This is a genomic window from Salinisphaera sp. T5B8, assembly GCF_040361255.1.
Taxonomy (GTDB): Bacteria; Pseudomonadota; Gammaproteobacteria; order Nevskiales; family Salinisphaeraceae; genus Salinisphaera.
In genome coordinates this window covers 115343-169055 of the sequence record NZ_APNG01000009.1, presented here as the reverse complement: position 1 = coordinate 169055, position 53713 = coordinate 115343, and the positions used below count along the sequence as shown (strand labels likewise).

Annotated in this window: 52 protein-coding genes and 1 riboswitch (1 of these 53 only partly in view); of the genes, 35 read left to right on the top strand and 17 right to left on the bottom strand. The window is 62.5% G+C overall.

Going from position 1 to position 53713, the window contains the following annotated elements:
• Window positions 1-77: 77 nt before the first annotated feature.
• Window positions 78-623 (bottom strand): YdcF family protein, encoded by a 546-nt coding sequence (locus T5B8_RS10210; RefSeq protein WP_353178441.1) that lies wholly within the window; start codon window positions 621-623, stop codon window positions 78-80.
• 148 nt (window positions 624-771) lie between these two features.
• Here T5B8_RS10210 and T5B8_RS10205 point away from each other — a divergent pair, with 148 nt between their 5' ends.
• Entirely contained in the window at window positions 772-1278 is a 507-nt protein-coding gene (locus tag T5B8_RS10205; protein ID WP_353178440.1) for an invasion associated locus B family protein, read from the top strand.
• A gap of 46 nt (window positions 1279-1324) precedes the next feature.
• Window positions 1325-1927, top strand: coding sequence for an ATP-binding protein (locus tag T5B8_RS10200; protein WP_353178439.1), 603 nt, complete (start codon window positions 1325-1327; stop codon window positions 1925-1927).
• Between the two features lie 10 nt (window positions 1928-1937).
• Here the strand turns inward: T5B8_RS10200 and T5B8_RS10195 are convergent, their stop codons facing one another.
• Window positions 1938-2528, bottom strand: coding sequence for an acyl carrier protein phosphodiesterase (locus tag T5B8_RS10195; protein WP_353178438.1), 591 nt, complete (start codon window positions 2526-2528; stop codon window positions 1938-1940).
• A gap of 138 nt (window positions 2529-2666) precedes the next feature.
• Here T5B8_RS10195 and T5B8_RS10190 point away from each other — a divergent pair, with 138 nt between their 5' ends.
• Window positions 2667-3797: an aminotransferase class V-fold PLP-dependent enzyme gene (locus tag T5B8_RS10190; RefSeq protein WP_353178436.1), complete on the top strand. Its 1131-nt coding sequence runs from the start codon at window positions 2667-2669 to the stop codon at window positions 3795-3797.
• A gap of 58 nt (window positions 3798-3855) precedes the next feature.
• Here T5B8_RS10190 and T5B8_RS10185 read toward each other — a convergent pair whose 3' ends face one another.
• A complete protein-coding gene (locus T5B8_RS10185) occupies window positions 3856-4482 on the bottom strand; it encodes a carbonic anhydrase (RefSeq protein ID WP_353178434.1) in 627 nt (208 codons plus the stop codon).
• 492 nt (window positions 4483-4974) lie between these two features.
• Between T5B8_RS10185 and T5B8_RS10180 the strand changes: the two genes are divergently transcribed.
• Entirely contained in the window at window positions 4975-6006 is a 1032-nt protein-coding gene (locus tag T5B8_RS10180) for a GGDEF domain-containing protein (protein WP_353178433.1), read from the top strand.
• Between the two features lie 24 nt (window positions 6007-6030).
• Here the strand turns inward: T5B8_RS10180 and T5B8_RS10175 are convergent, their stop codons facing one another.
• Window positions 6031-6399, bottom strand: coding sequence for a cupin domain-containing protein (locus tag T5B8_RS10175; protein ID WP_353178431.1), 369 nt, complete (start codon window positions 6397-6399; stop codon window positions 6031-6033).
• A 101-nt stretch (window positions 6400-6500) separates the two neighbouring features.
• Window positions 6501-6590, top strand: a riboswitch (glycine riboswitch).
• Between the two features lie 160 nt (window positions 6591-6750).
• Between T5B8_RS10175 and T5B8_RS10170 the strand changes: the two genes are divergently transcribed.
• From T5B8_RS10170 to eat, 6 genes are all read left to right on the top strand, one after another.
• Entirely contained in the window at window positions 6751-8013 is a 1263-nt protein-coding gene (locus tag T5B8_RS10170; protein WP_353178430.1) for a D-amino acid dehydrogenase, read from the top strand.
• Between the two features lie 73 nt (window positions 8014-8086).
• Window positions 8087-9898, top strand: coding sequence for a DEAD/DEAH box helicase (locus T5B8_RS10165; RefSeq protein ID WP_353178428.1), 1812 nt, complete (start codon window positions 8087-8089; stop codon window positions 9896-9898).
• A gap of 76 nt (window positions 9899-9974) precedes the next feature.
• Window positions 9975-10262, top strand: a complete 288-nt coding sequence (locus tag T5B8_RS10160) for a hypothetical protein (protein WP_353178426.1) — start codon at window positions 9975-9977, stop codon at window positions 10260-10262.
• Between the two features lie 339 nt (window positions 10263-10601).
• On the top strand, window positions 10602-12008 hold the full coding sequence (locus T5B8_RS10155; RefSeq protein ID WP_353178424.1) for an ethanolamine ammonia-lyase subunit EutB: 1407 nt from the start codon (window positions 10602-10604) through the stop codon (window positions 12006-12008).
• On the top strand, window positions 12005-12868 hold the full coding sequence (gene eutC, locus T5B8_RS10150; RefSeq protein ID WP_353178423.1) for an ethanolamine ammonia-lyase subunit EutC: 864 nt from the start codon (window positions 12005-12007) through the stop codon (window positions 12866-12868). Before T5B8_RS10155 ends, eutC begins: the two co-directional genes overlap by 4 nt.
• A gap of 27 nt (window positions 12869-12895) precedes the next feature.
• A complete protein-coding gene (gene eat / locus T5B8_RS10145) occupies window positions 12896-14314 on the top strand; it encodes an ethanolamine permease (protein ID WP_353178421.1) in 1419 nt (472 codons plus the stop codon).
• A 15-nt stretch (window positions 14315-14329) separates the two neighbouring features.
• Here eat and T5B8_RS10140 read toward each other — a convergent pair whose 3' ends face one another.
• On the bottom strand, window positions 14330-14785 hold the full coding sequence (locus T5B8_RS10140) for a YaiI/YqxD family protein (protein ID WP_353178419.1): 456 nt from the start codon (window positions 14783-14785) through the stop codon (window positions 14330-14332).
• Window positions 14786-15044: 259 nt separating this feature from the next.
• Window positions 15045-15251 (bottom strand): cold-shock protein, encoded by a 207-nt coding sequence (locus T5B8_RS10135; protein ID WP_006912776.1) that lies wholly within the window; start codon window positions 15249-15251, stop codon window positions 15045-15047.
• A 407-nt stretch (window positions 15252-15658) separates the two neighbouring features.
• Here T5B8_RS10135 and T5B8_RS10130 point away from each other — a divergent pair, with 407 nt between their 5' ends.
• Window positions 15659-16441 (top strand): flagellar brake protein, encoded by a 783-nt coding sequence (locus T5B8_RS10130; RefSeq protein WP_353178417.1) that lies wholly within the window; start codon window positions 15659-15661, stop codon window positions 16439-16441.
• Between the two features lie 276 nt (window positions 16442-16717).
• On the opposite strand, the gene acnA is transcribed toward T5B8_RS10130, so the two are convergent.
• The 4 genes from acnA to T5B8_RS10110 all read right to left on the bottom strand — a co-directional run bounded on the left by acnA (window position 16718) and on the right by T5B8_RS10110 (window position 21849).
• The gene (acnA, locus tag T5B8_RS10125; RefSeq protein ID WP_353178415.1) at window positions 16718-19465 is read right to left on the bottom strand and encodes an aconitate hydratase AcnA; all 2748 of its coding nucleotides are present in this window, start codon (window positions 19463-19465) and stop codon (window positions 16718-16720) included.
• A 164-nt stretch (window positions 19466-19629) separates the two neighbouring features.
• A complete protein-coding gene (locus T5B8_RS10120; protein WP_353178413.1) occupies window positions 19630-20259 on the bottom strand; it encodes a DUF489 family protein in 630 nt (209 codons plus the stop codon).
• A complete protein-coding gene (mnmA, locus tag T5B8_RS10115) occupies window positions 20256-21404 on the bottom strand; it encodes a tRNA 2-thiouridine(34) synthase MnmA (protein ID WP_353178412.1) in 1149 nt (382 codons plus the stop codon). The genes T5B8_RS10120 and mnmA overlap by 4 nt, the downstream gene beginning before the upstream one ends.
• 1 nt (window position 21405) lies before the next feature.
• Complete coding sequence (locus T5B8_RS10110) at window positions 21406-21849, bottom strand: NUDIX hydrolase (protein ID WP_353178410.1); 444 nt, start codon at window positions 21847-21849, stop codon at window positions 21406-21408.
• Between the two features lie 120 nt (window positions 21850-21969).
• On the opposite strand from T5B8_RS10110, the gene fabD reads away from it, so the two are divergent.
• The 10 genes from fabD to T5B8_RS10060 all read left to right on the top strand — a co-directional run bounded on the left by fabD (window position 21970) and on the right by T5B8_RS10060 (window position 30719).
• Window positions 21970-22926: an ACP S-malonyltransferase gene (gene fabD / locus T5B8_RS10105; RefSeq protein ID WP_353178408.1), complete on the top strand. Its 957-nt coding sequence runs from the start codon at window positions 21970-21972 to the stop codon at window positions 22924-22926.
• Window positions 22927-22954: 28 nt separating this feature from the next.
• Window positions 22955-23710, top strand: coding sequence for a 3-oxoacyl-ACP reductase FabG (fabG, locus tag T5B8_RS10100; RefSeq protein WP_353178406.1), 756 nt, complete (start codon window positions 22955-22957; stop codon window positions 23708-23710).
• A 126-nt stretch (window positions 23711-23836) separates the two neighbouring features.
• Window positions 23837-24076 (top strand): acyl carrier protein, encoded by a 240-nt coding sequence (gene acpP, locus T5B8_RS10095; protein ID WP_006912784.1) that lies wholly within the window; start codon window positions 23837-23839, stop codon window positions 24074-24076.
• 98 nt (window positions 24077-24174) lie between these two features.
• On the top strand, window positions 24175-25416 hold the full coding sequence (fabF, locus tag T5B8_RS10090; RefSeq protein WP_353178405.1) for a beta-ketoacyl-ACP synthase II: 1242 nt from the start codon (window positions 24175-24177) through the stop codon (window positions 25414-25416).
• A gap of 64 nt (window positions 25417-25480) precedes the next feature.
• On the top strand, window positions 25481-26845 hold the full coding sequence (locus T5B8_RS10085) for an aminodeoxychorismate synthase component I (RefSeq protein WP_353178403.1): 1365 nt from the start codon (window positions 25481-25483) through the stop codon (window positions 26843-26845).
• A complete protein-coding gene (gene pabC, locus T5B8_RS10080) occupies window positions 26838-27689 on the top strand; it encodes an aminodeoxychorismate lyase (protein ID WP_353178401.1) in 852 nt (283 codons plus the stop codon). The genes T5B8_RS10085 and pabC overlap by 8 nt, the downstream gene beginning before the upstream one ends.
• A 13-nt stretch (window positions 27690-27702) precedes the next feature.
• Window positions 27703-28704: an endolytic transglycosylase MltG gene (gene mltG / locus T5B8_RS10075; protein WP_353178399.1), complete on the top strand. Its 1002-nt coding sequence runs from the start codon at window positions 27703-27705 to the stop codon at window positions 28702-28704.
• Window positions 28701-29336 (top strand): dTMP kinase, encoded by a 636-nt coding sequence (tmk, locus tag T5B8_RS10070; RefSeq protein WP_353178397.1) that lies wholly within the window; start codon window positions 28701-28703, stop codon window positions 29334-29336. The genes mltG and tmk overlap by 4 nt, the downstream gene beginning before the upstream one ends.
• A complete protein-coding gene (gene holB, locus T5B8_RS10065) occupies window positions 29336-30346 on the top strand; it encodes a DNA polymerase III subunit delta' (RefSeq protein WP_353178396.1) in 1011 nt (336 codons plus the stop codon). The genes tmk and holB overlap by 1 nt, the downstream gene beginning before the upstream one ends.
• A 4-nt stretch (window positions 30347-30350) precedes the next feature.
• Window positions 30351-30719, top strand: a complete 369-nt coding sequence (locus T5B8_RS10060; RefSeq protein WP_353178394.1) for a PilZ domain-containing protein — start codon at window positions 30351-30353, stop codon at window positions 30717-30719.
• A gap of 41 nt (window positions 30720-30760) precedes the next feature.
• Here T5B8_RS10060 and T5B8_RS10055 read toward each other — a convergent pair whose 3' ends face one another.
• Window positions 30761-31462 carry a TetR/AcrR family transcriptional regulator gene (locus T5B8_RS10055; RefSeq protein ID WP_353178393.1) on the bottom strand — a complete coding sequence of 234 codons (702 nt, stop codon included), beginning with the start codon at window positions 31460-31462 and terminating at the stop codon, window positions 30761-30763.
• Window positions 31463-31735: 273 nt separating this feature from the next.
• Here T5B8_RS10055 and T5B8_RS10050 point away from each other — a divergent pair, with 273 nt between their 5' ends.
• The 3 genes from T5B8_RS10050 to recQ all read left to right on the top strand — a co-directional run bounded on the left by T5B8_RS10050 (window position 31736) and on the right by recQ (window position 36718).
• A complete protein-coding gene (locus T5B8_RS10050) occupies window positions 31736-33988 on the top strand; it encodes an acyl-CoA dehydrogenase (protein WP_353178392.1) in 2253 nt (750 codons plus the stop codon).
• 205 nt (window positions 33989-34193) lie between these two features.
• On the top strand, window positions 34194-34901 hold the full coding sequence (gene trhA, locus T5B8_RS10045) for a PAQR family membrane homeostasis protein TrhA (RefSeq protein ID WP_353178390.1): 708 nt from the start codon (window positions 34194-34196) through the stop codon (window positions 34899-34901).
• Between the two features lie 2 nt (window positions 34902-34903).
• A complete protein-coding gene (gene recQ, locus T5B8_RS10040) occupies window positions 34904-36718 on the top strand; it encodes a DNA helicase RecQ (RefSeq protein ID WP_353178388.1) in 1815 nt (604 codons plus the stop codon).
• Window positions 36719-36752: 34 nt separating this feature from the next.
• Here the strand turns inward: recQ and T5B8_RS10035 are convergent, their stop codons facing one another.
• The 3 genes from T5B8_RS10035 to T5B8_RS10025 all read right to left on the bottom strand — a co-directional run bounded on the left by T5B8_RS10035 (window position 36753) and on the right by T5B8_RS10025 (window position 41127).
• Window positions 36753-37463: a M15 family metallopeptidase gene (locus T5B8_RS10035; protein ID WP_353178386.1), complete on the bottom strand. Its 711-nt coding sequence runs from the start codon at window positions 37461-37463 to the stop codon at window positions 36753-36755.
• Window positions 37460-38896, bottom strand: coding sequence for an APC family permease (locus T5B8_RS10030; protein WP_353178384.1), 1437 nt, complete (start codon window positions 38894-38896; stop codon window positions 37460-37462). The genes T5B8_RS10035 and T5B8_RS10030 overlap by 4 nt, the downstream gene beginning before the upstream one ends.
• A 212-nt stretch (window positions 38897-39108) precedes the next feature.
• On the bottom strand, window positions 39109-41127 hold the full coding sequence (locus tag T5B8_RS10025; RefSeq protein ID WP_353178452.1) for an oxidoreductase: 2019 nt from the start codon (window positions 41125-41127) through the stop codon (window positions 39109-39111).
• Between the two features lie 158 nt (window positions 41128-41285).
• Between T5B8_RS10025 and T5B8_RS10020 the strand changes: the two genes are divergently transcribed.
• The 8 genes from T5B8_RS10020 (at window position 41286) to T5B8_RS09985 (ending at window position 50030) form a co-directional block, all read left to right on the top strand.
• Window positions 41286-43151: a sigma-54-dependent Fis family transcriptional regulator gene (locus tag T5B8_RS10020; RefSeq protein ID WP_353178383.1), complete on the top strand. Its 1866-nt coding sequence runs from the start codon at window positions 41286-41288 to the stop codon at window positions 43149-43151.
• A gap of 208 nt (window positions 43152-43359) precedes the next feature.
• The gene (locus tag T5B8_RS10015; protein ID WP_353178382.1) at window positions 43360-44136 is read left to right on the top strand and encodes an SDR family NAD(P)-dependent oxidoreductase; all 777 of its coding nucleotides are present in this window, start codon (window positions 43360-43362) and stop codon (window positions 44134-44136) included.
• A gap of 67 nt (window positions 44137-44203) precedes the next feature.
• Window positions 44204-46009 (top strand): NAD(P)-binding domain-containing protein, encoded by a 1806-nt coding sequence (locus T5B8_RS10010; protein ID WP_353178380.1) that lies wholly within the window; start codon window positions 44204-44206, stop codon window positions 46007-46009.
• Between the two features lie 215 nt (window positions 46010-46224).
• The gene (locus T5B8_RS10005; protein WP_353178378.1) at window positions 46225-46893 is read left to right on the top strand and encodes a DNA-3-methyladenine glycosylase I; all 669 of its coding nucleotides are present in this window, start codon (window positions 46225-46227) and stop codon (window positions 46891-46893) included.
• 12 nt (window positions 46894-46905) lie between these two features.
• The gene (locus tag T5B8_RS10000; protein ID WP_353178377.1) at window positions 46906-47697 is read left to right on the top strand and encodes a YbaY family lipoprotein; all 792 of its coding nucleotides are present in this window, start codon (window positions 46906-46908) and stop codon (window positions 47695-47697) included.
• A 261-nt stretch (window positions 47698-47958) separates the two neighbouring features.
• The gene (locus T5B8_RS09995; RefSeq protein WP_353178375.1) at window positions 47959-49086 is read left to right on the top strand and encodes an efflux RND transporter periplasmic adaptor subunit; all 1128 of its coding nucleotides are present in this window, start codon (window positions 47959-47961) and stop codon (window positions 49084-49086) included.
• A gap of 57 nt (window positions 49087-49143) precedes the next feature.
• The gene (locus tag T5B8_RS09990; RefSeq protein WP_353178450.1) at window positions 49144-49842 is read left to right on the top strand and encodes an efflux RND transporter permease subunit; all 699 of its coding nucleotides are present in this window, start codon (window positions 49144-49146) and stop codon (window positions 49840-49842) included.
• Window positions 49839-50030, top strand: a complete 192-nt coding sequence (locus T5B8_RS09985) for a metal-sensing transcriptional repressor (RefSeq protein WP_353178373.1) — start codon at window positions 49839-49841, stop codon at window positions 50028-50030. Before T5B8_RS09990 ends, T5B8_RS09985 begins: the two co-directional genes overlap by 4 nt.
• Window positions 50031-50049: 19 nt before the next feature.
• On the opposite strand, the gene T5B8_RS09980 is transcribed toward T5B8_RS09985, so the two are convergent.
• On the bottom strand, window positions 50050-50457 hold the full coding sequence (locus tag T5B8_RS09980) for a DUF6691 family protein (protein WP_353178372.1): 408 nt from the start codon (window positions 50455-50457) through the stop codon (window positions 50050-50052).
• 4 nt (window positions 50458-50461) lie between these two features.
• Window positions 50462-50899 carry a YeeE/YedE family protein gene (locus tag T5B8_RS09975; RefSeq protein ID WP_502950727.1) on the bottom strand — a complete coding sequence of 146 codons (438 nt, stop codon included), beginning with the start codon at window positions 50897-50899 and terminating at the stop codon, window positions 50462-50464.
• Window positions 50900-51114: 215 nt separating this feature from the next.
• On the opposite strand from T5B8_RS09975, the gene T5B8_RS09970 reads away from it, so the two are divergent.
• The 3 genes from T5B8_RS09970 to T5B8_RS09960 all read left to right on the top strand — a co-directional run bounded on the left by T5B8_RS09970 (window position 51115) and on the right by T5B8_RS09960 (window position 53498).
• A complete protein-coding gene (locus T5B8_RS09970; RefSeq protein WP_353178370.1) occupies window positions 51115-51981 on the top strand; it encodes an MBL fold metallo-hydrolase in 867 nt (288 codons plus the stop codon).
• Window positions 51982-52209: 228 nt separating this feature from the next.
• Entirely contained in the window at window positions 52210-52617 is a 408-nt protein-coding gene (locus T5B8_RS09965; protein ID WP_353178368.1) for a hypothetical protein, read from the top strand.
• 686 nt (window positions 52618-53303) lie between these two features.
• Complete coding sequence (locus tag T5B8_RS09960) at window positions 53304-53498, top strand: hypothetical protein (protein WP_021031954.1); 195 nt, start codon at window positions 53304-53306, stop codon at window positions 53496-53498.
• Window positions 53499-53597: 99 nt separating this feature from the next.
• On the opposite strand, the gene T5B8_RS09955 is transcribed toward T5B8_RS09960, so the two are convergent.
• Window positions 53598-53713, bottom strand: partial view of a hypothetical protein gene (locus T5B8_RS09955; RefSeq protein WP_006912605.1) — the end only. It continues 145 nt past the right edge of the window; the window shows 116 of its 261 coding nt (coding positions 146-261); the start codon falls outside the window, past its right edge; its stop codon occupies window positions 53598-53600.

Genomic DNA, 53713 nt, shown 5'->3' with positions numbered 1-53713 from the left:
CAGCACACTCGGCATCGGCGTGAACAACCTGGTGGGTTTACACAGCTAGGCCCGCATAACGCGGTCGTCGCTGGCTGTCACCACCAGGCGGCGCGGCCGAGCAGCTGATAGGCGAACAGTTTCATCGCTTCGCTGCGCCGGCGTTGCGCAGTCAGCGGCACGGGTGCGGCGGCCGAGCAGATCTCGGGCTGGGCGCATTGGGCACGGGCGGTCAGATAGGCGCGATAACTATGGTGCTGGTCGGTCACGATCGCCAGCCGCTGGGCATCGCGCACAGCGGCCAGGGCACAGCTGTTGGCCAGATTTTCATAGGTCGAACGCGCCGCGCGCTCCACGAGGATGCGTTTTTGCGGCACGCCAAGTCGCGCCGCTTCGCGGGCCAGACGGACCGCCGAATCACCCCCGTGCCCGGCGCCCGAGAACACGATGCGATCCACCTGTCCGGCCTTGAACAGGCCCACCGCGCGGCGAGTGCGGCGATAGTCCGGCCCGCCGCTAAGCACGATCGCCGTGGTCGCGGGCGTTTTCACGCGCTCGCAGGGTGCCGGCACGCTACCGATCCAGACATAGTCCAGTGTCGCGCGGGTAAGCAGCACGATAACGAGCGCCAGCGCGAGTGCCATGCCCAGGTGTCGAGGTCGCAGAATGCCGATTGCTCTGTCTCTTTAGCCAGCTAAATGAAAGCGCTTGTGCTACCGAATCATGGTGGCATGTCACGGTCGCTGTATTGTCTAGTAAAGTACCGATAAATACATGCCCCGGGGCCTATCTATGTCGTCACGTTTGCTTATGCCCATGCGCGCCGTTGTGTTGGCGCTTGTGCTGTCGTTCATCGCCACCGCGGCTTTCGCCCAGGATTCGGGCAAGGTGGAGACCTTCCAGGATTGGGAAGTGCGCTGTCCGGAGCAGGGCGACGGGGCCTGTGAAATGACCCAGCTGGTGAACAGCCCGGACAATGGCAAACCGATTCTGCGGGTCGTGATGGGCTATCCGCCGGAAGTCGATACGGCGGCGATGGTGTTCATTCTGCCGCTGGGTACGCGTCTGGCGCCCGGCGTACAGTTCCAGGTCGATGGCGATCAGCCCCGGCGTTTTCCGTTCCAGATCTGTCTGGAGCAGGGCTGCCGGGCCGACTTTCCTGTAGACGACGCACTACGCAACAAATTGCGTAGCGGCAGCAAGGCCACCGTGAGCCTGATCGGCCCGCGCGGCGACCGGATCGATCTGAAGGTGTCACTGCAGGGCTTTACCAACGCGGACAACCGTATCCGCAAGTAGTCTGAGTCGTTTCGCGCCTAACCAAAAAAAACAAGAAGGTCTCGATATGGCGGAGCATTCGAATTCCAGCGCGCAAACACGCGAGGACTATTCCTACGAAGCCTTCGGGCGAGACTTCTTCGAACATGCGGTCACGGTCGAACGCGTCGAACAGGCGTTGTCGAATCTGACCGGCAACGCCGTGGATTTCGGCCCGCGCAACGTGGGTCCGGGCGGACTGGCGCGTATCCAGGCCGAGGGAAATATCGGCGAACCGTCGGTGATGCGACGCGAGGGTGAACTCATCGAGTTCGCCTTGATGATTCCGATCGATCTCGATCTGACGGTACGCCTGGCCGGCCACGATCACCGCTTCGAAACCGAGCTGCGCGCGCATCTCAAGCTTACGGCCCGTGCCCAGGCGCCGCTGCATATCTTCATCGATATCCCCGCGCCCGGCGAGAAGGATATCGATGTCGAACTCAACGCCCGTGGCCTGCGGGCATCCGTGCTGGATGTGGTGGCCGACGTCGAAGGCGAGCTCAAGCGCTATGTGGTGCGCTATGTGGCCAAGCAGATCGACAAACCCGAAATCCGGCGTATGCGCGAAATCGACGTACGTCGGCGCCTGGAAAAGAACGCGCCGGAACAACAGCTCGAAGACGTTTGAGCGGCGTCTGTTACGCGTCGGTCCGCGGCGTGCGGTCGATACAGCTGATCACATCGTAAAGATCGCGCATGATTAGCGCGATTTCCTGGTCGAAGGCTGATTGCTGAGCTTCTAACGCCGGCAGTGCCGCAGCTACGGGATTGTCACGGCGCAGCCGCCGGGCCACCGAGTCGAGCGCGCGTTGAATGCCCTGTGGTGCGCGATAGCCCACCAGGATCGTTTCCAGGCCCTGTAGCCGAGTCGCTGCGAATGGCGCCTGCGCGGGCCATTCGTCGATCACGCGGCGCTGCGCGTCGCGGGCGAAGGCCTCGAGGGGGCGGTCGTGGAATTGCGGCCAGGCACGGGCGAGTGCGTGATCGAGGCCGATATCCACTAGGATACCGGCATAGCGGCGCAGGGGCGCATCGAAACGGTTGCGTAGCCGTCGATGCGCGCTGTGTGCATCGCTGTGGCCGTCGATCGCACGATGCAGGCGGATGCCATGGCGAATGGTCGGGGCAAAGCGATCGTCCAGGCGGCCCTTGATCTCGTCGCCGAGAATCTGGCCGGCAAAAGAGGTATGCGTATATTCGGCAATCAGCAGATGAGCCAGCAGGTTCACAACGATATCCAGCACGCATGCCGCAGCGCATGCGTTCGGCAAATGAGTGTGCCTAGAATACCCTTCGATCGGCCGGTTTTTGCGGTTCGTTTTATGCGACAGTAGCGGCCACAAGGCAGTAAAAACAGGATATTCGCCATGACGCAGGCGCGCTCAACCGTCGACCCCGATGGCTTGCTGGAATATTCGGTCGTGTATACCGACCGTGCCCTCAATCATATGTCGGCGCGCTTCAAGCAGGTGCTTACCGGCGTGTCCGGGGTGCTCAAGCAGGTATACAACGCCCATTCGGCGGTGATCGTGCCCGGCAGCGGTACCTTCGGTATGGAGGCCGTGGCACGCCAGTTTGCCCATGGCGCGCATTGTCTGGTCATCCGCAACGGCTGGTTCAGCTATCGCTGGAGCCAGATCCTGGATATGGGCGTGATTCCCGAATCCACGACCGTGCTCAGCGCGGTACGGGAATACGACGCGCCGCAGGCACCGTTTGCTCCCGCGGCGATCGCCGACGTGGTGGCGACCATCGAGGCCGAGCGCCCGGCCGTGGTCTTCGCGCCCCATGTCGAAACCTCGGCGGGCATGCTGTTGCCCGACGATTATCTGCAGGCCGTCGGCGAGGCGGTGCATGCCTACGGCGGGCTGTTCGTGCTCGATTGTATTGCCTCGGGTACGCACTGGGTCGATATGCAGGCCTGTGGTATAGATATTCTCATCAGCGCACCACAAAAAGGCTGGAGTGCCTCGCCGTGCTGCGCCATGGTCATGCTCAGTGAACATGCCCGCGAACGGATCGAGAACACGACCAGCAGCAGCTATGCCTGCGATTTGCGCAAGTGGCTCCAGATCATGGAAACCTACGAGGGCGGCGGTCATGCCTATCATGCAACCATGCCAACCGACGGTCTCACGCGTTTGTTAGCGATGATGGAAGAAACGCGGGCGCTGGGTTTCGAAACCGCGCGCGAGCGCCAGTTCGCGCTCGGCCGTGGCATACGCGATGCCTTGCAGACACATGGCTTCGACAGCGTCGCCGCGCCGGGTTTTCAGGCCTCCGGCGTCGTGGTGAGCTATACCCGCGATGCCCGGATCCAGTCCGGGGCGCGCTTCGCCGAAGCGGGCGTACAGATCGCGGCTGGGGTGCCGTTGATGTGCGGCGAGGGCGAGGATTTCCAGTCGTTTCGGATCGGCCTGTTCGGCCTCGACAAGCTCTACGACGTCGATGCCTGTGTTTCGCGCTTCGTAGCCGCGCTGGAAACGTTGAACGACTGATCGCTTGAGTGGCCCGCTCGTGGTCAGGCGCATCGCCGGCGCGGCGCCGTATGCCGCGCTAGGGCGACTCGACATCCTCCAGGAATCGAACTTCGCCGGTTTCGACGGCATATTCGGCGCCGACGATTTCCAGGCGCCTGTCCGCAATGAGTTGTTCGAGAATGTCCGAGCCATGCGACAGACGCTTAACCGAGCGCGCGACATTGGCCCGCACAGCCGCATGAATGAGCGCATGTCGGTCCTCGGCGAGCTCGCTGTCGAGCAGTTTTGCCACCGATGGCCGCACGCGATCGACGATCGAACGCAGGTTGCGCGACTGGTTTTCGGTGGGCCGCTGCAGTTCGTCGAGCGTGGCGGTGATCGCGCCGCACTGGGTGTGGCCGAGTACCACCACGAGCGGCGTGCCGAACTTTCCGGCCGCGAATTCGATACTGCCGATCTGTGAGGGCGCCACGATATTGCCGGCCACGCGAATCACGAACAGATCGCCCAGACCCTGGTTGAACACGATCTCGGCCGGCACACGCGCATCCGAACAGCCGAGCACGATCGCAAACGGGCTTTGCCTGAGCACGAGTTCGGCAGGCCGGGCGTGTCGGCTCAAGGTGTCCGAATTCTGGATGTTGTCGACGAATTGCCGGTTACCCAGTTTCAGTCGTTCACGGGCTTCGGCGGCGCTAATCATTAAGAGGACGAGGTCGTGCCTGGGCCGCTCACTGTACACCGTGCGGCGGGCGCCGGTGCCGGTACGCGCGCCTGGGCCGTGTCGATACCGTCGTTGGCGGCCCGCCATCGGTGAGCGCGTATTCGGTCTTGGGGCCCGGGCATGGCGAATATGACGCGCTATGCATGTTCGGGATTGGCACTAGGCAATTGCAGATATATTTGCGTGCGCCGATAGCCACCCCGAAAGGCCGTTCGAGACTTGCGCCGGGTCATCGACACGCGCCGGTTTTCAATTTATAACGAGAGCGGGCGGTTGATACGAAACGCGCACGATCGCGAAAGATCAAACACCGGAAATTTCCAAGCGAAGGGGCGTGCGCACATGCGGTGCGCGTAATTTCGTAGCGCCGCACGGCGGCTGGGTACACGACAAGCGTATGAATAACGGGTTCTCGGGGGAAGGCGCGCTGGCGGATGTGGGGTTGGCCATAGCGGGGCCGCGGCACATTCCATGAAAAGTCTTTTTCCCAAGCGCGATCATTTTCCCGATGTTCGCCCGTATCAGCAGACGGTGTTGACGGCGCTGCTGTGGTTTACCTGCACGGCGGTATTCGGCTATGCCTTGCTGCACTTCTATCTGGATGCGCGCTGGTTGGCCGTGGCCGAACTGTGCCTGGTGGCCTATGCCGCGTTGCTGCTTTATGTGATCCACGAAACCGGCCGCGCACCGATCAACAACCTGATCTTCGTGGTGCCGTTTTTCTTTGTCATGATGCTTTCGCTGCTGGCCAAGCAGAACGGCATCGCGGTTTTCGTATGGGTTTTTCTGGTACCGCTACTGTCGCATCTGCTGTTGGGCCGATGGCAGGGGCTCTGGGTGGCGTTGCTGTTTATCAGCTGCGCCGGGGGAATCTTTGTCTATCGTTACGGCTTGTGGGATGGCTGGCCGGGTTATCTGAGCGTCGTCAATATCGTGCTGTGTACCGCCTCCACGCTCGGGTTTTCGTATATCTACGAGGCCAGTCGCGAAAAGACGGAGTCCGAACTGCGTGCATTGGCGCTGGCCGATCCTTTGACCGGGCTGGCTAACCGCTCGCGTTTTCGTGATGTGTTCGCGCGCGAGCGCCAGCGCTATCTGCGCCAGAAAATACCGCTGGCGATGCTCGTCGTCGATCTCGACCATTTCAAGCGCGTCAACGACGACTACGGCCACGACGCGGGTGATATGGCGCTATGTTTCGTGGCAGAGCTGCTTGCCAGCCGTATTCGCCAGACCGATATCGCGGGCCGTCTTGGCGGCGAGGAATTCGGCATCCTGTTATCGGGGGCGGATATCGCGCACGCCCGACAGATCGCCCAGGACCTGTGCGATCTGGTTCATGACCGGCCGTTTCGCTATCGCGGCAAGGATATTCCGTTATCAGCCAGTATCGGCATTGCCGAACTCGGGCGCGATGGCATGGACTTCAGAAGCCTGTTCGCAAAGGCCGATCGGCGCCTCTATCAAGCCAAGGCCGAAGGCCGCAATCGGGTGGTCGGCTGAATCAGTACTCACGCGGTGGGCGCGCTAGAGTGCTTCGTAGCAGTCTGGCGTAAAACGCGGCGTACAGATGGCATAGAAGATCAGATCGCAATCGCCGTTGTTGTGAATCCGCTGGGCGGTGTCCGGCGCGATCGACACCACGTCGCCGGCCGCCACGGTTTCGCGCAGGCGCTCGCCGACTTCCACCACGCCCTGGCCGGAAACGATCAGATAGCGTTCGGCGGTGTCTCGCAGACGATGCCAGGCCGTGGTCACGCCGGGCGCCACCCGGGCCCGGGCGATGGAGAGGGCCGGATCATCCGGCGTATTGGAGATTTCGCGTATCGCGCAGCGCTCGGCGGTTTCGAATTCGACCGTATCGCGGGCGCGGCGCAGGGTCGACGGTATTGGCATGGCGATTGCTCATGGTATCTTGGACAAAACATCGGCATCGATCACGCACAGAGGCTGGGCGTTGGCGTGCCGATACCGGATTCGACACCTATTCATACATTCACGCAATAGCGGGAGAGACCGGCGTAAAGCCGGCGCCGAAGGAGCAACCGCCCCGGAAACTCTCAGGCATCAGGGACCGTTATCGCGCCCATATCCGAAGAGTCGCGCAGCCGTAACCGGCCGGCGTGCACCGAAGGAGCAAGCCCGCGGGCCATCGACGCGCGGGTGAATCTCTCAGGTTCAGTGACGGAAGGGGCGGCGCCTGCCACGCGGCAGGTTTTCACGCACGACGCTATCGGATAGACGCTCATGAATCATATTGCAATTATCGGCGGGGGCATCACCGGGGTCACCACGGCCTACGCACTCGTTCAGCGCGGTTACGAGGTCACGCTGTTCGACCGCAATCGCTATGCGGCGATGGAGACCTCCTTCGCCAATGGCGGTCAGCTTTCTGCTTCCAACGCCGAGGTCTGGAACCACTGGCCCATGGTCTTCAAGGGCATGAAGTGGATGTTTCGCAACGATGCCCCGTTGCTGGTCAACCCGAAACCGTCCTGGCACAAATTGTCGTGGTTTCTGGAGTTCATCGCCGCGATCCCGCAGTACGGCCGCAACACCACCGAAACCGCGCGCATGGCGATCGAGGCGCGTGAGTTTCTGTTTTCCTGGGCCGAGCGCGAGAACATCGATTTCGATGTCAAGCGCAAGGGCATTCTGCATATCTATCGCAATCGCGCCGGCTATCGCCATGCCGAGAAGGTGTCGCGCCTGCTCGCCGAAGGCGGCCTGGAGCGCCAGCCGGTCACCCCGGAAGAAATGCGGGCGATCGAACCCGCGCTGGCGGGCGAGTATTACGGCGGCTTCTTTACCGAAAGCGATTCCAGCGGCGATATTCACAAATTCACCCAGGGCCTGGCGCGGGCCGCACAGGCACAGGGCGTACGCTTTCACTACAACCACAGTGTCGAAAGCGTTCAATCCGATGGGCAGCAGGTCACCATCGCGGCCTGCGACAACGACACGCCCGAGGACCGGGTCACGCTCGAGTTCGACGGCGTGGTGGTGTGTGCGGGTACCGGCAGCCGCGACATTGCTGCGCAGCTGGGCGATCGCGTGAACGTGTATCCGGTCAAGGGCTATTCGATTACCGTCGATCTGGAAGACGAGGCCTCGCAACAGGCCGCGCCCGAAGTCAGTCTGCTCGACGATGAAACCAAGCTCGTGTGTGCGCGCCTGGGCGCAGATCGTCTGCGCGTGGCCGGCACCGCCGAGTTCAACGGGTTCAACCGCGATATCCGGGCGGATCGGATCGAGCCGCTGGTGGATTGGGTCAAGCAGTGCTTTCCCGACGTGAAAACGCGCCAGGTCATCCCCTGGGCCGGTCTGCGCCCGATGATGCCGAACATGATGCCGCGCGTGGGCGGCGGAAAGGCGCCGAACGTGTTCTACAACACCGGGCACGGCCATTTGGGCTGGACGCTGTCGGCGCTGACCGCGGACTCCGTTGCCGCCATCATCGACGATACCGCGTCGGAAAAACGGGGACCGACGACTGTGAATAACGGGTAGAATGAGCGTCCGCGCCATTCCGGCGCAGTGTTTTTTCGGGCGCAGCTGAGCGCCCGTGCCTGCCAGGCTGTGCATGTCCACCCCTAATGAAAACGAATCCGCCCAGGTCGCCTTCAGCGATCTGGCGCTCTCCGATGCCGTCATGGCGGCCCTCGCCGATGTCGGCTACGAGACGCCGTCGCCCATTCAGGCGGCGACCATTCCGCCGTTGCTGGCCGGCAAGGACGTGCTGGGCCAGGCTCAGACCGGCACCGGCAAGACGGCGGCCTTCGCGCTGCCCATTCTCTCCGGGCTGACCGGGCGGGCCGGCAAGGCACCGCAGGCGCTGGTACTCACGCCCACGCGTGAGCTCACCATCCAGGTGGCCGAGGCCTTTCAGCGCTATGCCGCGCATATCCCGGGTTTTCATGTGCTGCCGATCTATGGTGGCCAGGGCTATGGCCCACAGCTGGCTGCGCTCAAGCGCGGCGTGCATGTGGTGGTAGGCACGCCGGGTCGGGTGATGGATCATCTCAAGCGCGGTACGCTCAAGCTCGACGCGCTCGACTGGATGGTGCTCGACGAAGCCGATGAAATGCTGCGCATGGGCTTTATCGAAGACGTGGAATGGATCTTCGAACAGACCCCGGCCGAGCGCCAGGTCGCACTATTTTCGGCCACCATGCCGAGTGCGATCCGGCGTATCGCCAAGACGCACCTGCGCGAGCCGCAGGAAATCACCATCCAGGCCAAGACCACGACGGCGGTCAACATCCGCCAGCGTTACTGGATCGTGGGTGGCGGCACCAGCAAACTCGACGCACTCACGCGTCTGCTCGAAGCCGAGCCCTTCGACGCGATGATCGTATTCGCGCGTACCAAGAAATCCACCGATGAGCTCGCCGAGCGGCTGTCGGCCCGCGGTTATGCCTGCGCGGCGCTCAACGGCGATATCGCCCAGAACCAGCGCGAGCGCACGGTCGCCAAGCTCAAGAACGGCCAGCTGGATATCATCGTAGCCACCGACGTGGCCGCGCGCGGGCTGGATGTGGAACGCATCAGCCATGTGATCAATTTCGATATTCCGCACGATACCGAGGCCTATGTGCATCGTATCGGGCGCACGGGCCGGGCCGGGCGCGAAGGTGATGCCATCCTGTTCGTGACCATGCGCGAAAAACGCCTGTTCAAGGCGATTGAGCGAGCCACGCGTCAGGCCATCGAGCCGATGGACCTGCCCAGCATCGCCGAGGTCAACGAACAACGCATCACCCGTTTCAAGCAACGTATTTCGGTCACGCTGGCCGAAGGCAACCTGGCGCCGTTTCGCGAACTGCTCGACGAATACCGCGGCGAGCACAATGTCGACCCCGAAGAACTGGCCGCCGCGCTGGCGTATCTCGCCCAGGGCGACGAGCCGCTCATGCTCAAGCCCGGCAAGCCCGATCGTGGTGCAGGCCCGCGCGATATGGGAGCGCAGACCCCCAAGAGTGCGAACAAGGGTGCGTCGCGCCAGCAATCCTTCGGCGATGGCGATCTGGAAACCTTTCGTATCGAGGTCGGACGCAGCCACGGTGTGGAGCCGCGCAATATCGTCGGCGCGATCGCCAACGAGGCCGGTGTGGATAGCGCCCATATCGGGCGTATCGATATCCGCGACGACTTCAGCCTGGTCGATCTGCCCAAGGGCATGCCCGAGGATATCTTCGCCCATCTCAAGACGGTGTGGGTCGCCGGGCGCCAGCTCGCGATCACGCGTGCGCACGACGCGCCGCCGGCCCCGCCCGCCGGGCGCCGCAAACCCAAACCCAAATCCAAACCCAGGGCGAAGAAAGCGGGCAAGACCAAAGCCAAGGCGGCCAAGGCAAAACCGGGCAAGCGTCGCGCCAAGCCGACAGGCGACTGACATAGCGGCGCGCTTGAAAGATTCGACATAGCCCGCAGGGTGATTCGCAGTTGCGGCGACCCGAGGGCACAGACTCATGAGTTCGAATACCCCCACGCATATCGATATCGGCGGTATCGCACTGCCGCGCGAGGAACTCGTGCAGGTGCTGCCCGATATCGAGCGCTTTGAACGACACCTGCCGGATGCACTGGCCGTCGACCGCGATATGAAAGCCAGTGGCGGCGCCGTGCCGGACTACGTGCGGCAATGGCCGCAGGCGCGCATCGATGCGGTCGTGCGCACCCTCAAGGAAGTGGGCAGCCTGCGCGAGCAGGCCAGCGAACAGATGCAAAGCGCCGGCGCCGGTCGTAGCCGCCACTGACGACAGACGCGCGCTGTGCCGCGGTCACCGCACGATTACAGTGCGTTGATTGAAGGCGATGTTCGCTTAAGCAAGCGCTGAATAACCGCTCGCGGATCGCGTTCGCGGCCTTACATGCGTGTGCGCCAAAGCAGCCAAGTGCGGCGCCTGCCTTGTTGGCAGGTCAGGGCGAGAGGTTGTGCAGAGCTTGCCTCAAAGCTGGAATGTATCTTGCTGTGCACGGGCCATGGCCTGTGTCATATTCAAATCGCGAGCCCGAGCCCGGTACGGGCTGATACATGCTGAGCGCCGTCGGCAACCGCATGGCGTCGCTTACGCGACGACGGAGGTGCGAGCGAGATGAGTGGCAACTATCGCTATACCCTGGGTGAGCGAACCTATCGCTTCGACAGCCTGGCCGAGCTCATGGCTAAGGCAACGCCGGCGCGATCGGGCGATCGGCTGGCGGGTGTTATCGCGGAATCGGCCGAACAGCGGGTCGTCGCCCAGATGGCGCTGGCGGATCTGCCGTTGGCGACGTTTCTCGAAGACCTGCTGGTGCCCTACGAGGAGGACGAAATCACGCGGTTGATCGTTGATCGCCACGATCGTCAGGCGTTCGAAACGATTTCGAGCTTTACGGTAGGCGATTTTCGCAACTGGCTGCTCAGCGACGAGGCCACGCCCGAGGTGCTCGACGCCCTACGACCGGGGATTACGCCGGAAATGGCGGCGGCCGTGAGCAAGATCATGCGCAACCAGGACTTGATTCTGGTCGCACGCAAGTGCCGGGTGCGCAGTGCGTTTCGCAACACCATCGGCCTGGCGGGGCATTTGTCGACTCGCCTGCAGCCGAATCATCCCACCGATGATCTGACCGGGATCGCGGCCAGTATTTTCGATGGGCTGCTCTATGGCAACGGCGATGCTGTGATTGGTATCAACCCGGCCACGGATAACGTCGCCCAGTCGGTCAAGCTGTTGCACATGCTCGATGCGGTGATCCGCAAATACGAAATTCCCACCCAGTCGTGCGTGCTCACCCATGTCACGAACACGCTGGAAGCGATCGAGCAGGGCGCGCCGGTGGATCTGGTATTTCAGTCGATCGGTGGCACCGAAGCCACCAATCGCGGCTTTGGTTTCGGCCTGGCTGAACTGGCCGAGGCGCGCGATGCGGCGCTGTCGCTCAATCGCGGCAGCGTGGGCGATAACGTCATGTATTTCGAAACCGGGCAGGGCAGTTCGCTGTCGGCGGATGCCCACCACGGCCTCGACCAGCAGACCTGCGAGGCGCGTGCCTATGCCGTGGCGCGCGAGTTCAAGCCGTTACTGGTCAATACCGTGGTCGGTTTCATCGGTCCGGAATATCTGTTCGACGGCAAGGAAATCATTCGCGCGGGCCTGGAAGATCATTTCTGCGGCAAGTTGCTGGGTGTGCCGATGGGCTGCGACGTGTGCTACACCAACCATGCCGAAGCCGACCAGAACGATATGGACAACCTGCTCACGCTGCTGGGCGTGGCCGGCTGCAATTTCGTGATGGGTATTCCCGGCTCCGACGACATCATGCTCAATTATCAGACCACCTCGTTCCACGATGCGCTCTATGTACGCCGCGCGCTCGGCCTCAAACCCGCGCCCGAGTTCGAGGCCTGGCTCAAACACATGGAAATCGTGCGCGACGGCGATTCGCATCGCCTGTCCGAGCGCTTGCCTCAGTCGTTCGCGCGTTCGCTGGAGCGGCTGCCGGAGACCGGCTCATGAGCGATCGCAAGCCGTCGACACCGGCCGACAGGTCAGCCGCGGCAGGCGACGACATCGGCGTGGTCGATAACCCCTGGCAGGGGCTACGTGCATTCACCGATGCCCGTATCGGTCTCGGGCGCGCCGGCATCAGCCTGCCCACTCAGCGCATGCTCGAATTCCAGCTCGCCCATGCGCAGGCCAAGGACGCCGTCCATTGGCCGCTGGATGTGGCCGCGCTTAGCGAGCAGCTTACCGACACGCTCGAAATCGACGCGCCGCTTCGGCTACACAGCCAGGCTAGCGATCGCACCGAGTATCTGCAACGCCCGGATCTGGGTCGGCGGCTGGATGAGGACTCGCGCAAGCGGCTCGACGACACGGCCGACGCCGAGGATTCACCCTTCGACCTCGCGCTGGTGATCGTCGATGGCCTGTCGGCGCGTGCGATCGGGGCCCATGCCGTGAATTTCCTCGCGGCACTCACCCGCGAGCTGGATGCCGACGATAACGATTGGCGGCAGGCGCCGCTGACCGTGGTCGAGCAGGGCCGGGTCGCCATCGGCGATGAAGTAGGCGAAGCACTCAACGCCAATGCGGTGCTGGTGTTGATTGGCGAGCGTCCGGGCCTGAGCTCGCCCGACAGTCTGGGCTTGTATCTGACCTGGGCGCCCAAGCGGGGTGTCTCCGACGCCCAGCGCAACTGTATTTCCAACGTGCGTCCCGAAGGGCTGAAAATCGATGCCGCTGCGGCGCGTGCGCGTTATTTGCTGAATGAGGCCCGGCGGCTCGAGCTCTCCGGGGTGAAGCTCAAGGACCGTAGCGAAGACGACGTCATCGATCACGACAAGAACGAGACGGGCAATTTCCTGACTTCCTGATTTTTTTCTCACCTTGGGGGTGACGTCATGGCAGGCTCGACGGTAAACGAGGACTATCTGGCCAAGCGCCAGCTCAAACGTGGTACGGCCGGCTGGTTGTTGTTGGCTGGTCTGGGTGTTTCCTACGTCATCTCCGGCGATTTTGCCGGCTGGAACTTCGGGATTGCCGAGGCCGGCTGGGGCGGATTCGCAATCGCTGCGATATTGATGGCGATCATGTATTTCACGCTGGTGCTCGCCCTCGCCGAGATGTCGGCAGCGATTCCGGCCGCCGGTGGCGGCTATAGCTTCGCGCGCCAGGCCATGGGGCCTGCCGGCGGTTATCTCACCGGTCTGGCGGTACTCATCGAATACGCGCTGGCGCCGGCGGCGATCGTGATATTCATCGGCGCGGCGGTCGAAGAACTGCTCGGCTTCAACGGCCCGATCGTCTATGCCGTGTTTTATGCGCTGTTCATCGGCATTCATCTCGCCGGGGTGGGCGAAGCGCTGAAGGTGATGATGGTAATCAGCGGCTTGGCGGTGTTTGCGATCCTGGCGACCGCGGTGGCGTTGATTGGTGATTTCGACGTCGCCAACCTGTTCGATATCGAGCCCACGGACGCGCTGGGCGCATCCACGTTCCTGCCGTTGGGGTTCTACGGTATCTGGGCCGCGTTGCCGTTCGGGATGTGGCTGTTTTTAGCCGTCGAAGGCGTGCCCCTGGCGGCCGAGGAAGCCAAAAACCCGGCCCGCGACGTGCCCAAGGGCATTATCGGGGCGATGATCTTTCTGCTGGGTACGGCGGTGCTGGTGGTGGTTCTGCTCGCGGGTGCGGCGGGCGCGAAGGCGATTGGCGATAGCGGTGTGCCACTGGTGACCGCGCTCAAGGATACCGGCAGCCAGACGCTGGCCACCGTGGTGAACGTGCTTGGTCTGGCCGGGCTCATCGCCTCGTTCTTTTCGATTATCTACGGCTATAGCCGACTCGTCTTTGCGCTCTCGCGCGCTGGCTATCTGCCCAAGTTCATGTCGCTGACCAGCCGTCGCAAGGCGCCAACGTGGGCGCTCGTGGTGCCGGGCGTGCTCGGTTTCATTGTTTCCTTGAGTGGCGCGGGTGATCTGATCCTCGGCATGGCGGTGGTGGGCGCGACACTGTCGTATGCCCTCATGGCGCTCAGCCACATCCTATTACGGGTCAAGCAGCCGGATCTGGAGCGTCCTTACCGTACCCCGGGTGGCATGGTGACCTCGGGCATTGCGTTGATGCTGTCGCTGATCGCGCTCACCGGTGTCTATGCCTTCGATCCGCGGGCCTTCGGTTACACGATCGTGCTGTTCGTGCTCGGCGCGGCGTACTTCTTCGTATTCAGCCGGCATCATCTGGTCGCGCGCACGGCCGAAGAGGAGTTCGCATTACTGGCTCAGGCCGAGTCCGATCTGGACGAACACGAGTCGGGCGGCTGAGTAGTACGCCCCGTTCTAGTAGCGTTTACGCTCGCGCGCGAGCAGGCGATCGAGCTGCTTGGCGAACGCGTGGCGGTCGTTCTGGCTGAAGGGCGGCGGGCCGCCGGTATCGACACCGGCGCCGCGCAGACCGTCCATGAAGTCGCGTACGGTCAAGCGCGCCCGAATATTGTCGCGCGTATAGAGTTCGCCACGCGGGTCGAGTGCGATCGCCTGTTTTTCGATGACCTCGGCGGCCAGGGGTATGTCCGCGGTGATCACGAGATCACCCGGCGCGACCCGTTTGACGATTTCGTTATCCGCAACGTCGAAGCCGGCGCCCACTTGCAAGGTCGTAATCGTCGGGGATCGCGGCACGCGGATGGGTTGGTTGGCCACCAGCGTCACCATGACACCTGTACGCCGGCTGGCGCGAAACAGCATGTCCTTGATCACGACCGGACAGGCGTCTGCATCGACCCATATATTCATTGACATAGGCGACGGGCTGTTGGCAGGGCAATGCACACGGGCAGAGGAATATCGCTGTAAGTGCCAAGCCCTAAACGACAAATCGGACAGCCTCCACGCAAAAACCGATGATTCGGTATCGACGTAGTGGCTATCCGATATGACGGTTTCGGTCCAAAAGGACCGATCCGGCGCTGTATCAGTTCAGTTCGCCTTTGACCTCGTCCGCTGTCCAGCGGCTTGGGTCGAGGCTAGCTGATCCGTACAGGGTGCCGTATTTTTAGACCGCGACCACCTTGTTGGCGCACGGTCCTTTCTTGCCTTCACCCACTTCGAATTCGACGGCCTGGCCGTCTTCGAGGGTGGCAAAGCCGCCGCCGTTCTTGATCTCGGAGTGGTGCACGAAAAGGTCCTTGCTGCCATCTTCAGGGGCGATGAAGCCGTAACCCTTTTCGGAACTGAACCACTTAACGGTGCCTTTGGCCATAATTTTCTCTTACTTGATCTAAACTAATTTAATGCAGCCACGCTGCAGCGCCAGTGTAACCCTTCAGCAGCGAAATGATATGGGTTGGCAAAAATATTCTTGGCAAATGGTGGGTCTATCGTTTTGAAAAACGGAAAAATCCTTTAAGTCGGGTTGACTTTGAAATAGGATAAGTACGTCTTTTTGAAAAGATAGTCGCTTATACCGAAACTCCGTTGCAGGGTCGCGGTTCGGTTGCGTATTTTATTTCGTCGGCACCCGCCCGCGGGCAGCGAACGACGCGCTACCATGCCAATATGCGCCATCGACGCGCCCGTTCGACGGGCCGGGCGCTATCTCAAGCGTGCTCCGCTTCGGCCGATAGATAGGCCACGGCGTGGCCAGCCATTTTCAGGACAATCGAATCCATGACCGATAGCCCCCGTTATGCCGAGATCGATACCCCCGAGGGGGTCGCGGATACGTTCGTGGAGCTGACCTGGGATACCCACGATGTCACGGTTCGATTCGACGGGGCGATGATTCAGTATCCGGTGAGTGTTGTCTCGGTGGACCGTACACTCGGGCGTTGCGTGCTGGATATGACGGGCACTGCGGACCTGGAACAGCTGCTCAGGACGAAACAGCGTTTCACCGTGCATGCACGCCGCCATTCGGCGGCGCTACAAAGCGAAACCTTGCAGTGCATTGGTGTATCGCAAAGCGGTGCGCGCTTGAGTGTCTGTGCGTCGTTGCCGGATAGCGTCGCCCTGCTCAAACGGCGGGGTCAGTTCCGGGCAGCGTTGAGCGATAGCATGGCGGTGATGGTGCTGCTGTCCTCGCCCAAGGGCCGCGAATGGCATGCCACGCTGCGTGACCTGTCGGCCGGTGGCTGTCTGCTGAGTTTGCCCGAAGACGAGGCCGAAGGTATCGAAGTCGGCATCGACGACTATCGGATCGAGGCATTTTTTCCCAACGGCGAAACCTTCGCAGTGAATGGCCAGGTCAGCCACCGCTATCGCAACGCCGAAACCGACCTGTGCTACCTGGGCATGGCCTTCGATATTCGTGCAGAAAAAGCCGCCCGTGAAGTCTGGCGCTATGTGCGCGAGGTCGAGCGCGAAGTCGCGCGGCAAACATCGCCGCGTTCGGAAATGCGCCCATTGGCGCCGTCGCCGCTTTTCAGCGCCCCCGGCAAGACGGCGAAATAGCCGCGGCGCGCAACGCGCGCATGCGCCGTAATACGGATTAAAAAGGCTGCGACGATCAGGCCGCGCAGAAGCGCGTGCGGCGGGGCCCACAGGTCTGGCCCGTTCCATTATTACTCCGGCCCCGAAAACAGCTGACCCGGTCAGCTGTTTTCTACGCGGCTGTACGCACGCATACCGCGCAGCCGCGCGACTGGCCATCGAATGAACATAAAAAAAGCCCCGCCGAAGCGGGGCTTTTTTTGCATGACCTATGGCGGGCCGCTGGCCCGCGCAGGGTTATGCGGCCTGGGCGAGCTGACGCAGCACGTAGTGCAGGATGCCGCCGTTCTGGTAATAGTCCCATTCCTTGGGCGTATCGATACGCACCTTGGCGGTGAACTCGGTGGTTTCACCGTTTTCCTTGGTCGCCTTGACGGTGACTTCGGAGGCGCCGGACTCAAGGCCTTCGATATCGAAGGTCTCGGTGCCATCCAGGCCCAGCGAATCGGCATTCTCGCCTTCCTTGAACTGCAGCGGCAGTACGCCCATGCCGACCAGGTTCGAACGATGGATACGTTCGAAGGACTGGGCGATGACGGTCTTCACGCCGAGCAGCAGGGTGCCCTTGGCAGCCCAGTCACGCGAGGAGCCGGTGCCGTATTCCTTGCCGGCCAGCACCACCAGCGGGGTGTTGTCTTCGGCGTACTTCATGGCCGCGTCGTAGATGAACATCTCGTCGCCGGAGGGCTGATGACGGGTCCAGCCGCCCTCGGTGCCCGGCGCCAGCAGGTTACGCAGGCGCACATTGGCGAAGGTGCCGCGCATCATGACTTCGTGGTTGCCGCGACGCGAGCCGTAGCTGTTGAAGTCCGACGGCGAGACGCCTTTTTCCTGCAGGTACTGACCCGCGGGCGAATCCTGGGTGATCGCACCGGCCGGCGAGATATGGTCGGTGGTGATCGAATCACCCAGCAGGGCCAGACAACGCGCGCCCTGGATGGTCGGGATTTCGTCGACATCGACCGACATGCCTTCGAAGTAGGGCGGGTTCTGCACGTAGGTGCTGGTTTCGTCCCAATCGAAGATCTCGCCTTCGGGCACGTCCAGGCCTTTCCAGCGGGAATCGCCGGCGAACACGTCGCCGTAGCTGTCCTTGAACATCTCGGAGTTCAACGAGCTGCCGATGGTGTCGTAGATTTCCTTCTGCGACGGCCAGATATCACGCAGGTAGACATCGTTGCCGTCGGCGTCCTGGCCGAGCGGGTCGTTGTTCATGTCCAGATCGATGGTGCCGGACAGCGCGTAGGCCACGACCAGCGGCGGGCTGGCCAGGAAGTTCATGCGCACGTCGCCGTGGACACGGCCTTCGAAGTTACGGTTGCCCGACAGCACCGAGGCCACGTTGAGGTTGTGCTCGCGTACCGCGTTGCCGATCGGCTCGGGCAGCGGCCCGGAGTTGCCGATACAGGTGGTGCAGCCGTAGCCGACCAGCTGAAAGCCGAGCTTGTCGAGATCGTCGTCCAGACCGGCTTTTTCCAGATATTCGGTGACCACCTTGGAGCCGGGGGCCAGCGAGGTCTTGACCCAGGGTTTGACCTGCAGGCCCTTCTGGATGGCGTTACGGGCCAGCAAGCCGGCGCCGATCATCACGGCCGGGTTCGACGTGTTGGTGCAGGACGTAATGGCAGCGATCACCACCGAGCCGTCGTGCAGGTCGAAATCCTGCTCCTTGTAATTGACCGGGGCATGGATCGCGCCTTCGACGCTATCGGAGGCCAGACCCGCTTCGCTCTGTTGCTTGGCCTCGGCCATGCTCTTGTCTTCGGGGTCGGATTTTTCCGCACGCGCCTTGATGAAGGGCTCGACTTCGCGACGATAGGTCTTTTGCATGTCGGCCAGCAGCACGCGGTCCTGCGGGCGTTTCGGGCCGGCCAGCGACGGCTGCACGGTGGACATGTCCAGTTCGAGCACGTCGGTGTAGTCGGCGTCGGGCTCGCCTTCCTCGCGCCACAGGCCCTGGGCCTTGGCATAGGCTTCGACCAGCTCCAGCTGTTCGGCGGGACGGCCGGTGAGTTCCATGTAGCGGATGGTTTCGCCGTCGACCGGGAAAATACCGCAGGTCGCGCCGTATTCGGGCGCCATGTTGGCGATGGTCGCGCGATCGGCCAGCGGCAGATCGGCCAGGCCGTCGCCGAAGAATTCCACGAACTTGCCGACCACGCCCTTGGCGCGCAGCATTTCCGTAACCGTGAGCACCAGATCGGTGGCGGTGCAGCCTTCGGCCAGCTTGCCGGTGAGCTTGAAGCCCACGACCTGCGGGATGAGCATGGTGATCGGCTGGCCGAGCATCGCCGCTTCGGCTTCGATACCGCCCACGCCCCAGCCGAGCACGCCCACGCCGTTGATCATGGTGGTGTGGGAATCGGTGCCGACCAGCGTGTCCGGGTAGGCCAGGTTGGTGTCTTCATTGCCGAAGACCACGCGCGCCAGATATTCCAGGTTGACCTGATGGACGATGCCGGTATCCGGCGGCACGACCTTGAAGTTGTCGAACGCGCCCTGACCCCAGCGCAGGAACGCATAACGCTCCTTGTTGCGGTTGAATTCGAGCTTGGCGTTCAGATCGAAGGCCTTGTCGGTGCCGTATTCGTCGACCATGACCGAGTGGTCGATGACCAGTTCGGCCGGCGACAGCGGGTTGATCTTGTCCGGGCTGCCGCCGAGGTTGGCCATGGCATCGCGCATCGCGGCCAGGTCGACCACCGCGGGTACGCCGGTGAAGTCCTGCAGGACGACGCGCGCCGGAGTGAAGGCGATTTCGGTATCCGGCTCGGCCTTGGCATCCCAGTTGGCCAGCGCCTTGATATCGTCGGCATCGACGTTGGAACCGTCCTCATGGCGGAGCAGGTTCTCGAGCAGGATCTTCTGCGCGTAAGGCAGCTTGGCGATACCCGGGAACTGCTCCTGGAGTTTGGGCAGACTGAAGTAGTCGAAGCTGCGATCACCGGCAGTGAACTGCGCGCGTGTATTGAAACTGTCCGTCATAGGTTTTGTTCTCCAAAGACACTCGGTGGTTCTTCGATCCGGTAATAACCCGGACACTTGAAAAGCGCCGCGTAGTATAGCTTTTTCGCGGCCAGGGCTGCAGGTTTGATCACTTGCGGCGCTGTGCCGGCTGTGGATTCAACCCGTCGACGACAGGCGTTGCGTTAGCGCACGGGCGCCCGCGGGCCGATGTTTTCGAGCGATTTCAGCAATGCCTTGCGGCGTAGAAACAGGGATATGAAACCACCGCCACATTGCCGCCACATGATCGCGCAGCGCACGGCCGCCATGAGCTGAGTGCGCGCGCGCGCCTGAATGGCCTCGTTCTGAAGATAACTCGGATGGCCATGCAGCATGATGCGCGGCTTGGCCGGGCTGATGCTGTCACGATAGGCATCGTCGAGGATGGTGGGTACATCGGCCGGTTCGGCCAGACGCGCGCGATCGATCGCACCGCGCAGGCGCTTGAGCGCGGCGTCGTCCTTGCGCAGCGCGCCGGACAGGCGCAGCAGCTGGCCGATGTAGCGCGCGATCAGGGCGGATTTCTGGTCCGGTTTTTCGCCGGCGAGCTGACGCTTGAGGTAGGCGATCCCGTCGCCCACGCTGGGCAGGTCGCCATAGACCTCGATCACACTCTCCGGGTCGGTACAGAAGATCGCGTGCTTGGCGATTTCCAGACGCTGCGGCGTATCGCGCCCGTCCGCGGCAAGTTCATGCGCATAGAGCGCGAACTGGGCGACGCCGGCCAGGGACAGCGCCTGGTCGCGCAGGGTGTGCGTGGTTTGATCGCTCATGCGCTGGCAGAAATCTCGAGTTCGGAATGGCCGGCTGCCAGGATCTCGGCGCTGCCGAGGCACTGGTCGCCTTCATAGAAGACCGCGTACTGGCCGGGCGCGATTGCCCGCGGCGGTTGGTCGAAGTGTACCGTCAAGCCGCCGTCGGTGCCGGCTTCGATACGACAATCGATCGCGCGCTGGCGATAACGTACCTGTGCGCTGCAGCGCAGCGGTAGCTGCGGCGGCGCGATCAGCCAGTGCGGTTCGGCTGTGGTCAGCGAGGTTCGGGCGAGCTCGGGATGATCGTGATCCTGGGTAACCCAGAGGGTATCGGTATCCAGATCCTTGGCGGCGACATACCAGGGTGCCTGCGAGGCACCGGCCACGCCGCCCAGCCCGAGCCCCCGGCGCTGGCCGATGGTGTAGTAGATCAGCCCGGCATGTTCGCCGATCGTGCGCCCGTCCAGGGCCCCGCCACTCACGCGCACCGGTCCGGCGCGCCCGGACAGATACTGGCGCAGAAAACCTTCGAAGTCGCGTTCGCCGATAAAGCACACGCCCGTGCTGTCGGGTTTGTCGTGAACCGGCAGCCCGGCCTTGCGCGCGATCGCGCGTACATCGGTCTTGTAGGTCTCGCCGAGCGGAAACAGCGTGCGCTCGAGTGCGGCCATGGGTACGGCGGCCAGAAAATACGACTGATCCTTGCCCGGGTCGCGCCCGCGCAATAGGCGCGTGCCGTGCGCATCGTGGGCCAGGCGCGCGTAATGACCGGTCGCGATCGCATCCGCGCCGAGACGTTCGGCGTGATGCAAAAAGGTGTCGAACTTGATCTCGCGATTGCACAGCACATCCGGATTCGGTGTGCGCCCGGCGGCATAACTGTCGAGAAAATAGCGAAACACCCGTGCCTTGTATTCGCGCGAGAAATCGGCGCGATGCAGCGGGATATCGAGGGCTTCGCAGACCGCGGCGGCGTCGTCGAAATCGTCGGCGGCCTGGCAGCGGCCGGCCTCGTCCTCGCTCCAGTTGAACATGAACAGGCCTTCGACCTGATAGCCGGCCTCGACCAGCTGTAGCGCGGTCACCGATGAATCCACGCCGCCGGACAGGCCGACGATCACGCGGGTGTCGCCAGGAGCACGTTGCCAGAAGGGCACAGACATATCAGCGGGCCCGGATATGGCGTACGCGTTCGAGCGCCAGGGCGTCGAAGTCGTTGAAGTCGGCGATCGACTGCAATACCAGTGGGCTGCGCAGATCGTCGCGCGCGCGCAGCTGCTCGGCGCTGAGCCAGTGGGCGGCGATGATGCCGTCGTCGAGCGGCTGTTCGGGCGCATGCGCATCAACGGTGCCGCAGAACGCGAAGCGCAGGGTGGTGCGCCCGTCCTCGTGCGGCCAGTGGTACATGCCGACCAGCCCGGTGGGCGTGAAACGCCAGGCGGTTTCCTCGAAGGTTTCGCGAACGACCGCGTCGAGCAGCGTTTCGCCGGGCTCTACATGGCCGGCCGGCTGGTTGATCACGCGTTTGCCGTGGGCGAATTCCTCGACGACCAGGTAGCAGTCGTCGACACATACAACCGCGGCCACGGTGAGTTCTGCGTGGACCAAGACAGCCTCCGCGTGATGATCTGGATCCAAACAATGGATTCTAGCAAACGGGCTTTTCACGTGGCCAAGCAGAATTCGGGTGGGTATGATGCCGGTCATCGTTTGATCACGACCGTTTCTATGTCGCGTTTGGGGATGATTTTTCCCGGTCAGGGTGCGCAGTCCGTGGGGATGCTCGCCGCGCTGGCCGAACGCTATCCGGTAGTCGCCGACACGTATGCCGAAGCCAGCGATGCGCTGGGCTACGATATGGCCGCCCTTATCAATGAAGGCCCGGCCGACAAGCTCGACCAGACCGAATTCACGCAGCCTGCGCTGGTCACCGCCGGCATCGCGGTATGGCGTGTCTGGCAAAGCCGTAACGGCCGCATGCCGGAGTTTCTGGCCGGTCACAGCCTGGGCGAATACACCGCACTGGTCGCTGCCGAAGCACTGGATTTCGGCGACGCGCTGCGTCTGACGCAAATGCGCGGCAAGGCCATGCAGAATGCGGTCGCCCCCGGTGAAGGCGCGATGGCAGCCGTGATCGGCCTCGAGGACGACGCGGTGCGCGAAGTCTGTGCCGCAGCCGAGCATAGCCATGCCGACCAGGGGCTGGTGGTATCGGCGGCAAACTTCAATGCACCCTTGCAGGTCGTCATCGCCGGTCATGCCGAGGCGGTGGCCACCGCCAGCCGGCTGGCCAAGGAAAAAGGCGCGAAGTTGGTCAAGCCCCTGGCGGTAAGTGTGCCGTCGCATTGTGCGCTGATGCAGCCGGCCGCTGAACGGCTACAATCGCATCTGCTGGAAATCCCCCTGCGCCAGCCGCGGCTGACCGTGCTGCATAATGTCGATGCCCAGCCGCGCGAAGATATCGACGGCATTCGCAAGGCGCTGGTGCGCCAGCTCGCGCAATCGGTGCTCTGGGCGGATACGATTCGTGCCATGCGCGCCGCGAACTGCGGCACGCTACTGGAGTGCGGTCCGGGCAAGGTGCTCACCGGGCTCAACAAACGTATCGACAAGAGCGCGACAGCGCTGGCGTTGTCGGATGTCGACAACCTGCGCCAGGCGCTGGATGCGACTGAACAAGAATAGCGCGCCTCGCGCGTAACAGGGGAGAGTCATGAGCAATGCCAATCTTGACGGCCGCATCGCGCTGGTCACGGGGGCTTCGCGTGGTATCGGTGCGGCGATTGCCGATCGACTGGCTGCCGACGGCGCGATCGTCATCGGCACCGCGACCACCGACGAGGGCGCGCAGCGTATCGACGCCCGCCTTGCTGACGCAGCTACCGCCGGTGCCGGGCGGCGCCTGGACGTGACCGACGAAGACGACGTGGCGGCCGTACTCAAGGAGGTCACCCAGACCTTTGGTGCGCCGACGATCGTGGTCAACAACGCCGCGATCACGCGCGATACGTTACTGATGCGCATGAAGGAATCGGATTGGCAAGGTGTGATCGATGCCGATCTGACCGGTGTTTTCCGGGTCACCAAGGCCGCGCTGCGCGGCATGATGAAGGCGCGCGGCGGGCGTATCGTCAACGTGGCGTCCGTGGTCGGGCTGATGGGCAATGCCGGTCAGACGAACTACAGCGCCGCCAAGGCAGGACTGCTCGGTTTCACCCGCTCGCTTGCACGCGAGGTCGGTTCGCGTCAGATTACGGTCAATGCCATCGCACCTGGCTTCATCGAAACTGACATGACCCGCGACCTGGACGACAAAACACGTGAAACGATGCTCGCGCAGATTCCGCTGCAGCGGCTGGGTAATGTCGACGACATCGCAGCGAGTGTCGCGTTCCTCGTGTCAGATGCTGCGGCGTACATCACCGGCGAGACGCTCAGCGTCAACGGCGGTTTATACATGGGAGCGTGAGTAACCTCCGTCGGGTCTTGCGAAAATCTGGCGAGGCCCACCCTTTTTCCCTAGAATGGCGCGCGGTTCGCGAGGGCGAATGCGTGCGCTAGACGCGTAAACCATAGTCAATCAGGAGAGAGTCCGATGAGTAGCGTGGAAGAACGAGTACAGAAGATCATTGCCGAACAGCTTTCGGTGAGCGAAGACCAGGTCACCTCGGAAGCGTCGTTCGTCGACGATCTGGGCGCGGACTCGCTGGATACGGTCGAGCTGGTCATGGCCCTCGAAGAAGAATTCGAGATCGACATCCCGGACGAGGAAGCCGAGAAGATCGTCAACGTCAAGGATGCCGTGGACTACATCAAGTCCCACGCCGAGGGCTGATCGCATTCCACGTGATCGACGGTGCGCGCGCCATAACGCCCGTCGAAACGACTGAATCCGCCGCCTTGAGCGGCGTCATGAGCAACTAGGGGGCTGTGTTGAGACAGCGTCGCGTAGTAGTCACTGGCCTGGGATTGATTTCCCCGGTCGGTCTGGATGTCGCATCGAGTTGGGCCGCGATCGTTGCCGGTCGCAGCGGTATCTCGACCATCGACAGTTTCGATGTGTCGGACTACCCGACGCGTTTCGGCGGCCCCATCCGCGACTTCGACGTGAGCGAGTACATGTCGAAGAAGGAAGCCAAGCGCTACGATCCGTTCGTGCACTATGGCGTCGCGGCTTCGGTGCAGGCCTTCAACGACAGTGGTCTCGAACTCGACGACGAGTACAACGACCGTGTCGGCGTGGCCGTGGGTTCGGGTATCGGCGGTATCGGCACGATTCTCAAGACCTGTGTCGGGTTCCATGAATCCGGCTACAGCGCGAAGAAGGTGTCGCCGTTCTTCATTCCCAGCAGTATTGCCAATATGGCGGCCGGCCAGGTCTCCATTCAGCTGAATCTGCATGGACCCAATATCGCTGCCGTATCGGCCTGTACGACCGGGGTGCATAACATCGGCCTGGCGGCCCGCCTGATCGCGGCGGGCGATGCCGATGCCATGCTGGCCGGCGGTTGCGAAATGGCGGTCAATCCGATCGGACTGGCGGGGTTCTGTGCGGCACGGGCATTGTCCAGCCGCAACGATGACCCGCAGGCGGCAAGCCGCCCGTGGGATGCCGATCGTGATGGCTTCGTGCTGTCTGATGGCGCGGGTGTCGTCATGCTCGAAGAGTACGAGCAGGCGAAAAAGCGCGGCGCCACGATTTATGGGGAGGTTGCCGGTTTCGGCATGAGTGGCGATGCCTATCACATCACCCAGCCCAGCGGCCGCGGGGCACGCCAGTGCATGGCCAATGCGTTGCACGATGCCGAGATGAATCCGGACGAACTGCAATACATCAACGCCCACGGCACCTCCACCAGTGTGGGCGACGTGGCCGAAAGCCAGTCGATCGAAGCCGTGCTGGGCGATGCCGCGAAGCGGGTCGCCGTGAGTTCGACCAAGTCGATGACCGGGCATATGCTCGGCGCGGCCGGCTCCGCGGAGGCGATTTTCACGTTGCTGGCCATACGCGACCAGGTCGCGCCGCCGACCATCAATCTGGATAACCCGGCCGAAGGCTGCAATCTCGATTATGTTCCGCACGAGGCGCGTTCGATGCGTATCGACGCGGCGCTATCGAATTCCTTCGGCTTTGGTGGCACCAACGGTTCGCTGATCTTCAAGCGCGTCGACTAGCGAAGCGCTGATCCATTCATACACGCGCGCGCTGGCATCGGCTGTGCGCGGCTGCGGTCGAGTCATGCGCGAGTACGTAGACGACGATCTGCATATCGTCGAAATTCCGGTCGAACAACCGCCGGATCTGGCCTGTCTGGCAGCACTCGAACCGGCGCGCTATCCGTTTCTGCTGGAAAGCAGTGCGGGCGCAACAGCCCAGAGCCGTTTCGATCTGTTGCTCGCTTTTCCAGGCGAGACGCGGATCGTGACTGCTTCCGATCTCACCCCCGATTTCTTTGCCGAACTCGACCGCATGGCAGCCGCCGCGCAGCGCGCCAGCGTGCCCGGGCTGCCCTTCGTGGGCGGCTGGTTCATCTATCTGGGCTACGAGATGGCGGCGCGTATCGAGCCCAGCCTGGCACTGCCGCAGATGCACGCGGGTGGTCTGCCGGATGCGATGGCCGTGCGTTGCCCGGCAGCTTTCATTCATGACAGGGCGACGCGCACGCTGTTTCTGGTTGCAGAACACCGTCACGCCGACGCGCTCGAGATCATGCGTGCCGATCTGGAACGAAGTCGCGGCGAACGGTTGGGCGGGGCAGCGCTGGTCGCCGACTGGCAGGAGCAGACGCCGCAGGCCTATCTGGATCAGGTTCGGCATGCGCGCGAGTTCATTCACGCCGGCGATGTGTTCCAGGCCAATCTGTCGCGTGCCTGGCACGGCTGCCTCGCGCAGGACACTGCGCCCGCACGCATTTATGGTGCGCTGCGCGCGGCCAATCCGGCCCCGTTTTCGGGGCTGGTGCAATACGGCGATACAGCGTTGATCTGTTCCTCGCCGGAACGCCTGGTTTCGATCGAGGCCGGGATTGCCCAGACGCGCCCGATCGCCGGTACGCGTATGCGCAGCGCGGGCACCGATGCCGGCATGACCCGCGAGCTGATCAGCCACCCCAAGGAGCGCGCGGAACACGTGATGCTCATCGACCTGGAGCGCAACGATCTCGGGCGTGTATGCCGCCCCGGTACGATCGCGGTGGACGAGCTCATGTGTATCGAATCCTATGCGCATGTGCATCACATCGTGTCCAATATTCGCGGCGAGCTGGCGCCGGGCATCGGCCCGGGCGCCACCCTGGCCGCGGTATTTCCCGGCGGCACGATCACGGGATGCCCGAAGGTGCGCTGCATGCAGATCATCGCCGAGCTGGAAAACGAAGCCCGTGGCGCCTATACCGGCAGCATCGGCTATCTCAGCCGTTGTGGCCGGCTGGACAGCAATATCGTGATTCGCTCGCTTACCCAGTCCGGGCGCGATCTGACCCTGCGTGCCGGCGCCGGTATCGTGGCCGATTCGATTGCCGACAAGGAACTCGAAGAAACACGAATCAAGGCACGCGGCGTATTGCGCAGCTTCGTCGATTCGACCGGTCGAGCGCATGGCTGAACACATACGGATCGACGGGCGCCACGCGGCCGAGCTACCCGCAGACGATCGTGGGCTGGCCTATGGCGACGGCGTTTTCCGGACCCTGCGTATCGAATCCGGCCAACCGATCGGCTGGGACGAACATTGGCGACGTCTTCAACACGACTGCGCCGCGTTGGATATCGCCACGCCGGGCGAAGCCGAGATACGGGCCGATATCCGGGCGCTGTTCGCAACGCGTAGCGACGGCGTATGCAAGGTCATGGTCACCCGCGGTAGTGGCGGGCGCGGCTATATGCCGCCCGTGCCCGCAGCACCACGGCGTATTGTCGTCGCCCATGCGCTGCCTGCGCATGCGAATGCCGAGCCTTTGGCGCTGGCGCGCTCGTCGATCGAATTGGCGGTACAGCCACGCCTGGCCGGTATCAAGCATCTGAACCGGCTCGAACAGGTACTCGCGCGCGGCGAATGTGATGCGCGCGGCGTGGCCGATACCTGGATGGCTGACAGTCAGGGCTTCATAATCGCCACGACCATGCGCAATCTGTTCTTCGTGGATGCCAATGGGTGCTGGTTGACCCCACGGCTGACGCGGGCAGGTATCATCGGGGCCACGCGCCAGCGTTTGTGGCGCGCGCTGGCCCAGGCAGGCCGCCCGGTGCGCGAAAACGATATACGCCTGTCGGCGTTGATTGATTGTCGCGCGGCGATCGCCTGCAACAGCGTCGGCGGTGCAGTGGCCGTGTCCCATTTCGAGGGCCGGGCGTTGCCGGACAGCCATGCCCAGGCGCAATACGCACAGCAATTGTTGCGTCAGCCCTCGGCGGGCAATACGGGTAGCGACGATCGCAAGTACAGATAAAAGGCAGGTAGCGGTGATTAAACGCGTTCTCTGGATTCTGATTGGCCTCGGGGTGCTGGCCTGTGCGGCGCTGGCCATCGATGCGACGCGGTTTTTCAACTCGCCGCTGCAGAACAGCGCGGGCAAACTGCTTACCGTGGATAGTGGCATGAGTTTCAATGCGATTGCCCGGCGGCTAGTCGCCCAGGACATCATCAAACGCCCGCGCGATGCGAAATACCTGTCGCTGTATGCGCGCTACGAGGGTGTAGCGGGCGATATCAAGGCCGGCGAATACGTGGTGCCGGCCCGACAGACGCCGGCGCATCTGCTCGAACTGTTGGTCTCCGGCAAGACACGCCAGTACCGGCTCACGCTGGTCGAAGGCTGGCGCTTTTCCGAGTTCCGCGAACGCATGGAAGCCAACGATGCGCTCGATCACAAGCTCACCGGCCTGAGCGATGCCGAGCTGATGGCCGCGATCGGCCATCCGGACGAGAATCCCGAAGGCCGGTTCATGCCGGATACCTATCTGTTTCCGCGCGGCATGACCGATATCGCCTTTCTCAAACGTGCCTACGATGCGATGCAGCGCTATCTCGATGCGCAGTGGGAAAAACGTGCTGACGATATCGCGGTCGACACCCCGTATGAGGCCTTGATCCTGGCCTCGATCGTGGAAAAGGAAACCGCGGTGCCCGAAGAACGGACACGCATTGCCGGCGTGTTCACCCGACGCCTGAAAAAAGGCATGCGCCTGCAGACCGACCCGACCGTCATCTACGGCATCGAGGATTACGACGGCAATATCCGCCGTGCCGATCTGCGCCGCGATACGCCGTACAACACCTACACCCGCGCGGGATTGCCGCCTACGCCGATTGCCATGCCCTCGCGGGCCGCCATCAAGGCGGCATTGCATCCCGCTGCGGGCAGCGCGCTGTATTTCGTCTCGCGTGGCGATGGCAGCCATGTGTTTTCGGATACGCTGGCCGAGCATAACCGCGCGGTCGACGAGTACCAGCGCGGCTCATGAGCGACAAGGCCACAACGACAAGCGGGCGGTTCATCACCTTCGAAGGCGGTGAGGGCGCCGGCAAGAGCACTCAGATCGGCGTTGTTGCCGACCGACTGCGCACGACCGGCCACGAGGTGGTCTGTACGCGCGAGCCCGGCGGCACCGCGCTGGGCGAGGCGATACGTGGCGTGTTGATGGGCGAATACGACACGCCCATGCCGCCAATGAGCGAATTGCTGCTGGTGTTCGCTGCCCGTGCCGCCCACCTGGCCGAAGTCATCGAACCGGCGCTTGCCCGCGGTGCCTGGGTACTCAGCGATCGTTTCACCGATGCCAGTTATGCCTATCAGGGCGCGGCCCGGGGCCTGGGCGATCATGCCGTGGCCACGCTGGAAGCCCTGGTCCAGGGCGAACGCCGCCCGGATCGCGTGCTGCTGTTCGACTTGCCGGTCGCCCAGGGCCTCGCGCGTGCCGGCAAACGCGGGCAGGGCAACCGTTTCGATCGCGAAACGCTGGTATTTCACGAGCGCGTTCGCAGTGCCTATCTCGCGCGGGCGCGCGCCCACCCCCAGCGTTATCGCGTGATCGATGCCGATGCCAGTCGCGATGTGGTTCAGGCCCGCATCGAACAGGCGTTGGCCGACCTGTGATGAGCACAGTCGATACCACGGCACTGGATATGCCGCCCTGGCATACGCCGGCGTGGGCGCATATGGCCCATGCGATCGCTGCCGATCGGGTCGCGCACGGCCTGCTGGTATGCGGACCGCCGGGTATTGGCAAGCGTGTGTTCGCCGACCGAATCGTGGCCGCCTTGCTTTGTCGTGAGCGCGACGCGCAGGGCGATGCCTGTGGCCGCTGTGCGGCCTGCCGGCAACGGATCGCGGGCACGCATCCCGATATCTCCCGGCTGGTGCCCGAAGAGCCGGGCAAGCTGATCAAGGTCGATCAGGTACGCGCGTTCTCGCAGCGGCTGCATCTGACGCCGCAGTACGACAGCGGCCGAATTGGCTGGATCGACCCGGCCGAGGATCTTTCGCCCAGCGCCGCGAACAGCCTGCTCAAAACCCTTGAGGAGCCGCCGCCGGCCTGTCATATCGTGCTCGTGACCGATCGGGTATCGGCTTTGATGCCCACGGTACGCAGTCGTTGCCAGCTCTGGCGACTGACGCCGCCCACGCCGACACAAGCGACCGAATGGCTGACCGCCAACGGCATGGACCCCGCAGGGCTCGATGCCGACAGTTTGCGTACGCCATTCGCCGCGCTCGCCCGCGACAGCCAGGATTATTCGGCGCTCGTGGACGGCTGGGATCGCACGCTCTCGGATGTCATTCGCAATCGCGAAGATGCGGCAAGCGCGGCCGAACGACTCGCCCGCGAGCCGGCAGACTTGCTGACCGACTGGCTATATCGCCGCGCGAGCGCCTTGCTGGCACAGTCATTGGCAGCTGCGGACGAGCCACAGGGCGAGGCGGGCAGCGTATTGCCAGCGCATCTGGCACGGGTGGCTACACGCATGGACCCCTACGCCTTCGAGCCGTGGTGCGCGGGCGTGGTCGAATCAGCCCGGCTGGCACGCAGCAACGCCGACTGGCAACTGGTGTTAGAGTCATTGTTGCTGGATCTCAAACGCTGTCTCAAGCGCAAGTCGAGTTAATTCAATGCCCGAGCAGAATCTCGCCACCCAGTCCGGAATCGTGCGGTTGGATATCACTGATCGCGCCGAGCTGTGCGCGGCGTATATGCCGTTCATCACCAATGGCGGGCTGTTCGTCAAACAGCAGTATCTGACCAACGCCTATTACGATATGGGCGCCGATGTGTTCTTGCTCATGCATCTGGTCGAGCAGAACGAGCGCCTGCCGGTCGCCGGCAAGGTGGTGTGGGTGACGCCGCGAAACAGCGGTACCGGACGCCCGGCGGGCATTGGTGTGCAGTTCGCGGCCCAGGATAACGGCGCGACGCAACAACGCCTGGAAACGCTGCTGGCCGGCATGCTCGAAAACCGGCGGACCAGCTATACCATGTAAGGCGCGTGGCGCCCGACCAGCGGTCGGCCGGGCGAAGCGGGTCAGCCAGCGACGCTGGCTTTTTCGCTGGGTTGCGCGCTCTGCGCGTAGCGTTCGCTGAGCTGCTCGGCCAGCACGGCTTCGCTGGCGATCGCGCGCCAGACCATGTTGAACATGGCCGGTGCCTTTTCGGCGAGCGGCTTCTTGCGACCACGCAAAAGCCACATCGCGACCATGCGATTGGCCACCCCCCAGATGAAATCCGAAATCTCGATCTCGTCGACTTCATTGGTGAGCACGCCGCGTTCGCGACCGTCGTTGATCACCCCCAGGAAAACCGACATCAGCGCGGGCTGGCGGAACGTGTCGTCGTCGCGCCATGTGCTCAGGTACACCGAACTGAGAATGATCTGGGCGACTTTGGGATTACGTTCGAAATAGTCGAACAGCACCCAGAAGACCTTGCGTAGCCGGTCCTCGAAGTTCTCGATGCCCTGCAGATGATCGATCATGCGGGTGGCCAGGTCGCCCAGCCACGTGTCCAGGCTGGCAAAGAGTACCGCCTCCTTGCTGCCGTAATACTTGTACAGCGTCTGCAGGCTGATACGGGCTTCGCGGGCGATGTTGATGAGCTTGACCCGATGAAACTCGCGCTCTGAGAACAGGTCGAGCGCGGCCGCCTCGATACGTGTGCGGGTCGCCGGATCCAGGCGGGCCAGGGTGCGTTCTCGCTCGTGGGTGGTTCGCGGATATCGATCGATCACGGTAATGGGTGTTACACGTCAGGTGAACAGCGACTGTAGCAAGCTCTTCGAATGCGCCCAAGTTTGGACAAGTGCCTGAAATAATTGCGGACAATTGAAATTGTTGGTCAGTAATTCGGGATTTCGGGTATTTCCTGAAAACCGCAAGGTAATAGAAATTATCTTTGTGCGCCGCAGCGACCGGGGGTATAGTCGTTTCAATACCGCGCGGCGAGTGCTCGTCGACGAGCGCCCAGCGTGTTGCCATTCAATGCATCGAGCCACGGAGATGCCATGTTTGCCACACTTCTTAAAAAGATCAACGACGCCAAACTGCTACCGAAAATTTCGGATACCGAGCGGCACGCGCTCGAAGCCGGATCGGTCTGGATCGACGGGGAGTTCTTTAGCGGTAATCCGGATTTCCAGGCGATCATGAAGGAAGCCTACCCCGGCTTGTCCGAGGAAGAGCAGGCGTTTCTGGACGGCCCGGTCGAAGAACTGCTGCACCGCGTCGATGGCTGGAAGCTGCGCGAGACGCGCCGTATTCCCGACGATATCTGGCAGTTCCTGCGCGACAAGGGCTTTTTCGGAATGATCATTCCGAAGGAGTACGGCGGCTCGGGGTTCTCCGTACTCGCCCGTAGCGCGGTCATGACCAAGACCTCGGGGCTGGGCCCGGTCGGTACGCTGATTGTCATTCCCAACACCCTGGGCGCGGCCGAGCTGCTGCTCGAGTACGGCACCCAGGAACAAAAGGATAAATACCTGCCCGGGCTGGCCAGCGGCGAGTACGTGCCGTGTTTCGGCCTGACCGAGCCCACGGCTGGCTCCGATGCCGCCTCGATCAAGGCCGAGGGCGTGGTCTTCAAGGACGACGACGGTCAGAACAAGATTCGACTGAATTTCTCCAAGCGCTATATCACCCTGGCGCCGATCGCCAATATCGTCAGCCTGGCCTGTTCGTTGCACGATCCGGACAACCTGCTCGGCAAGGGCGAGTTTCCGGGGATTACCGTGGTCATGCTCGAAAAAGGCATGGACGGACTGGAGCTGGGCGATCACCATCTGCCGATTGGTGCCTTCGACAATGGCCCGATCTACGGCACCGACGTGGTCGCGCCGGTAGAAAACATCATTGGTGGTGTCGACGGTGCGGGCCAGGGCTGGCGCATGCTCATGGAACAGCTCGGCGGCGGGCGCGCGGTATCGCTGCCGGCCAGTGGCGTGGCCCTGGCCAAGAGCAGCGCAGCCGCGGTCGGCCCCTATAGCATCGTGCGCGAGCAGTTCGGTATTCCGATCGGCCTCATGGAAGGCGTGGAAGCCAAGATCGCACGTATCGCCGCACTCACCTATACGCTGGAATCGGCGCGTGTGTATGTATGCGCGGGCGTCGACAACGGGAACCACCCGCCGGTGATTTCGGCCATTCTCAAGCAACAGACCACCGAGATCGGCCAGCAGCTGGTAACCGACGGCATGGACGTCATGGCCGGCGCGGGGGTCATGCAGGGCCCGAACAATATTCTCGGTGGCGGCTATACCAGTGCCCCGGTGAGTATCACCGTCGAAGGCGCGAATATTCTCACCCGTACGCTCATGATCTTCGGGCAGGGTGCGGTGCGCTGCCATCCCTTCGCCCTGGATACGCTCAATGCGGTACAGGCCGATGACGTACCCGCATTCCGCAAGGCGATCCTCGGCTGGACGGGCCATTCGGTTAAGAATTTCTTCCGCGGTATCGTGCGCGGCATCACCCGTGGCTGGACCGTACGCACGCCAGTCAACGACGAAACCGCGCAGTACTTCCGCAAGCTGGGCTGGGCGTCGAGCCGGTTCGCTTTCCTGACCGATCTGGCGATGTTTTTGATCGGCGGCAAACTCAAGCAGCGCGGCAAGATTTCCGGGCGCTTCTCCGATGCGCTGTCGTGGATGCTGTTTGGCGTGACCACGCTGCGTCGCTTCCAGGCCGAGGGCAGCCGCAAGGAAGATCTGCCGATCGTGCACTGGGCGCTGCGTTACAGCCTGCAGCAGGTGCAGCTGGCCTTCGAAGGCATCTACGCCAATTTCGATGTGCCGGTACTGGGCTGGATTCTGCGCTACCCGGGTCGCTTCTGGCTCAAGATCAACCCGCTGTCGACCGGCCCGCGCGACTCGATGGACCGGGCCGTGGCCGCCAGTATCCAGGCGCCGGGCGAGCAGTACCAGCGCGTGGCCGGCGGTATGGGCACGCCGCGCGACGACGAACCCGGCATGGGGCGTCTGCTCAATGCGTGGCGTCTGGTCAGTGCTGCACAGCAGCCGACGATGAAGGTTCGCAAGGCCCTGCATAAAAAGCAGATCAAGGCCGCGGATCTGGCCGAGGCCATCGATCCGGCTGTCGAGGCCGGGGTGATCACACAGGACGAGGCGGCCCAGATTCGCAAGGCCGAGGCCGCGCGCTACGAAGCCATCCAGGTGGATACGTTCTCGGCCGAGGACTATTACAAGGATGAAGTCTCGGACAATATCGAGCAGCCGCCGATGGCACGCGCGGCCAATCAGTAATCCGCGACCCACACTCCTGGCCGCGGGCCACGAAAAAGGCGCCTTCGGGCGCCTTTTTTTGTGTATGGCCGGGTGGCTATCTCGCGTTTGGAGCGTTTTACCCTGGGCGACCGCGATTACCGCCGGGCGTTCCAGCAGGCCGCTGCCGGGCGCGAGCGTGTTTTGGGTGCGGCAAATCGCATACGGGCGTGGCAGAATGCGCGCCATGAACGCGACCATCGATTCCCCGATTCCTCGTCGGGTCAATAGTGCCGGCTATACGCTCGGCGAAGAAATAGCCAACGCCATCACATCCGGCATCGGCACGGCGCTATCCATCGCCGGGCTGGTGGTGCTGGTCGTGTATGCGGCGCTCGAGGGCGACGTCTGGCACGTGGTCAGCGTGACCATCTTCGGCGTTGCGCTGATTCTTAGTCATCTGTCGTCGACGCTGTATCACGCCGTCCATCCGCCGCGCGCGAAAAATGTGCTCAAGGTGTTCGATCACCTGGCCATTTATATTCTCATTGCGGGCACCTATACGCCGTTCACATTGGTGAACCTGCGCGGGCTCTGGGGGTGGACGCTGTTCTTTTTGATCTGGTCGCTGGCGATCGGCGGGGTGGTGATCAAGCTCACGCGTCTGAACGACGTGAAATATCTGTCCACCGCGTTTTATGTAGCGATGGGCTGGACGGTGGTACTGGTCATCGGCCCGGTGATCGAGAACGTGGCCATGGGCGGGGTCTGGCTGCTGCTGGCCGGCGGTATTTCCTATACGGTCGGCGTGCTGTTCTATGCCTGGGACCGGATGCCGTACAACCACGCGATCTGGCATCTGTTCGTGATCGGCGGCAGCGTCTTTCACTTCTTTGCGGTGCTGTTCTACGTGATTCCGCTCGCGCCGTCGGCGGCCGCACTGCTGATGCGTTAACCGTGGGCGCCCGCGAGGCAACACCGCAGGGCGTACTGCAGTCGGTTTTCGGTTACGACGGCTTTCGCGGTCGTCAGGCCGAGATCATCGACGCGGTCTGCAAGGGCGAGGATGCGCTCGTACTCATGCCCACCGGCGGCGGCAAGTCGCTGTGCTATCAGATTCCGGCGCTGGTGCGCGATGGCGTGGCGATCGTCGTATCGCCGCTGATCGCGCTCATGGCCGATCAGGTCGCCGCCCTCGAACAACTGGGCGTACGCGCGGCCTATCTGAATTCCACGCTGGAATTTGCCGAGCAGCAGGCCATCGAACAGGCCATGCGCGCAAACAGCATCGATCTGGTCTATGTTGCGCCCGAGCGGCTCATGCAACCGCGCATGCTCGATCTCGTGGCCGACTGTCGAATCTCGCTGTTGGCGATCGACGAGGCCCATTGCGTATCCCAATGGGGCCACGATTTTCGCCCCGAGTATCGACAGCTGGCCGCGCTCGCGGACCGGTTTCCCGCGATACCGCGGATTGCACTGACCGCGACCGCCGATCTGCCCACCCGGGCGGAGATCATCGAACGTCTGCGCCTCGAGCATGCCCAGGTTTTCCTGCACAGCTTCGACCGGCCCAATATCCAGTACCGGGTGGCCGAACGCGGTAGCGCCAAACAGCAATTGCTGGATTTCATCGAACGCGAGCACGACGGCGAGGCCGGCATCGTCTATTGCCTGTCGCGGCGCAAGACCGAAGAAACCGCGGAATGGCTCAATGGCCGGGGCAAAACCGCGCTGGCCTATCACGCCGGCCTGCCTGCCCAGCTTCGCCAGACCCATCAGGCCCGGTTTCTGCGCGAAGAGGGCGTGATTGTGTGCGCGACGGTGGCGTTTGGCATGGGCATCGACAAGCCCGACGTGCGCTTTGTCGCGCATATTGATCTGCCGGCCAGTGTGGAAGCCTATTATCAGGAAACCGGGCGTGCCGGACGCGACGGCGCACCGGCCACGGCCTGGATGCTCTACGGCCTCAACGACACGGTGCAGCGCTCGCGCATGATCGAGCAGGGCAATGCACCGGAAGAACGCAAGCGCGTCGAGCGGGCCAAGCTCGATGCCATGCTGGCCTACTGCGAGCTCGCCAGCTGCCGCCGGGTAAACCTGCTTGGCTATTTCGGCGAACAGCGCGAACAGCCCTGCGGCAACTGCGATACCTGCCTGAACCCACCACAGACCTACGATGCCACCCGTCTGGCACGTATGGCGCTATCGGCGATCTATCGTACCGGCCAGCGCTTTGGCACCGGGTATGTGATCGATCATCTGCGCGGCGCGGCCAGCGATCGCGCGGTCGAACTCGGCCACGACAAGCTGTCGACCTTTGGCGTGGGTGCGGAGGTCGAAACCAAGCAGTGGCGCTCGATCATTCGGCAACTCATCGCCCTTGGTCATGTACGCGTCGATCCGGCCTATGGCGGGCTCGGTCTGGGGGGCAATTGCAAACCGCTGCTCAAGGGCGAAGAAACGCTCGAGCTGCGGGTCGATCGTAGCGGCAAGCGTAGCCGTACGCGCAGTCGGCTGAAAAAGGAACTACCGCCGATCGACATGGAGGACGAACCGCTCTGGGAAGCCCTGCGTGAGCTGCGTCTGCGTCTGGCCAAGGAGCAGGACGTGCCGCCCTATGTGATCTTTCACGACGCGACGCTGCGGGAAATGCTGGCACGACGGCCGACGACCACCGCCGAACTCGAAAATGTTCCCGGTATCGGCGAGAAGAAACGCGATGCCTACGGCCATGAATTCGTGGACGTCATCTGCGAATACGCGCGCTGAATCACCGCCAGCCTTGGCGCTGTATAACCTCGGATCAGGGTAACTCGCCCCAGCGAAAGGCCGGCTCGGTTGCGCCATAGATCGCATGCGGCTGGTCCTGAAAGGCAGCCCATAGCTGATCGCCGTAGCTGTAGTGCCACCATTCGCTGGGGATGTTGACGAAACCGGCACCGAGCATTGCGTGATAAAGCATCCGGCGGTTGTCGCGCCAGCGCGCGGCATGCTCGTCGTCGACCGTGGCCTGTTCGAACCAGGCTGTATGTGAAGCATCGGTCATGGCATCGAAATCGCTGCCCATATCCAGCAGACGCCCGTTTGGACCGGCAATCGACAGATCCACCGCGCCACCGGTCAGATGATACGGCGGGCTGTGTTCGAGATCGGGCATCGGCCGCGAGACGAATTCATCGATGTGCTCGAGCTCGCCGCCTTGTTCGAGTTCACAAGCAAAGCGCTCGAACAACCAGCGCTGCAGCGCAAGCGGACGCCATGCATCGAAGAGCACCAGACGGTGGCCGTGCGGCAAATTCGCGGCTGCGCTGAGCAGTCGCTCAAGCACGCTTTCCCGAACGAAGCATTCCGGTAGCGCGCCCGGCAGCCCTTCGAGGTGATAGCGCGGACGAACGAGCACCCGCTCCGGCGCAAGGCTGGCGGGGACCAATATCTCGCCATTGTCGACGATCGGCAGATGGCGAACATGGTCGGTATCGATCGCTTCGGTAATGGGAATCGGGCGTTGAATCATCGGTCGCGCGCTTTGTCGGTTTCGCGTGAATGTTCAGCGGGTGGCGTCTCGCCGACCAACGCATGCAGGGCCTCTTCATGGCGCATAGCACGCGGCGCGAGCCTATAGATGAGCCCGCCCAGCACGAGCCAGGCGAGGAGAATGAGATACTCGTGCGGCCATATCAGCGACATACCGGTGCCCGGCAGTAAGGTCGCAATGATGATCGCCGTAGCGGCCAGGGCACCGATTGCCGGCAGGAACAGCCAGCGCACCCGATAAGGAACTTTCGTATGCGGGCTCTGGCTACGGATGCGATAGAGGCTCGCCACGGCGAGCAGCCAGGCGAGCCCGATATAAATGCCGCCGGTATCGAGAAACCAGGTCAGGGCCGCTTCGCCCAGCCAGCCGAGCGCCAGCACGAGTACCAGCGTAAACAGCAGCGCCGCGTCGGGCGTGCCGCGTTTCACGTCGACCCGGGCAAAGACAGGCGGAAAGATGCCGGCCCGGGCGAGGGCAAGCATCACCCGCGAACTGGCCACGAACAGGGCGATAAAGCTTGTCAGCAACCCGAGCAGTGCGATGGCATAGGCGCCCCAGGACAGAAGCGGAAAACCGGCCATACGATAGGCGTCGATCGTGCCTTGTTCGAGCGTCGCCGTGCGCTGCCAGGGAATGATCCACGCCGAGGCGGTCAGCACCACGACATAGAAAGCGCCGGCAAGCACGACCGTGGTGACGACGGCAACGCCGATACGTCGCGGTGACAGATGGGCGTCTTCAGCGAGCATGCCGATCAGAGAGAATCCGGTCAGAAACGTCAGTGCCGGTAATACGAACCGCAGCGTATCCGCGATCGGCGCACCGTCGGCGGCATAGGCCGGCCAGAAATTCTCGACCTGCCCATGGCCGAAACCAGCGACCGTCAAGCCAAGGCCGATCAACAGCATGGCCACGAACAACAGAATCTGCACACTGCTACCCAATCGCAAACCGGCACGATTGATTGCATATACGGCGACGGCGAGTGCCGCACCGACGGCGAGAACCGGGGCGTATATCGTTTCGCCGGCCAGCGCGTAGAGCGCACCGGTTTCGATAGCGGGCAAGACCCGTGCGAGCAAACCGCCGGCGGCGGCGACGTAAAACGCCAGCGAGCTGATATAGGCGCCAATCAACAGCCAGCCGGCGACGAACGCCGTCGGCCGACCAAAGGCGACGAAGGCATAGACAATCTCGCCGCCAGCGCGCGGGTAGCGCGAAGCCAGTTCGGCGTAGGCCGAGGCGACACAGGCGGCCAGCACCGCGCCGATGATCAGCCCGAATATCTCGCCGCCCGCGCCGTAGGCAGCAAAGAACTCGCCGTTGGTGTAAATCCAGCTCGTGCCGAGCACGCCGGCTGCGCCCATGGCGATCAGTCCGAACATGCCCAGACTCTTGTTCAATTCATTCATCACGCCTGTCCGTAAGGGGTTACGCCGCGAGCTTGGCAACGCACCGTGCGCTCGTTCGACAGCCTACGCCGTAGAACACGTGCAGGCGCGACACGCGGACCGGGCGCGGTCCAGTCCAAACAGCATCAAGCGTGCCAAAGCGGGCGGACGCGGCCGCATCACCCGCTTTGACGCCGCCTTCACGCCGCTATGGCGCGGCGCTTAGCGCGAGGTCAGAGTCCCGCAGCCAGCTCGGCGGCTTCGCGTATGGCACGCTTGGCATCGAGTTCAGCGGCGAGCTTCGCGCCGCCGATGACATGCGTCTTGATGCCACGTGCGCCCAGCGTATCGGCCAGTTCGCGCCGGGTTTGCTGGCCGGCGCAGATCGCGATGGTGTCGACCGCGAGTACCTGGGTCTGCTCGTTCACGCGAATATGCAGGCCGGCGTCGTCGATGCGTTCGTAGCTCACGCCGCCCATCATATGAACGCCCTTGTGCTTGAGCGAGGCGCGATGGGCCCAGCCGCTGGTCTTGCCCAGCCCCTTGCCGGGTTTGGCATCGGTGCGCTGAAGCAACCACACTTCGCGCGGCGACGGCTCGGGGTGGGGCTCGGTCAGCCCGGCTTCATGGCTCAAGGTGGTATCCACGCCCCATTCGTCGAAGAACTTCTGTGCATCTTCGGCCGGCGACGGCCGGGTATGGGTGAGAAATTCGCTCACGTCGAAGCCGATACCGCCCGCGCCGATGACGGCCACACGGCGCCCGGCCTCCACGCGGCCGTTAATGATGTCGATATACGACGCCACGCTGGGGTGGTCGATTCCTTCGATTGCCGGGGTGCGTGGGTTGACGCCTGTGGCGATCACGATGTCGTCGAAACCCATCGCGACCAGATCGTCGGCGTCCACGAGCGTGTTCAGCCGCACATCCACGTCGAGCAATTCCAGCTTGCGCGCGTAGTAGCGCAGGGTTTCGTGGAATTCTTCCTTGCCCGGGATACGTTTGGCCATATTGAACTGGCCGCCGATTTCGCTGGCGCTATCGAACAGCGTCACGCGATGGCCACGTTCCGATAGCCGAGTTGCCGCTTCCAGGCCGGCAGGCCCGGCGCCGATCACGGCGATATCGCGCGATTTTTTCGCCGGCGGAAAATTGAGCTTGGTTTCGTGCCCGGCACGCGGATTGACCAGACAACTCGCACGCTTCCACTGGAACGTATGATCGAGACAGGCCTGGTTGCAGGCGATACAGGTATTGATTTCGTCGACGCGTGCGCTGGCCGCCTTGTTGACGAATTCCGGGTCGGCCAGGAACGGGCGGGCCATCGACACCATGTCCGCCGTGCCGTCGGCCAGCAGCGATTCGGCCACGTCCGGCATGTTGATACGGTTGGTCGTACACAGGGGCAGGGCGACTTCGCCCTTGAGTTCTTTCGTCACCCAGGCGAAGGCCGCCCGCGGTACACGCGTGACGATGGTGGGAATACGGGCTTCGTGCCAGCCAATGCCGGTATTGATGATTGTGGCCCCTGCGGCTTCCACCGCCTTGGCCAGCCGCACGATTTCCTCCCAACGCTGGCCATTTTCGACCAGATCCAGCATGGACAGGCGATAGATCAGGATGAAATCCGGGCCGACGGCCTTGCGAATACCCTCGACGATTTCCACCGCGATCCGTTGACGATTCTCGACGCTGCCGCCGTATTCGTCATCGCGATCGTTCACACGTTCCACGAGAAACTGGTTAATTAGATAGCCTTCCGAGCCCATCACCTCCACGCCGTCGTAGCCGGCCTCGCGCGCAAGCTCGGCACAACGAATATAGTCGCGGATGGTGTTTTTCACGCCCTGGGTGGTCAGGCGCCGCGGTTTGTAGGGCGTGATCGGCGATTTGCGATCCGAGGCGGAGACAATGAACGGGTGATAGCCATAACGGCCGGCATGCAGAATCTGCATGCAGATCTTGCCGCCTTCGGCATGGACGGCGCGTGTGATCTTGCGGTGCGGCCACACGTGCAGGCGATGCGACATCTGCCCTGCCATCGGCGATACCCAGCCCGCCACGTTCGGGGCGATACCGCCGGTGACGATCAAGCCCACGCCACCGGCCGCGCGTTCGGCGAAATAGGCGGCCAATTCGTCGTAATGCCAGAAAAAATCTTCCATGCCGGTATGCATGGAGCCCATCAGCACACGATTCTTGAGCTGGGTGAAGCCCAGATCCAGTGGCTCGAACAGGCGCGGGTAATCCATATTATTCACCGAGTTGATCGATACGACATCGCTGCCCGATTATAGCCACCCTGTATCGGTAACCGGGATCACCATGGCGAACGCCGTCCTTGCGCCGTTTGGACGATTGTCCGTCGCCGAGCGCTGTGTCACGGTCGCAGGCAACAGGAGAGTGCGGCATGATTTCAACAGAATCGCACGTCAAGGAGATCGAACGCGTCGCTGCCGGCGAACATAGCGGGCGCGACACGTCGGTGGTGCAATCCTGGCTGCGCTGCGTGAACGATTACAAGCTCGATCCCGCCGAGGCCCAGGACGCTTATATCGTGCCGCAGGCCATACTGCGCGAGCACCAGGAACAGGCCGAGTCGCTGATCCGTATCAGCCGCGCCGGCCTGGCCGCGCTCTACGATCAGATCGCGGCCGACGACTACGTGCTGTTGTTGTCCGATGCACGCGGCGTCGCCGTCGATTATCTGGGCAATCCGCGCCTCGACGACGAGTTGCGTCAGGCCGGGCTCTATCTCGGCGCCGAATGGTCGGAATCCCGCGCCGGCACCTGTGCGGTGGGCGCCTGTCTGGTCAGCCGCGAACCGGTGGTCATCCATCAGGACGATCATTTCGACAGTACGCATACGCGCCTGACCTGCACCGCGGCGCCGATTTTCAATACGCATGGCGGGCTGGCGGCGGTACTGGACATGTCGCAGTTGAGCTCGCCCGTGGCCAAGACCAGCCAACGCCTGGCCCTGCACCTGGCCAAGGCCACCGCACGCCGTATCGAGATGGCGAATCTGGTCGCGCGTACCGGCGACGATTGGGTATTGCGCCTGGCCCGTACGCCGGATTTTCTCGATACCGCCCCCGATGCCGCGTTGTCGCTCGACGGCGCGGGGCGCATTACCGGATTGACGCCGAGCGGGCTGGACGCATTGGCGCGTTCGCTCGGATTTGCCATCGATACGCCGCAGGCACTCATCGGCATGCCGATTTCCCGGCTGTTCGATATCGAGATCGACGATCTGCCCGCCTTCATGCGGGGCCAGCCGGCGGGTGAACGTCTGCTGCATGCCAACGGCGAGCCCTTGTTATTCGCCAGCGCGATATCACCCGCCCGACGCCCGGCGCCGAAAACGCTCGCGCCCCGTTCGACATCGCCCAACGCATTGGCAGCGATGCATCATGGTGATCCGGCCATGCAAACACTCGCCCGTAGTGCGACCAAGCTGGCGGCGCGGGGCATTCCCATGCTCATTCAGGGCGAAACCGGCAGTGGCAAGGAAATACTGGCGCGGGCCATTCATGACGAATACAACGACGGCGGTCGGTTTGTGGCGGTCAACTGTGCGGCCATTCCGGAACACCTGATCGAGTCCGAGCTATTCGGCTATGTCGCCAACGCTTTTACCGGCGCCGCGCGCAAGGGTCGTACCGGGCTGATCGAATCCGCCCAGGGTGGCACGCTGTTTCTGGACGAAATCGGCGATATGCCGCTGGCCCTGCAAACCCGGCTGCTGCGCGTGCTGTCGGAAAACGAGGTCGTACCGGTGGGCGGCGTCGAACCGCGCCCGGTCAAGCTGCGTGTGGTTTCGGCCACCCATCAGAGCCTGCGCGATCTGGTCGAGGCGGGGCGCTTTCGCGAGGATCTGTATTACCGCTTGAATGCGGCAACATTGTCATTACCTGCACTGCGAGAGCGCCAGGATTTCGATGCCTTGCTCGCCCACATGCTCGGCGAGATCGGTGCGTGCTACGGCGAGTGCTATCGGCTGACGCCCGATGCGGCGCGGCGGCTGGCGCGCTATGACTGGCCGGGCAACCTGCGCGAACTGCGCAATGCGCTCGAGGTGGCATCGGCGCTCACCGACGATGGGGTGATTGCAACACGCCATCTGCCCGAAGCGATTATCCGGCCCGGCGCTACGCCGGATATCCAGGCCCAGCTTGCCGAGTGCGACGGCAACGTATCCGAGTTGGCCCGGCGTCTGGGTGTCGATCGTTCGACCGTGCATCGCCGCCTCAAGCGCTTGCGCGCGGCGCGCTAGCGCCGACACAACCCGGCCTCGCTCGGCCGCACACCGCCGCATTGCCACACCTGTGGCGCCAAGCGTTGCATGGACTGTGTCATCTCCCTGCGGAAATACGGCATAAGCCCGTTGAAACAACGGCTTGCGTAACCGGCACAGGTTTTGCTCCTGCCCGTATTGAAGCCGTCCTACGAACGGCGATAACCACAACGTGAAAGGAGAACACATGCAGTTTGAAAACCGTGTCGCCCTGATCACGGGCGGCGGGCGTGGCATTGGCCAGGCCGTGGCACTGGCCTTCGCGCAGGCCGGGGCGGATGTTGCCGTCGCCGATGTCGATGTCGCAATCGCCCAGGAGACTGCCGATCTGGTAAAGCGCGCCGGACGGCGTAGTACCGCGATCGGCGTGGATGTACGCGATGTCGACTCGGTGGGTGCGATGGTCGCCACGGCCGAACAGGCGCTCGGCGATATCGACATCGCGGTCAACAACGCCGGCGTGATCAGCATCAAGGGCATCGCCGAGCTCGATGTCGAAGACTGGGATCAGATCATGGCTGTCAACGCCCGGGGCGTGTTTCTGTCGACCCAGGCCGAATTGGCCGTCATGCGCCCGCGCCGCTTCGGACGCATCATCAATATGGCCTCTATCGCCGGCAAGGTCGGGTTTCCCGATCTGTCTCATTATTCGGCATCCAAATTCGCGGTGATCGGGTTCACGAACGCGGTGGCCAAGGAGGTCGCCGCCGAGGGCATCACCGTGAATGCCCTGTGTCCCGGCATTGTCGGTACCGGCATGTGGCGCGGCGAAGAGGGGCTGTCCGGGCGCTGGCGCCAGCCCGGTGAAAGCGAAGAGCAGTCCTGGGAGCGCCACCAGAAAACCCTGCTGCCACAGGGCGTGGCACAAACGCCCGAAGACATGGGGCAAATGGCCGTCTATCTGGCCAGCGCCGAACACGTAACCGGTCAGGCGATCGCTGTGGATGGCGGTTTTTCGCTCTAGCCAGGCGACAAAAAATCACAACAAGGGCACGACAGCCCATATATCGCGATAGATAAGGAGGAGCTATATGCTCGATACCACCGTGGCCGCCGAGGCCAATACCGTACTCAATCGTCTTGACGAAGCGCTCATCCAGCACGATATCGACGCCGTGCTGGCGTTGTTCGCCAGCGAATGCTACTGGCGCGACATGCTTACGTTTACCTGGAATATCAAGACGGCCGAGGGCAAGTCCGGCATTCGAGACATGCTCGAAAGCTGTCTGGACCAGGCCCAGCCGCACGACTGGTCGCTCGATGAACGCGAAGTCGTGACCCAGACCGACGACGGCGTGATCGAAGCGTGGATCGTATTCGAAACGGCCGTTGCCCGCGGCTCCGGGTTCATGCGCATCAAGGACGGGCATATCTGGACGTTGCTGACCACCATGACCGAACTCAAAGGCTACGAGGAGCCGATGGGCGACAGCCGCCCACTCGGAGCCAAGCATGGCGATGACCAGGGCAAACCCACCTGGAAGGAAGAGCGCGAGCAGGAGTTGGCATCGCTGGGCATCGATACGCAGCCCTACGTGCTGATCATCGGCGGCGGGCAGGGTGGCATCGCCCTGGGCGCGCGTTTGCGCCAACTCGGCGTGCCCGCACTGATTATCGAGAAGAACGAACGCCCCGGGGATTCATGGCGCAAGCGCTACAAGTCGCTGTGTCTGCATGATCCGGTCTGGTACGACCATCTGCCCTACATCAAATTCCCACGCAACTGGCCGGTGTTCGCGCCGAAGGACAAGATCGGTGACTGGCTGGAAATGTATGCCAAGGTCATGGAGCTCAACTACTGGGGGGCGACCGAGGCGCGCCAGGCCAGCTACGACGAATCCACAGGCCGCTGGACCGTGGTGGTCGATCGCGACGGCGAACAGATCACCCTCGAACCGCGCCACTTGGTGCTGGCCACCGGGATGTCGGCCAAGCCCAATGTCCCCACGATCGAAGGACAGGAGCGCTTCGAAGGCATTCAGCAGCATTCATCCGAGCATCCCGGTCCGGACGGCATGGAGGGCAAGAAAGTCGCGGTGATCGGCTCGAACAACTCTGCCCACGACATCTGTGCCGCGCTGGCGGAAAACGGTGTCGACGTGACCATGATCCAGCGTTCGTCGACCCATATTTCCCGGTCCGAATCGCTGATGAAATATGCCCTGGGGCCGCTGTATTCGGAGGAGGCGCTCGCCAACGGCATAACCACCGAAAAAGCGGACATGCTGTTTGCCTCCATTCCCTACGCGCTGCTGGCGGACTTCCAGAAACCGCTGTTCGACGAGATCCGCCGGGTGGATGCCGATTTCTATGCAAAACTCGAAAAGGCCGGTTTCATGCTCGATTTCGGCCCGGACGACTCGGGCCTGTTCATGAAATACCTGCGTCGAGCCTCGGGTTACTACATTGACGTGGGCGCATCGCAAATGATCATCGACGGCCGTATCAAGCTCGAAAGCGGGGCCGAAGTGGCCCGCCTGACCAAAAACAGCGTTGAACTCGAAGACGGGCGCGACATTCCCGCCGATGTCGTCATCTATGCCACCGGCTACGGGTCGATGAACGGCTGGGCTGCCGATCTGATCTCCCAGGCGGTTGCCGACAAGGTCGGCAAGGTCTGGGGGCTGGGTTCGGATACGCCCAAGGACCCGGGCCCGTGGGAAGGCGAACAACGCAACATGTGGAAGCCAACCCAGCAAGAAGCACTATGGTTTCATGGAGGTAACCTAGCCCAGTCAAGGTTTTATTCGCACTTTCTCGCCTTGCAGCTCAAGGCGCGCATGGAAGGGCTGAATACGCCGGTGTACGGGCAGCAGTCGGTACACCATCTCAGCTAGAAATCACTTCAAGTCGAATCGACGGGGGCTGTTGGCCCCCGTTTTTTTTGGCGCAGCGAAGATCTAGCGCCCGACGCGCGCCGTGCCGGCCCGTACTTATACGACGCGGCTAAGCCCTCGAATCGCCAGTGCGAAATCTTTCAATACCGAAGGTTAGCGTGATTACGCTGCGTCTGGGTTAAACTTGGCCGAATTATCGACCTGATTGTATTCCCATGACCGAATTCTCGGTTATAGAGCAACGAGCCCGCGAACGCGTGGGTGGCGCCGATGCACTCGAATCGCGCCTGATTCGCCCCGAGCCGCCGGAATCGCTGGCCATGATCGGCGATGATCGCTATCTGTCCGTAATGAACCGCCGTATTTTTCGTGCCGGTTTGACGCATCGGCTCGTGGATGCGCGCTGGCCAGCGTTCGAGATCGCATTCGACGATTTCGACCCCGCCCGCGTTGCGGCGATGGACGATACCCAATTACAGCGGTTAACCCGCGATGAAACCCTCATTCGTCATCGCAAGAAGATCTTCGCGGTCCGCGATAACGCGATCGCCATGCAAAAGATCATCGACGAATTCGGCAGTTTCGGCGTGTGGCTGGCGGACTGGGACGAAGACGAAACCGTGGAACTGTGGCAAACGCTACGTCAGCGGTTCACCCAACTCGGCGGCAATTCGGCACCCGCATTCCTGCGTATGTGCGGCAAGGATACCTTCCTGCTCACCGACTGGGTCCTGCGTGCGTTGGCGTATTGGGACGCCTATACCGGCCGTGCTACCAGCCGTGCCGCGCTTAGCGAAATTCAGACAGTCTTTGATCGCTGGCAACAGGCGTCGGAACGCCCGTTATGCCAAGTGAGTCAAATTCTCGCGTTATCAATCGATTGAGAAGAGAACCTAATGTTGCATAGATACTTTGGCCAGGCGTGGGCCCGGTGTTGCCTGGGCATGTTGGCGATTCTGCTGGTCGCCGGCTGCGGCACTGATGAACCCGAGGTTGTCACCGTGGCGGGCACGGTCGAGCTCGCCGGTAGCCAGGCGCTGCCGGGCGATGCCAGCGCGCGCATCAGCATGGTCGAGCAGGGCGAGGACGGTGCGAGCAAACGTATCGTGGCCGAGCGCACGTTGCACGATCTGGACCGAAAATCGATTGCCTTCAATGTGGAGATCGAGCGCGATCTGATCGATCCCGACGGCGATTACGGCCTGCGCGGTGAGATTCTCGCGGCCGACGGTAACGTGCTTTGGAAGTCGGAAAAACCACGACCGATCAATCCGCTGAAAAACGAATCTGAAGTTCGGCTCGAACTCGTGCCCAGTTCGACGGATGCCGAGCTGAGCTTCGAACAGTATCGCTGTGACGATGGTTTTCATCTGGCCGCGGCGTTTGAGCCAAAGCGGGCGGTCGTACGCCTGGGGAACCGGCGCCTGGTCATGCCGGCCGCTGGTCGCAAGGACAAGTTCGTAGGCGAGCACGGTAATCGACTCAGCCGCGATGGCGATCGGCTGACGGTGGAGGTCGACGACAGCGTGCATGAAAACTGTACGGCAGTGGCCAGTCAGACGCCGCCCGAGACTGGCCCGTCGGGCGGGGAAGACGCCAACGCGCAGGCGGCCGATGCCACGAACGAAAAGCCGAAGGACAGCGGCGAGAACGGGGAGAAAGAAGCGCCACCGCAGACGAACGACTAGCGCGCGATCGACCACACGCTGGCGGCTGGAGTCGTGAAAAGATGGCTTTCTGAATTATAGTTTTCGCGCAAGATGCCAGTAGCTTTGGTCTGCATTGTATTCGCGATTGCGCAATAGCCGGCCTGTGGCTTGCACAAAACAACGACAACACATCGAGGGAAAAGGATGTCGGCGCACAGGCTTAGGGGGTGTTTCGGTTCTGCCGCCGAGCAGGGCAGACCACGCGAAAACACGGTCGCCGGCGGCGCCAACAGAACCGTCATGAGTCGGCACCGTCGAACGCGCTGGCGGGGTGTGCTGATCGCGCTTGGCGCCTGCGTTTCGCTATCTGCCTGCACCAGCGAACAGCCACCGCAACCCACACCGCCCAAGCCGATTGCCTGGGCCGTGGCCCAGGTGGCCAGCTCCGGCCAAACGCGCTCGATTGCCGGCGTACTGCAGACGCCCGAGCGCGCGCCGGTGGGCTTCGATGTGCCGGGGCGTGTCGCGCGAATCAATGTGGACACGGGCGATGTATTCGCGCGCGGCGATGTGCTGGCCACACTCGACGATCGTAGCTATGCGTTGACACTCGAGCAGCGCAAGGCAGAGCTTGCCGAGGCACGCGCTGCCCGCGAGTTGTCGTCGACACGCTTCGCGCGTTCCAAGTCGTTGCGTAAGGCCGATGCCATTTCGCAAGCCGAGTACGATAACGATGCGGCCACGCTTGCCAGCGATCGCAGCCGGGTCGATACGGCCCGGGCCCGGGTCGATATTGCTGCCAAGGATCTCGCCGACACACGCCTGATTGCCCCCTACGACGGCAGCGTAGCGCGCCGGCTTGTGGAGCCGGCCCAGCGCGTACAGGCAGGAGAAACGGTACTCGAAATCCAGAGCCGCGACGATGGCATGGAAGTGGTCGTATCTGCGCCGGAAACGCTGGTCGGCGTGCTCGATCGCGATGCGATGCATGCGGTCACGCTCGCAGCTGCGCCGAAGGCGCCGATGATGGCGCGTATCAGCGAGGTGGCCACCGATGCGGGTGATCGCAATGCCTATCCGGTGACCCTGGTGATCGCCAAGCCGGTCGACGCGGCCCGTGCGGGCATGACTGCCGAGGTCACGCTGCGCCTGAGCAACGGCGAGTTGGCACAGCCGGCGCGTATCGAAATACCGGTCACCGCATTCGCGCAGGGCGCTGATGACGACACCTTCGTCTATGTATTCGACCCCGACAGCGACCGCCTGGTCCAACGCAGCGTCGAGGTGGCCGACATTAGCGGTGAGAAGGCATTGATTAGCGCTGGGCTGGATCCCGGCGAGATCGTCGCCAGCCAGGGATTGGCTTTTTTGCACGATGGCCAGTCGGTGACCCGGATCGGCGTCGGCCCCCGCCAGTTCAACGAATAACCGGGTGGCCGGATGAATATCAGCCAGCTTGCGTTTCGGTATTGGCCTGTCGTGATCATGATGGTCGTCGTGGCCAATATTGCGGGCGTGCTTTGCTATTTTTCGCTGCCCACCCGCGAAGACCCGGAAATCACGATCCGTGAGGCCGTGGTTACGACCCACTTCGAGGGGCTGTCGGCCGAGCGGGTCGAATTGCTGATCACGAAAACGCTGGAAGAGGCGATTCGTCAGGTTCCCGAGGTCGAGCAGATTCGTAGTACGTCCATGCCGGGGACCTCGATCATTCATGTCGAGATTCAGGACAAGTATTTCAACCTGGACCAGATCTGGGACGAAATGCGCCACAAGATCGACGGCGTACGCGACGATTTGCCTGAGGGCGCGAGCACGCCCTATGTCAACGACGATTTCGGCGATGTCGCCGTGGTCACCGCCGCGCTGACCGCTGACGACTTTTCCATGTCGCAGATGTACGACATGGCCCAGCATATTCGCGACCAGCTTTATACGGTCAAGCACACCAAACGGGTCGAAATTCTCGGCGTACAGCCCGAGCGTGTCTACGTCGAGACCACCAATGCACGGCTGGCCGAAATGGGCCTGAGCCCGCAACAACTGATTGCCACGCTCGCCGACCAGAATATTATCCGCCCCGGGGGCGCCGTGGATACGGCGGGGCGGCGCTTCACCATCGAACCGACCGGTAATTTCGAAGATCTCGACGCCATTCGCGAGGCGTTAATCTGCAGGCCATGATCGAGCGCGATGCCGAATGCGAAGACGTGGCGGTCCAGATGTCGGCTGCGCGCAAGGCGTTGGATCGTACCTTCTACAACATGCTCTCCTGCGTGATTGAACGTGAATTGTCCTGTAGCCATCTCGACGGCGATGACGCACGCGCACGCCTGAAATACGCGACCGAACTGCTGTCGCGCTACGGCTAAAGGCCGGTTGAATGCGCGCTTACGCGCGATAGCGTCCGGCCAGCCAACAGCCGAGTAGCACCGCAGGCAGGAACACGACCGCTTCGTGAGCGTTGTACACCAGCGCCGCCAGCCCCGGGCCCGGACAATAGCCCGCCATGCCCCAGCCGATCCCGAACAGCGCCGCGCCGATAAGCAGAGGCCGATCGATGCCAAGGCGCGCCGGTTCATGGAAGCGCTCGGCGCAAAGCGGTCGAGCCCGGGTCCGTGCGATTGCGTGCGCTGCAGCGAACACGCTCAAGGCGGAAGCCATCACCACAGCCAGCGTCGGATCCCAGGGCCCGAGCGGGTCGAGGAATGCCAGCACCTTGGTCGGATCGACCATGCCGGAGAGCGTAAGCCCCACGCCGAACAACACGCCGCTGGCCAGTGTAATGACGTGACGCATCCTGTTAACCCAGCATACGGCGACAGATCACCGCCGTGATGACGCCGAACACGAAGAATACGACCGTGGCGGCCAGCGAGCGGGGCGACCCGCGGCCGATGCCGCACACACCGTGACCACTCGTACACCCCGAACCGAGTCGCGTGCCGAAGCCCACCAGCAGCCCGGCGAAGGCGAGTCGCACAGGCGAAAAGCCTTCGCGCACGGGCACGATAGCCGGCGCGAAAATGCCAACCAGCAGTGCGCCGGCGATTAGACCGCCGAGCCATAGCAGGGCGCGTCCGCGACGCTCGGGTGCAGCGATGAGTCCGTGAAGATGGCCGGATACGCCCGCGATCCGGCCGACGCCCAGCCATAGCAGCGCGGCAGCAAGGCCGATAAGCGCGCCACCGATCGCGCCGCTAAGCGGTGTGAAATTGGCCATCGTGAACATGCTATCAATCCACGCCGGCCGGCGGGCAGGGGGGCGATACGCAGTACAACACGTCGCCCGTCATGTCGCGTCGGCTGTTCAGAACACGGTGCCGGCTGCGAGACCGATTCATGAATACCTCTGACTTGTTTTGGATACCCCCTAGGGTAGAATAAAACTTGCTGATATGTGCAAATAACCAAAAGTTTGGCGCAAAGCGCACGATCCTGGATAAGAGGTGAAACATGGCTACAAACAGCCCGGAAGTGGTCGGTTTTTTCGATCCGAATACGTTCAGCGTCCAGTATGTCTGTATCGATAACGACAGCGCTCGCTGTGCGATCATCGATCCGGTGCTGGATTACGATCCGCAGTCGGCACGCACGAACACGACGCAGGCCGATGAAATCGCAGCCTTCGTACGCAAGCGCGGTCTGACCGTGGATTGGATTCTGGATACCCACCCACACGCCGACCATCTGTCAGCCGCGATCTATCTGCAGGAGATATTCGATGCGCCGCGGGCGATCGGCGAGCATGTCGTAGCGGTGCAAAAGCTCTGGAAAGACATTTACAACTTCGGCGACGACTTCCATACCGATGGCCGCCAGTGGGATCGTCTGTTCGCCGACGGCGATACCTTCAAACTGGGCAACCTCGACGCACGCGTCATGCATTCGCCTGGGCACACGCTTGCCTCGATTACCTATGTGATCGGAGATGCCGCCTTCGTGCACGACACGCTGTTTCAGCCCGACTTCGGTACCGCACGGGCCGATTTTCCCGGCGGTGATGCGGCCACGCTTTATCGTTCGATTCAGGCGATACTCGATCTACCCGACGACACGCGTTTGTTCACCGGCCACGACTATATGCCCGATGGCCGCGAGCCGTGCTGGGAGTCGACCGTCGCCGAACAGCGCGCGAACAATCCGCACCTGAAGAATATCGACGAAGCGAGCTATATCGAACTGCGCAACAAGCGCGATGCACAACTGCCGCTACCCACGCTCATACTTGCGGCGTTACAGATCAACACCCGCGGTGGCCGCATGCCGGAACCGGAAGCCAACGGCACGGCCTACCTCAAGATTCCGCTCAACGTCTTCTGAACCAGCCGCGGCAACGGGCGCACAGCGGTACAAGTGCGCGGGCCAGGGCGCCGATCGCGATCAACACGCGGGCAATCCGCACCGGTGCGGCCGGGGCCAAAACCGCGTTTGCCGGGTCACCGTCGCGTACGTGGTCAAACGGCATTAAAGCGGGGCCCGCGTGTTTAAGCACGCCTGTGGCGAGCCGATACTCTCCGTATGCATGGCGAAACCAACTATCTCAAGCTCATGCTGGCCATCGCCGGCGGTGTGGTCATCGGTGGCATCGCGCTCTGGGTTGCGCGTCTTCTGCTGGGCATCGGGTTGATGAGTGCCGTAGCCTCCGGCCTGAATGTTACGGTTGGCGATCCGCCGGGTTCCTCTGTTACGGCGGGCGCCGCATACAAACGCCAGCTCGCCAAAGAACGAGGCCAGCAAATTGAATCTCGGCGCGTACCGCCAATCGACGACGCGCTTCGCCGAAAACGCGAGCAATCCGAACGCGGCCGCCAGTACTGGACGCAATGCGAGGAATGGTCTCGCAACTACAAGATGACGCCAACCGAAACCACGCGCTTGAACGGCAAATTCTATTGCGAGCGCTACGGCACCTATATCGAAACCGGCCGCACGTCGAACGACAAACCGCCGTTCTAATCAATCCGAGCAGCGACTGGTCGTAGCCATCATGGCCGACGCGCGGGCATGGCATATCAACAAGCGGTGACTGAATCGGCCAAAACACAGTGGACAGCACGTGGGCGGTCGATAACCATTAGCGCGAATAGACAGATCTGCAAGAACGTGGCGCTCGGATTGCAAGGCACGCTAGAGGGCGTCTCTGTCGCTCAGCGCCGAACACAGCCATAAATAATACTGTGCATAATGTATATTATGTTAAATATTATATTACGCCGGCCGCCTCATCGCATCGCTGCCCACCCCTCAGCCAGTGTGTAACGTTGCCCAAGGCCTAGGCTCAAACACTTCTATACGGTCCTGGCGTTGGCAACGCCTGCCCGCGCGCGATGCTATCCAAGTTCGGCTGTTGATGGGACGCGCCGTCGAGACCTGCGGCCGTTCTAAATGGATTCCATCTGTTAGCCGATACTCGGCGAATGCGCACTTACGTAGTACGCAGCTCGGGCTGCTAAACGCGCCTGGAAAAACGGGTCCGCGGACTTCAGCAACGACGCACGCCGCCGAAATAAATGCCGCTGGCAGCGACTTGCTCTCTGAACATGAGGCCTCAACGTCTGTCCGGTTGGCGGCCGAAGCGAGCCTTTACACGCGCCCGCATCGACCTCTTGGATTCGATCTGTCTATCGTTTGGAGGTTTTCCAATGTTGCTCACTATTCGGCAACTGCGCCTGGCTTCCTGGATACTCACGCTTGTAGCTGTTTGCCTGGCGCTGGGCGGTATCGCGCTCGGTCTTGCCGGTGAAGGCTTCGGCTGGTCTGCCATGGCAATGGCCACGACAATCATTGGTCTTCAGCGATTGAATACCCGTTCCCGACGCGTCTTGGCTTCCGGTTAAATCAACACACATTCCCGTAATGCAGCTATGGCCTTCGCGAAGGAGCTGCATGCGTTTCGGGTTTTATGTTGATAGAACGAGCCATTCACCTCGTTACATTCAGTAACCGCGACGCTTGAGTTGCTTGATCGTGAGCACGATCGCCGCTGGCGTATGCACGGCGCCCATACCGGCGACGAACAGGCTCCAGCGTGCCAGCGTGCTGTCGGCCGCAT

Bases quoted from the DNA above. Each gene is read 5' to 3' on its own strand.
- T5B8_RS10130 (WP_353178417.1), top strand. From the start codon at position 15,659: ATGACCGATAGCCCCCGTTATGCCGAGATCGATACCCCCGAGGGGGTC.
- fabD (WP_353178408.1), top strand. From the start codon at position 21,970: ATGTCGCGTTTGGGGATGATTTTTCCCGGTCAGGGTGCGCAGTCCGTG.
- eutC (WP_353178423.1), top strand. From the start codon at position 12,005: ATGAGCGATCGCAAGCCGTCGACACCGGCCGACAGGTCAGCCGCGGCA.
- T5B8_RS09995 (WP_353178375.1), top strand. From the start codon at position 47,959: ATGAGTCGGCACCGTCGAACGCGCTGGCGGGGTGTGCTGATCGCGCTT.
- T5B8_RS10030 (WP_353178384.1), bottom strand. From the start codon at position 38,896: ATGAATGAATTGAACAAGAGTCTGGGCATGTTCGGACTGATCGCCATG.
- T5B8_RS10165 (WP_353178428.1), top strand. From the start codon at position 8,087: ATGTCCACCCCTAATGAAAACGAATCCGCCCAGGTCGCCTTCAGCGAT.
- T5B8_RS10135 (WP_006912776.1), bottom strand. From the start codon at position 15,251: ATGGCCAAAGGCACCGTTAAGTGGTTCAGTTCCGAAAAGGGTTACGGC.
- T5B8_RS10185 (WP_353178434.1), bottom strand. From the start codon at position 4,482: ATGATTAGCGCCGCCGAAGCCCGTGAACGACTGAAACTGGGTAACCGG.
- T5B8_RS10200 (WP_353178439.1), top strand. From the start codon at position 1,325: ATGGCGGAGCATTCGAATTCCAGCGCGCAAACACGCGAGGACTATTCC.
- T5B8_RS09965 (WP_353178368.1), top strand. From the start codon at position 52,210: ATGCTGGCCATCGCCGGCGGTGTGGTCATCGGTGGCATCGCGCTCTGG.
- trhA (WP_353178390.1), top strand. From the start codon at position 34,194: ATGAACGCGACCATCGATTCCCCGATTCCTCGTCGGGTCAATAGTGCC.
- T5B8_RS10155 (WP_353178424.1), top strand. From the start codon at position 10,602: ATGAGTGGCAACTATCGCTATACCCTGGGTGAGCGAACCTATCGCTTC.
- T5B8_RS10005 (WP_353178378.1), top strand. From the start codon at position 46,225: ATGACCGAATTCTCGGTTATAGAGCAACGAGCCCGCGAACGCGTGGGT.
- T5B8_RS10015 (WP_353178382.1), top strand. From the start codon at position 43,360: ATGCAGTTTGAAAACCGTGTCGCCCTGATCACGGGCGGCGGGCGTGGC.
- T5B8_RS10020 (WP_353178383.1), top strand. From the start codon at position 41,286: ATGATTTCAACAGAATCGCACGTCAAGGAGATCGAACGCGTCGCTGCC.
- holB (WP_353178396.1), top strand. From the start codon at position 29,336: ATGAGCACAGTCGATACCACGGCACTGGATATGCCGCCCTGGCATACG.
- T5B8_RS09985 (WP_353178373.1), top strand. From the start codon at position 49,839: ATGATCGAGCGCGATGCCGAATGCGAAGACGTGGCGGTCCAGATGTCG.
- T5B8_RS09980 (WP_353178372.1), bottom strand. From the start codon at position 50,457: ATGCGTCACGTCATTACACTGGCCAGCGGCGTGTTGTTCGGCGTGGGG.
- T5B8_RS10000 (WP_353178377.1), top strand. From the start codon at position 46,906: ATGTTGCATAGATACTTTGGCCAGGCGTGGGCCCGGTGTTGCCTGGGC.
- T5B8_RS10085 (WP_353178403.1), top strand. From the start codon at position 25,481: ATGCGCGAGTACGTAGACGACGATCTGCATATCGTCGAAATTCCGGTC.
- fabG (WP_353178406.1), top strand. From the start codon at position 22,955: ATGAGCAATGCCAATCTTGACGGCCGCATCGCGCTGGTCACGGGGGCT.
- pabC (WP_353178401.1), top strand. From the start codon at position 26,838: ATGGCTGAACACATACGGATCGACGGGCGCCACGCGGCCGAGCTACCC.
- tmk (WP_353178397.1), top strand. From the start codon at position 28,701: ATGAGCGACAAGGCCACAACGACAAGCGGGCGGTTCATCACCTTCGAA.
- T5B8_RS10140 (WP_353178419.1), bottom strand. From the start codon at position 14,785: ATGAATATATGGGTCGATGCAGACGCCTGTCCGGTCGTGATCAAGGAC.
- T5B8_RS10170 (WP_353178430.1), top strand. From the start codon at position 6,751: ATGAATCATATTGCAATTATCGGCGGGGGCATCACCGGGGTCACCACG.
- T5B8_RS10050 (WP_353178392.1), top strand. From the start codon at position 31,736: ATGTTTGCCACACTTCTTAAAAAGATCAACGACGCCAAACTGCTACCG.
- acpP (WP_006912784.1), top strand. From the start codon at position 23,837: ATGAGTAGCGTGGAAGAACGAGTACAGAAGATCATTGCCGAACAGCTT.
- T5B8_RS10210 (WP_353178441.1), bottom strand. From the start codon at position 623: ATGGCACTCGCGCTGGCGCTCGTTATCGTGCTGCTTACCCGCGCGACA.
- mnmA (WP_353178412.1), bottom strand. From the start codon at position 21,404: ATGTCTGTGCCCTTCTGGCAACGTGCTCCTGGCGACACCCGCGTGATC.
- T5B8_RS10175 (WP_353178431.1), bottom strand. From the start codon at position 6,399: ATGCCAATACCGTCGACCCTGCGCCGCGCCCGCGATACGGTCGAATTC.
- T5B8_RS10160 (WP_353178426.1), top strand. From the start codon at position 9,975: ATGAGTTCGAATACCCCCACGCATATCGATATCGGCGGTATCGCACTG.
- T5B8_RS10035 (WP_353178386.1), bottom strand. From the start codon at position 37,463: ATGATTCAACGCCCGATTCCCATTACCGAAGCGATCGATACCGACCAT.
- T5B8_RS10025 (WP_353178452.1), bottom strand. From the start codon at position 41,127: ATGGATTACCCGCGCCTGTTCGAGCCACTGGATCTGGGCTTCACCCAG.
- T5B8_RS10205 (WP_353178440.1), top strand. From the start codon at position 772: ATGTCGTCACGTTTGCTTATGCCCATGCGCGCCGTTGTGTTGGCGCTT.
- T5B8_RS10010 (WP_353178380.1), top strand. From the start codon at position 44,204: ATGCTCGATACCACCGTGGCCGCCGAGGCCAATACCGTACTCAATCGT.
- T5B8_RS10180 (WP_353178433.1), top strand. From the start codon at position 4,975: ATGAAAAGTCTTTTTCCCAAGCGCGATCATTTTCCCGATGTTCGCCCG.
- T5B8_RS09970 (WP_353178370.1), top strand. From the start codon at position 51,115: ATGGCTACAAACAGCCCGGAAGTGGTCGGTTTTTTCGATCCGAATACG.
- T5B8_RS10120 (WP_353178413.1), bottom strand. From the start codon at position 20,259: ATGAGCGATCAAACCACGCACACCCTGCGCGACCAGGCGCTGTCCCTG.
- T5B8_RS09960 (WP_021031954.1), top strand. From the start codon at position 53,304: ATGTTGCTCACTATTCGGCAACTGCGCCTGGCTTCCTGGATACTCACG.
- eat (WP_353178421.1), top strand. From the start codon at position 12,896: ATGGCAGGCTCGACGGTAAACGAGGACTATCTGGCCAAGCGCCAGCTC.
- T5B8_RS10190 (WP_353178436.1), top strand. From the start codon at position 2,667: ATGACGCAGGCGCGCTCAACCGTCGACCCCGATGGCTTGCTGGAATAT.
- T5B8_RS09990 (WP_353178450.1), top strand. From the start codon at position 49,144: ATGATGGTCGTCGTGGCCAATATTGCGGGCGTGCTTTGCTATTTTTCG.
- T5B8_RS10060 (WP_353178394.1), top strand. From the start codon at position 30,351: ATGCCCGAGCAGAATCTCGCCACCCAGTCCGGAATCGTGCGGTTGGAT.
- acnA (WP_353178415.1), bottom strand. From the start codon at position 19,465: ATGACGGACAGTTTCAATACACGCGCGCAGTTCACTGCCGGTGATCGC.